A 53013-nucleotide genomic window follows, 5' to 3' on the forward strand; every position below is an offset into this window, starting at 1 on the left:
GCGCTGGTCGCCAGCCACTTCGAGGCCGCCGTGGCCAACGCCGAGACGCGGATGGCCTTCAGATCCAGTGGCGGGACGCTCGGACTCGTCCACAAGAACGGCTCCAGCGGGGAACGGCTCCGGTACGTCAACGCGACGACCGGGAAGACCGAGACCTATTGGCACTCCGGGTCGACCGTCGTTCGGCGGAACGAGTCGAAATCGCCACCGGTCACCTACTCCCACGGTGAGACGAACCTCTACACGGGCTATCAGTTCCTGGGCATCTTCCGGGTGATTCCGTTTGCCACGCTCAACTCGATGTCCCTGTCGGTCGACGGGACGGCGACCGTCGACGGCCAGCAGGTCCTTCGGCTGGCCGTGAACGGCTTCAACCGGTCGGCCTCGACCTGGAACGTCAGGTCGGGACTCCAGAACGCCAGCGGCTACGTTCTGGCCACGCCCGAGGGTGTCATCCGCGAACTGCACTGGGAGGCGACGAACGTCAACACCAGCCAGACCGAGAGCATGACCGTGACCGTCTCGGGCGTCGGCTCGACCAGCGTCACCCGGCCCGACTGGGCTGGCGAATACCCCGACGCGACGGTCTCGACGACCAGCGGGGGACAGGTCCTCGCGCTGACCCACGAGGGTGGCGACGCGATTCCGGCCGACACGCGGATCCAGGTCGGCTCGGGCTTCTCGGCCTACGGGAACGTGACGCTCGCCGAGTCACTCGAATCCGGTGAGACGCTCTACGTCGTCGCCACTGGCCGGTTCGGTGACTACAACGTCACCGCGCGTGTCGGGAGCCAGCCTAGCGTGCCCGAGAACGCCGCCTCGTTCTCCCGCCGGGTCCCGTCGGTGTCGGCGTTCCTCGACGGCGTCCAGCTCCAGTACGGCCCCGAAGTCGAGTCCGGGGGCGGCGCGGGTGCCGGCTTCGGTGCCGGCGCGTAACCACTCCGCCGGGACGTTTTAGTTCGGTCCGCCCCTCGCGGGGGTATGGACGAGATCGCACTCGCCGTTCCGGAACCCATTCTGGACTCGCTGCCCGACGACGACGGTGCGGCCGAACAGGACATGAAACGGGCCGTCGAGGGCTGGGAACGACGGATCAACCGCGCGATCGCGGACGAATCCGAGGAGGAAGCCGCCGGCTACGTCCTCGACGCCATCGAACTCTTCGAGGAGCGGATGGACACCTACGACGCGTTCGTGCCGGAGTTGCGGGCCTGGGGCCAGTCGCCGATCTACGCCATCTGCTGGCGCAACCTGATGGCCGACCTGATCGGCCAGCTGTACGAACACGAGGAGCTGGCCGACCGACTGGATCGGGAGCGCAACCAGCGCGTCGTCGAGGACGGCATCCGCCTGCGGGACCTCTGAAGCGGCGGGGATTTATGCCGGCTCCGAACTTGCGTGGCAGTATGCACCTCGAATGCCGGTTCTTCGCCACCTATCGGGCCATCGTCGGGCAGAAGTCCCTCGACCGGGAGTTCCCCGATGGGGCGACGGTCGCCGAAGTCCTCTCGACGCTGGAGGCCGAGTATCCCGACCTCGAAGCGCAGTTGCTCGACGAGGACGGGACCATCCGCCCACAGCTGTCGGTCCTCAAGAACGGCCGGGACGTGACCCACATGGACGGCGGGGCGACGGGACTCGAAGACGGCGACTCCCTGTCGGTGTTCCCGCCGGTCGCGGGCGGCGCTCGTGGGGTGAGCTGATGCGCCGCGAAGAGGCATTCAGGGGGATCTCGAAACGACTGGCGGTCCATTACCTGGAGAACCTGGGCGGCGAACTCGTCGCCGGCGAGCGCGAGGACAACGCGGAGGCCGACGTCGCCGGCGAGGACTGGACGGCCACGCTGTCGGCCGAGAAAGTCTCGGTCGCCGGCTCGATGACGCTGACGGAGGTGTCGGTCGTCTTCGAGGGTGGCGAGGACACCGTCGCGGAACTCGTCGAGAAGTTCACCCAGAAAGCGATGCGAGCGGGTGGCTGATGGCCGGCGACCCCATCGAGGGGGAAGTGCTGATCCTCGTGGCGGCGAAAGCGAGCGTCGGGCCCCAGCGGCTCCCGGACCTGGTCGACCGCGTGGCCGCGGACCTGGGCCCCCAGCGCGAGACCTACGCCCGCGAGTACGAGCGCGCCTACGAGACCGACGGCCGCACCGCCTTCTTCGTCGAGGACGGTCACTGGCAGGAAATTCGGGACCGCCTCGACCTCGGCGAACGCGAGGTCGACGCCGTGCGGCGGGCCCACCACGAACAGTTGACTCGTGACGGTCGGCGACTGGGCCGGATCGAGGAGTTCGAGATGGCCCTGGAGATCAGGGAGTGCGTGGTGCTGGGCGTCTAGAGGAAGTCGAGCAACTCCTCAGTGACCGCCTCGGGCACGTCACACTGCACCCAGTGGCTGGCCTCGGGGAAGCGCTCGACCCGGAGGTCCGGAATCCACTCGTCGAGGCCCTCCGAGATGCCGACGCCGAGCGCGGCGTCTCGCTCGCCCCACAGCACCAGCGTGGGGACCGTGATCTCGGTGTCGCCCGGCGGATCGAAGAATCGTCGGAGCCCGGGCAGGGTGGCCTTGGCCATCGGGACGCCGATGCCGTCGACGTAGGCCCGGTAGTAGTTGACGGCGGCGCGGGCGGCACCGGGCCGGGAGAACGCCTCGCGGTACCGCCGGACGTCCTCGTCGTCGAACGCATCGGGGTTGGCGGGCTGATCGCGGAACACCTCGCCGACGGCGCGGGCCCCGCCCGCCGAGAGCAGGCGTTCGGGGAGCCACGGCACCTGGAAGAAGAGGACGTACCAGGACCGTTGCAACTGCGCGAGGTCGAACTCCCGGGCGAACGCGGCCGGATGGGGCGCGTTCATGACGGTCAGGCTGTCCAGAACGTCGGGGCGTTGCATGCCGACGGCCCAGGCGATGGCTCCGCCCCAGTCGTGGCCGACGAGGTGGGCGGTCTCGCCGTGGCTACGGATCAGGCCGACAACGTCACCGACCAGGTTCTCGATGGCGTAGCTGTCGACGCCGTGGGGTTTCTCCGAGCGGTTGTATCCCCGGAGGTCGGGGGCGACGACGCGGTAGCCCGCCTCGGCGAGCGGGCCGATCTGGTAGCGCCAGGAGTACCAGAACTCCGGGAAGCCGTGTACCAGGACCACGACCTCTCCGTCCTCGGGTCCGGCCGCGACGTAGTGGAGGCGCACGTCGTCGACGACGGCGTTGTCGTGTTCGAGGTCGATATCGGCGAGTGGGTCGCTCATTACACGTCCGCTGGCGGCCGAGCCACTAAGCCGCACCGACACGGCTACGTCTTCGTCCCATTCGCCGATAATTAGCAGCTATTTACATAATGATAGTTGACACATATACACTCGGAGCGACACAGATCATGTCAACGCGCACTCTCGAAGCGGACCTGTTCGGTCGTGAAACGCGATTCGAGTACTCGGACCACTGGGTCGGCTACGCCCTGCTGGGGCTCCGGTTCGTGATGGCCTGGGTGTTCCTGCAGGCCGGGATCGCCAAGCTACTCGAACCCGACTGGACGGCGGCGGGCTTCCTCGCGAACGCCGTCCCGGCGGGCAACCCCTTCGGCGGGCTATGGGTCTCGCTGGCGGGGTCGCCCATGGTCGATATGCTCGTGGTATGGGGGCAGCTCCTGATCGGACTGACCCTGCTCGTCGGTGCGTTCGTCCGGCTGGCCGCGTTCTTCGGGGCGTTCCAGATGATCCTGTTCTGGGCGGCCCACCTCGAAGGCGGGCTGATGGCCGGGCTCCCGATCGGGCACGGCTTCTTCGTCAGTAGCCACATCGTCGACGCCATCCTGCTGTTCGGCCTCGGTGCCATCGGCGCGGGGCGAATCCTCGGCGTCGACGCGTGGCCCGAGGAGCAGTCGTTCGTGCGGTCGAACCGGTGGCTCCGCGTGTTCCTGGGCTGAGCGGGCCAGCGGGGGTTCGCGGTCGGCGTCGTCGGGGTGGCGGTACTGACGGTCGGTTTTTTGCGGTCGGTCATCGAAGTGTCGTACCGGTCGCGAGCGGTAGCGAGCGACCGGCTTTTTCGCCCACGTTTTTCAAGGAGCGGTGGCGCGCCATGGGCGCGACACCCGACGCAAAAAAGGTGGTTAGTCGTCACCGGGCGCGGCCGCGCCGGAGTCACCCATGGAGACGCCGGTGCCGGGGCCCACGTCGATGCCGAGTTCGTCGAGTTTCTCGTCGGGGACGACGCCGTCGACCCAGTCGCGGACCTCGTAGTACTCGGCTTTGAGCTGGTCGAGTTCCGCGAGTTCGCCCTCGCTCGCGCCCTGTGCGGGGATGGCGTTCTCGTTGCCTTCGACGAAGCGGTCTGGCAGGTCGTCGTCGTCGCCGTCGAAGCCGGCGAGGTTGTTGTAGTACCGTTCCAGGTTGTAGATGCGTTCACCGGCGGTCATCAGGTCCTCCTCGCTCACGTCGAGGCCGGTCATCCCGCCGTACTGCAGGACGTACTCCTCGATGCCCTCCGCGAAGGCGTTGAACTTGCAGATGTCGAAGGAGTCGGAGATGGCGTGCATGTCTTGGAAGGTGGCACAGAGTTCGCCCTTCCCCTCGGGGTCGTAGGGATCGACCTTCTGGGGGACGCCCAGGATCTCGGCGGCGGGGGTGTAGCCGCGCAGGTGGCACGCGCCGCGGTTCGAGGTGGCGTAGCCGATGGCCATGCCCTTCATACAGCGGGGGTCGTAGGCGGCCATCGACTGGCCCTTGACGGCCAGGGAGTTCTCGTGGGCGTCGAACTCCTCGGCCAGGTGGTCGGGGCCTTCGGCCATGTGGTCGGCGAGGTCGGTCTCCCGGTGGCCGATCCGCTCGATGAGGTCGATCATCTCCTCGCTGTCGCCCCAGTCGATGGAGTCCTCGAAGTCGAGTTTCCCCTCCTCGATCATCTCCATCGTCATCGCGATGGTGTTGCCCGTGTCGATTGTGTCCATCCCGAGGTCGTTACACAGGTCGAGCATGACGGCGATGCGGTCGCGGTCGTGGTGGCCCGAGTTCGGCCCGAGCGCCCAGGCGGACTCGTACTCGTAGGACTCCATCCGGACGTTCATCTCCTCGCCCTTGTGCATCGCCTGGACTTCGACTTCCTTCTTGCAGGCGACCGGGCAGGAGTGACAGGTCGGCTCGTCGACGAGGATGTTCTCCCGGACGTTCTCCCCGGAGACTTTTTCCGAGTCGATGATGCGCTCGCCGTCACCCTCGGCGTCGGACATCGACTTCGTCGAGGAGTACTTCCCGTTCTTGGTCGGGAGGCCGTCCATCTCCTCGGTGACGTTCATCAGGACGTTCGTGCCGTACAGCGAGAGCCCGCCCTCGTTGGGTGCGGTCACGTCGGACTCCTGGATGACCTGCATGGCCTGCTTGTGGCCTTTCTTGAACGTCTCCGGGTCCTCGGGCTGGGGCATCTTCGTCGAGGAGCGGACGACGACGGCTTTCAGGTTCTTCGAACCCATCACACAGCCGGTGCCGCCACGGCCCGAGGCGCGGTCGTCCTCGTTGATGATGCAGGCGTACTTGACCTCGTTCTCGCCGGCCTGCCCGATGGCCATCACCGAGAGGTTCTTGCCGTAGGCACCCTCGACCTCTTCCTCCAGCTGGTCGCGTGTCTCGTGGACGCCCCTGCCCCAGAGATGAGAGGCGTCCCGGAGTTCGACCTCGCCGTCCTCGACGACGGCGTAGACCGGCTCGTCCGCTTTCCCCTCGAACAGCAGGCCGTCGAAGCCCGCCCACTTGAGCCGTGCGCCCGACCAGCCGCCGTGGTGGGAGTCGGTGACCGTGCCCGTCAGCGGTGACTTCGTGCAGATGGCGATCCGACCGCTCATCGTGGTCTGGGTGCCCGTGAGCGGTCCGTTCATGAACGCCAGCAGGTTGTCCTCGCCCAGGGGGTCGACCTCGGGCCCCTGATCGAAGACGTACTTGACGCCGAGGCCGCGCGCACCGATGTACTTCTCGGCGTCTTCGTCGTCGATGCCCTCGTACTGTACGTCGCCCGCGCTCAAATCGACGCGAGCGACGGTGTCGTGGAATCCTCCGAGGTCTGTCATGATTTAACGTACCATAATAACGTAAGGGCTGAAGCCTGTTAGTCGTTCCCAGAGCTCAGTAACCGGTACCGGTTACGCCGGATCGGATAAATAGCCGTCCATATCCGGTGAAATTATTGGGTGGTGACCGCTCGTGGCGGTCCACGGGAGCAAATGGGAGACAGGAATACTCGATCGGGGAGCGAGCAGGTCCAGCGACGCGACGTGTTGCGGACGGGGGCGACGGTTGTCGGGAGCGTCGGCGTCGTCGGGGCGTCGGGCATCGGACAGGCCGTCGGCGGATCGACCGATGGCGCAGGCGAGACCTACCGGTTCCTGTGGCAGAACCTGTGGTTGCTCAACGGCATCGTGGGCAACGACACGGACATCGCCAAACCGGCCTTGCAAGCGCGGGCCGAGGCGTTCGGGAATCGACTCGCGGGCAGCGACATCGACGTGGCCGCACTCTGTGAGGTGTTTTCCGCCGAACAGCGCGAGACGATCCGCGAGCCAGTCGGGCGGGCGATAGACTACGAGATCGGGCCGCCGGCCGAATTCGAGAAATCGAGCGGCCTGTACACGCTCGCGCTCGGCGGTCCCGAAATCGTCGCGACGGAGCGCATGGAGTTCGACGCGGACGGCTACGAGCCACGCGACGCCGACGCGTGGGCCAAGAAGGGCGTCCTGTACACGCGACTGGACTTCGGCCTCGGGCAGGTCGACCTGTTCACGACGCACCTGCTGGCCGGCGGTGGCATCCCGTACGTCGATCTGAACCCGTTCTGGGACCCGCCGACGCCCGCCGAGTACCGGGCCGACCAGCTCGAGGAACTCCGGGCGTTCGTCCAGTCCGTCGAGGCCGAGCACGACCCGGACAACCGCGTGCCGACCGTCGTCGCGGGCGATTTCAACGTCGGTGCCGGCGGGGGCGAGTACGGCACCCTCACGGCGGTCCGGGACGACCTCGGGCTGGAGGACGCCTGGCTCCAGTACGCCGGGGGCCCGGGCGGGACGAACCGCACCGCCATCACCGGCGGCTGTGCGTTCGATTCCGACGAGAGCCCGCCCTCCTACTGCGACGGGGGCGCGGGCGGCGACCGCATCGACTACGTGTTCGTCGAGCCGACGCGGCCGAGTCACGACTGTCGGCTGTCGGTCGCGGATATCAGGCGGCGGGTGTTCTGGCGGCAACTGGCACCGCCGGGTCAGTTCTACGCCGACGACGCCGAGGAAGAGCCCAACTACCTGACCGACCACGTCGGGCTTGAACTCGACTGGACGCTCGCGCCGCGGTGATCGCGACCCGAGGAGGTTTGTCCGTCGGGCGACCAGCCGATGATATGCAGTGGTCGCCTCCGGTCCGTGTGCCCGGCCCGGTCCGCGCCCTGCCCGCTGTCTGCTACGCCGTGGTCGTGCTGGTCGCGTCGGTCGTAGACCCGCCGGCTGGCGGAGTGGCACCGACCGGTCCCCTCGGTCTCGTCGGCGTGGACAAGTGGCTGCACGCCGTGGGGTACGCGACGCTCACGCTGCTGGTCGCGTACGCGCTCCGGGCGACGACGGGGCGACGGATCGCACTGGCCGTCGCCCTCGCGGTCGCGTACGGTGGTGGCATCGAGGTCGTTCAGACGCTTGCGCCGTTCCGGGTGTTCAGCCTCGCCGATATGCTCGCCAACGCGGTCGGTGCCGGACTGGCCGGGCTGGTGCTGTGGGTCGAGACACGGCGTCGTGCATCCGAGAGGCTGCGTGACGCCTCGACGCCGGAGTGACCGGTCGAAGGCGATTTACGCCCGGAACGGCTCTCCTCCGATAATGAGCAAGCCGAGCCCCGAGGTCTACGAGCAGGGCAAGGGGATGGACGCCCACAACCAGGCGATGCGGGAGATCCGGTCCCGCAAGGACGAAACCTACGACCCGCGCGAGCCCACGCGGGTCTGGATCGACGAGGACAACACGCCCGACGGCGTCTACCAGTCGCTGACGATCATCCTCAACACCGGCGGCTGTCGGTGGGCCCGCGCCGGCGGCTGTACGATGTGTGGCTACGTCGCCGAATCCGTCGAGGGCGGCTCGGTCGCCCACGAGGACCTCATGGCACAGGTCGACGTGTGTCTGGACCACGAGGCTGAGAATGCCGAGGACGAGTCCGGCCTCATCAAGATCTACACCTCCGGGTCCTTCCTCGACGAGCGGGAGGTCCCGGCAGAGACTCGCCAGGCCATCGCCGAGACCTTCTCGGATCGGGACCGCATCGTCGTCGAGTCTCTGCCCGATTTCGTCGACCGCGAGAAGATCGAGGACTTCACGGAACAGGGCCTGGTGACCGACATCGCGGTCGGCCTGGAGACCGCGACCGACCGCGTCCGCCGGGACTGCGTGAACAAGTACTTCGAGTTTTCCGAGTTCGAGCGCGCCGCGGCCGACGCCCGCGACGCCGGCGCAGGCGTCAAGGCCTACCTGCTGATGAAACCACCCTTCCTCTCGGAACCGGACGCCCTCGAAGACATGAAGCGCTCGGTCCGGAAGTGTGCCGCCGTCGAGGGCTGTCACACCGTCTCGATGAACCCCACCAACGTCCAGCGCCACACGATGGTCGAAGACCTCTACCACGACGGGGGCTATCGGCCGCCGTGGCTCTGGTCGGTCGCCGAGGTGCTGGAATCGACCGCCGACGAGGACGTAATCGTCGTCTCCGACCCAGTGGGTCACGGCAGCGACCGCGGGGCCCACAACTGCGGGGAGTGTGACGACCGCGTCCAGAAAGCGATCAAGGACTTCGACCTCCGGCAGGACCCGTCGGTGTTCGAGCAGGTCTCCTGTGCGTGTGAACGGACCTGGGAACTCGTGCTGGAACGGGAGACTGGCTACAACCAGCCGCTCGTACGGTAAGCAGGGCTCACTCTTTCCTGTAATCTACCACGTCGATTACCTCCCGAACGGCCTCGGCAGTGAGATCGCTGTCGCCGACCACGAGGGTCGCGTTTCGTTCACGTGCGACGCCGGCGACGATGGCGTCGATGCCAGTCACTGCGTGTCCGCGCTCCGCGGTCGCTTCGACGACCTCGCCCGTCCGGATCGCGGTCCGTTCGCTGATCGGTTCGATCTCGGCCCACGAGAGCGCCTGGAGTCCGTCACTGACCGTGTGGTCGTCGCCGAGTGCGAAGCCGACGACGAACTCCGCCAGAACGATCGCCGGGACGACGAGGGGTTCCCGCTCGTGTCGTTCCAGAAAGTCCAGCGTCTCGTCGACACCGTGTTCGTAATCGATCAGAAACGAACTGTCGAATATCTTCATGCCCGGTCGGAATCGGTGACGGCGTCGAGCCGATCCGCCATCTGCTCGTCCATCGCCTCTCGGACCGCCTCGACGTGTCCACTCGTGTCCGATCCCGATAGAATACCGAATCCCGTCTCGAAGTCTTTCTCCGACTGTTTCTCGACGAGGCGTTCCAGCACGTCGTTGTAACTCTCGTCGTCCCCCCGGAGACTGTCGAGCCGTTCTTTCACGCTACTCGAAACCCGGATGTGCTCGTTCGCACTTCCCATGATTACGTTAACGTTTACGTAAACGTAAACTCTTCGCCGCCATCGTGTGAGATTTCGCTGGTCGCAAACGCCACCACCAGGCCCCCTGCGATGAGTGACAAAAGACATTTGCCCCGACCGTCGGGACGGTCGATATGCGCCGCCCCGCACTCGTCCTCGCTGCTCTCCTGCTGCTGAGTGGGTGTTCCGGAATCGGTCCCTCGGAGTCGTCGCCCACAGATTCGGTTTCACCGCCACCGACACAGTCTGACACGTCGACCGCCAAACGGTCGCCACCCGATGTGACTGGCTCGAATAGAACTGTCCTGCCGCGCGTGCCGTTTCCGTCCCGTGCACCTGACGGATCGAACGGGGTTTTCCGCTCGCTGACGGTCGGTGATCCGGCGACCAAGCGGTTCGACGGGGCGACCGCTGTGTTCGTCTTGAACGCCGGCCCGAACCGGACGCTGAACGTCACGGTGGCCTACGGTCCGGACAACACTTCGATCTACGAGCGCCGACTCGAGTTCCCGGCCGACGGGATGCTCGCGTTCGAGATGCAGCAGTCGGGACGTTACGCGGTTACCGTCGAACGGGCGAACGACTCGGGAACGATAGTGTTGACCGACGATGATTTCGACTGCAACGATCGGGCTTACGCGATCTGGATCGACGAAACGGGTGGTGTTCGGGACAGTTATATCACGACCCTGCTGGGGTGTGGGACACCGACCGGGTAGCACCCTCAGCTCTCCGGCGGCACCACTACGTCGGGCATGTCGACGACCACGACGGCGACGGCGGCGAGACGGCGGTCCGTCACGGCCACACCCCCGGGACCGGGGTAGTCGACTGGCGGTACTCGTAGCGGGCACGAGCCTGCTGGACGCGTCGTTCAGGGCGACGAGTCATTCAGGCGGCCGTTCGATATGAGTGAGAAAAACTGTTCCGAACGCTCGGACGGTGGCGACCCGTACCGCAGTCAGACACCGCCTTTGGGCTGGCTACTGCCACCGGAGCCACGACCGAGCAGCCCCTTGATCTTCGCTTTGAGTTCGTCGTCGTCGTAGTGACGGAGCAGTGCCCAGGTGGCGATCTGGATACCGACGCCGACGGCGATCATGACGTTGGCCCAGGTCGGGGGTGTCGGGACCGACAGTGCGGCGAGGTCGGCGACGATCCGATCGGTGGCCAGCGCAGCCCACGTGAGGTAGGCTCCCCAGGCCGCGCTGACGAACACGACGACGACCTTCTGGAGGATCACCGCGACGACCGCGCCGATGACCGGCCCGGCGAGGATCACGGGGTCGAGCAGATTCGTCAGCGGACGCATCGACGTGCCGGTGAACACCAGCGCCGCGCCGAAGCCCGTCGCCGCGCCCGGGACCACGAGCATGATCAGGTACACCTTGTTGGCGATGGCGAGGCCGACGAATCCGAGCAGGAGGATTACCGCGACGGTCGGGATGGCCCCGAGACCGGCGGTACTGGCCGCAAAAAAGCCTCCGCCGCCACCCAGCAGGAACCCGAACAGCTTCAGTCCCGTTCGGTAGATGAAGACGCCGCCGACCGTCAGCGCGATTCCGACGAGCAACAGGACGGCCGTGAGTGCGATGTTCGACACCTGAATCACCTACCCGACACGTCGGTCAGCCGACGGATAAGTGTGCTGGGCGGTGGCCGAGCGGGGACGAATGGAGCCGCGAGGCGGTGGCCGAGCGGGGAGGAATGGAGCCGCGAGGCGGGTGACGCGACCACTGGGAGCGTCATCGAACGAACGAGCGCACTACAGCGTGTCGTCCGGGTCGTGTTTTTCCCGTGCCCGCTCGATCTCCGTGCCGAGGCGGATTCAGTTCACCGTCGGTGCCCGGGCCGTGGGACCGCGTGGGCGGTCGCGAGCGACCGCAAGACACTCGCGTCCGCTCGACGAAGGGAACGCATGTCACGGACGGTCGCTGCCCTGCTCGTTCTGGTCGTCCTCGCCGGCTGTCAGGGGGTCGGTGTCGACTCCGAGCAGTCGGCGGTCCCGACCGTCGACGAGGACGTGTTCTCGGGGACCGACGGTGGGGGCGTCGCCGTCCCGACCGTCACGGGCGTCTCGAACGGGTCGGGATCGTGGGGCTCGCTCCCGACGCCGAACGGGTCGACGACGTTCGTCGCTCGAACTGTGACGGTCGCGACCGACCGGCCCGGTGCCGTCGAACCCGTCACCGTCTACGTCTGGAACGACGCGGCTCGGAACCGCTCGGTCGCCGTCCGACTCGGCGTGACCAGGAACCGGACCGCGGTGTACGACCGCACGGTGGCCGTCCCCGCCCGTGGGGCCGTCGAGTTCCAGTTGCGGAGCCCGGCGCGCTACGTCGTCGCGGTCGAAGCCGCCGGCGACCGACACGCGGTCACGCTGACGCGGGCTGACTTCGACTGCAACGTTCGGTCGGCCTGGATCCGGGTGGGGCCGGACGACCGTCTCTCGGACCGGACCATCGCGACGACGATGGCGTGTCGCGCTGCGCGGTGACCGCTATTCCGAGAACCCCTGGAGGACGCCCTGGCCGTCGGTCGGGCCGATATCCGAGAAGGCGGCCCGCTCGGGGTGGGGCATCAGCACGGCGACGGAGTCGCGCTCGCCCAGCACGCCCGCGACGTTGTGTTTCGATCCGTTGGGGTTGGCGTCCTCGGTGACTTCACCGTCTTCGTCGCAGTACCGGAAGAGGATCCGATCCGCGTCTTCGAGTTCCGCCAGCCGTTCGTCCGCGACTTCGAAGCGGCCCTCGCCGTGGGCGATGGGGAGTTCGATGACCTCACCCTCGTCGTAGGCGGCGGTCCAGGGGGTGTCGGCGTTCTCGACGCGGAGGTGGACGTGTTCACACTGGAAGCGGGCGCTCCGGTTGGTGGTGAACGCGCCCGGCGTCAGCCCGGACTCGGAGCCGATCTGTGCGCCGTTACAGACGCCCAACATGGGCGTCCCGTCGTCGGCGGCCTCGCGGACCGCCTCGACGATTGGTGAGCGGGCGGCCATCGCGCCGGCTCGGAGGTAGTCGCCGTAGGAGAAGCCGCCGGGGAAGACGACGCCGCTGGTGTCTTCGGGAAGGCCGTCCTCGTGCCAGACGAGTTCGGCGCCGACGCCGATTTCCTCGAGCGCCTGCACGGCGTCGCGGTCGCAGTTCGACCCGCCGAACTGGATTACCGATACTGTCACGCGAGCCACCTCCTGGTGGCGAGTGTGATCAGGGAACGGGAGGCGAGCGTCCGCCGGACGCGAGCGGGAGCGAGTGAGGTCATGCGTCCCGTTCGGTGACGTCGATCTCGTAGTCGTGGATGGTCGGATTCGCGAGCAGGCGCTCGGCCATCTCGTCGGCGCGCTCGGCGGCCGCGTCGGCGTCGCTCGCGTCCACGTCGATCTCGAACTGGTCGGCCGACCGGAGGTCCGCCAGGTCGAAGCCGAGCCGTTCGAGCTGTCGCTGTGTCGTCTCGGCCTCCGGATCGAGCACCCCGCGTTTCAGCCGGACCGTCACGGTCGCGGTGTACGCAGTCATTGTCGGGAGTGCCGTGACCACCGACGTTAACGCTTGTTATCTCCGCCGGCCGGTCGCGTTCCTTTCTCGGCAGAGAAATCCAAAAGAAACTCACCGATCGTCGGTCCGTTTAAAACACCCTCGACACTGGGGCATCAGGGTTAATCCCGAGTGTCGTGTGGGCAAGTATCATCCCATGACACAGATCAGGGACACCAGTCGCGATATGCGCATCGATCCGGAGTCGTTCGCCGGGGGGTACTTCCGTAACGCCGTCTATCGACACTGGGACCCTCACGAGGATATCCCGCAGGAACTGCTCGAACAGGACCGCGAGCGCCTGCTGGCGTTCGACGACGACGAGGAGGGCTTCGAGGCACTGCGGACGACGCTGGCGCTGTTCGGCGCGGGCGAGGAAGCCGTCACGGAGGACCTGATGCCGCTGGGGATGGTGCTCGAAGACATCGACGACCAGATGTTTCTCTCCACACAGATCTATGAGGAGGCCAAACACACGCAGTTTTTCGACCGCTACTGGCGCGAGGTGATCGATCCCGTCGCCGAGCAGGCGGACGACGCCGAGGTCACCCGGCCAACCGACCAGCGATATTTCCCCGAAGGCTACGTCGAGTTGTTCGACCGGACCGAGGAAGCCATGGAGCGACTGCTGGAGGACGACACGCCCGAGAACCGGGCGAAAGCCTACTGTCACTACCACCTCACCGTCGAGAGCGTGCTGGCCCAGACCGGCTACTACGGTATCTCGGCGCGGTTCAGCGAGACCGGCCCCGAGGTGTACGACGACGGCGTCGACACGCCGGAACTGGAGGGGCTGGTCGAGGGGATCAACTACATCCGCAGTGACGAGGGCCGCCACGTCGGCTTCGGGATGCACAAGGTCCGGCACCTCATCCACGAGGAGGGCGTCGACGAGGGCGTCGTGCAGGACACGCTCATGGACCTGTTGCCGTTCGTCTCCGAGGCCGTCGAGGCGACGCGGACAGAGGACGTGGATCCGACGCCGCTGGTCGAGTACGCGACCGACAAAGTGCGTCGCCGGATCGACGTGCTGACCGAGGAAGACGCCGAACTGCCGCCGGTCGAAGAACTCGTGACGCTCGAAGAGGACCGCGGCGGCACGAGCGCCGACTAGAACGTCTGCCAGCCCTCGGGCTGGTCGGGGAGCCCCTGGATCCGAAGCTGGTGGTCGCCGTCGTCGGTCTGGCGCACGTCGACGCGACCGTCGAACGTCTGTTCGACCGAACTGATCGTCTGTTCGTCCTGTGCGGTCGGGTCGATCACACAGGTCGCCAGCCCCTCCGCCGACCGGACGCGGCCGGTGACCGTGTGGAGGAACCGGTAGACTGGCTGGAGTTCGTCGGCGTACATCAACAGCGTCGAGATCGAGAACAGCCCGATCCGCACGCGTTCGACGCCCTCCGTGTACAGCCCCTCGTACAGCGAGGAGAACTCGATGCCGATGCCGGTCAGATCGCTCGGCGAGCGCACGGTCCGGACGTTCTCGTCGGCGTTGTCGTTGCCCGACGAGTTACATTCGATGACGGCCATCCGTCCCCTGTCGAACGTACCGCCGACTCCGGTGTAGTCCTTCAGGATCGACTCGGCCGTGTCATCGGCGGCGACCAGAACGAGCCCTTCGTCGGCCAGTTCGCCGGCCGCCAGCATCTGCAACGCGACCGCTTTCGTCCCGGCGAACGGCGGGCCTGCGACGAGCAGGTTCGTCCCCGGCCGAACCGATTCGATGGGGAGTCCCCCGAACCGGTACCGCTGTTCGGCGTCCTGACTCATCCGTCCTCGACCTCCGTCTGTGCCGCCTGGAGCTTTCGTCTGAGATCGAGCTGTTCGGCCGCCTCGTCGGCCAGCAACCTGATGCAGCCGATCTCGTCGTCCGTGAACGCCCGTGGCTCGTCGTCGGTGAGACAGAAACTCCCGAGCGCCGCACCGTCGGGGCCGTGCAGCGGTGCGCCGACGTACGACCGGATATTCAGTCGGTCCAGCGCGTCGTTGTGTTCGAAGCGTGGATCGTCGTGGGTGTCCTCGACGACCATCACGTCGGGTTCGAGAATGGCGTGGGTACACATCGTGTTCTCCCGCTCCAACGGATCGAGATCCGCACCCTGGCAGGAGAAGAACCGTTCCTCGTGCTCGCCGAGGACACCGACGAACACCTTGTCAACGTCGATGTAGTGGGCCGCCAGTTCCGTCAGGCGGTCGAGCGCCGCCTGGGTCGCAGCGTCTTCCACGTCGTACCGTTCGAGCGCCGCCAGCCGTGCGTCCTCGTCGTCGGGCAGCGGGTACCCGACCTGACTCCGGCGTGTGACGAGCTCGTCGATCAACTCCCGCAGCCGCTCGTGTGCATTCGGCGTCCCGCTGGGGAGATACTCGGCGACCAGTCCCTCGAAGGCCGTCGTGTCGATCTCGCTCGTCGCCACGCCGGTAAAGAGGATACAGGGTGTATCGGGCGCCGTCTCCCGGACCGTCGCGAACAGTTCCAGCCCGGTCCCGTCGGGGAGATCGTACGCCGTGACGACGCAGTCCACGGTGGTCGTCGCCAGCGTCTCCGTCGCCTCGTCGAGACTCGCGGCCTCGCGAACGTCGAGGCCGGCTTCTGACAGCGCCTCCGCTGTGGCTGTCCGAGCGTCGTCGGCGTACAGCACAGTGACCGCCATGTCCTACTGAATAGAGCTAACTGTGCCAGGGTACAAATGTCTGTGCCAGCCTCACGTCCCCGAGACGACGATTGTGTCCCCGGGTCGACAGTACCTCGAAAAACAACTTTTTTCGCCGGGCGTTGCCGAGAGAGACCATGACTGTCGTCGCCAGCGCTAGCAGGTGGTCACCGTGAAAAAACACAAACTGACTGAGATTACCGTCGTCGGCGAAGACGACACCGGCCTCATCGCGAACGTCACCTCGCTGCTGTTCGAGCGGGGCATCAACATCGAGGACCTCGACCAGGCCGTCCGGGAGGGGGTCTTCCGGATGACCATGCACGTCGACACCTCGGAGATGGTCTGTACCGAGGAGAAACTCCGGGAGGACGCCGACGAACTCGGCGAGGAACTGGGTGTCGACATCCAGGTCCGGTTCCCCGCCGAGCGCGAGACCCAGACCATGGCCGTCCTGGTCACCAAGGAGTCTCACTGCCTGGAGGCCATCTTCGAGTCCTGGGCCAACGGTGACCTGGGCGCGGACGTGAGCGTCGTCATCGGGAACCACCCCGACCTGCGGCCGCTGGCCGAGAAGTACGACGTACCCTTCCACGACATCGGCGACGAGAAGGGCAACCCCGACGAGGACCACCTGCTCGACCTCCTCCAGGAGTACGAGGTCGACCTCGTCGTACTGGCCCGGTACATGCGCATCCTCAGCCCGGACGTGGTCTTTCGCTACGAGAACAGGATCATCAACGTCCATCCCTCACTGCTCCCCGCGTTCCCCGGCGCGTCGGCGTACATGCAGGCCATCGAGGAGGGTGTCCGCATCGCGGGCGTCACCGCCCACTACGTCACGACCGACCTCGACCAGGGCCCGATCATCACCCAGCGAGCGTTCAACGTGCCCGACGACGCCAGCGAGGAGGACCTCCAGCGCATCGGCCAGCCGCTGGAAGCCGAAGCGCTCATCGAGGCGATCAAGCTCCACCTCAACGACGCCGTCTCGGTCCATCGCGGCCGGACGACGCTCCGTGACGACCTCGACACCGACGACGTGCAACTGGGGTCGCCGGAGGTGCTCGACGACGCCAATCCCGACCGGCCCATCGACGGCCTCGGGGAGATCGTGGCGAATCAGGGTGGAGAGGAGAGCGAGGCCGACGATTGAGCGGAGCGAAAGAGGAGGCCTCGAAATCGCGAACGGGGAACGAAGTGACCCGTGAGCAGCGAGGCCGACGACTGACGGGAGGACGAGCGTAGCGAGGCCGACGAATGTGCGAGCGGGGAACGGAGTGGCCCGCGAGCAGACGCAGTGAATGAGTCAGCCTCGAAGTGGAACGACGAACCGTCAGCCGCCGAACCGCATCCGGTTCCTAATTAAATACCGAATTTCATCGGGTGCATTTATTATGTCGGCTGTGAAAACTACAGTGACGATGGTGTCGAACAAATTGACCGAACTGGGGGGTGTCGTCCTCATCTTCGCCGGGATGCTGACCGTGGGCTATCTGACGCAGGACGACAGATTCGGGTTCATCGTGCCGCTCCTGTTCGTGATGAACATGGGCGTCGGAATCTCCGGGATGGGGCTGCTCGCGCTCTCGAAGCCGAAACTCGCGCCGGTCGGGGGCGTCGTCGCGATAGCGCTGTCGGTCACGACGTTCCACCTGATCTGGAGCGCACCGCTGTGGATCGTTCCGACGGCGGTCGGGGGCGTCCTCTGTATCGTCGGTCCGATCTCCGCACGCTTCGTCCGACCTCGGATCTCCGGGTCCGGATCGGGCTCCTAGAGGCGCTGGACGGTCTCGACGGCCTCGGAGAGTGACGGCGCGTCGAACAGATCCCGACCGATGTAGGCGTTCGTTCCGGCCGTGTAGAGGTCTCTGGCGGCGTCGACGACGTGATCCGGGAGTGGTTCGGGGTCGCGCTCACAGAGTGCCTTCCAGTCGGCCACGTCCTCGGCTTTGGCCTGGTCCTTGGCCGCGGCGACGGCCTCGACCCACTCGGGCTGGGTCCGCTTGTGGTACTGTCGGATCACTTCCTTCGAGACCTCCTGGCCGTCGTAGGAGAAGCGGTTCTCGTCGAAGGTGCCGACCACGTCGGCGACCCGGATCTCGCCGTCGTAGTGGAAACACTCGATCTTGCCGTCCTCGTGGACCAGGCCGACCTCGCCGGCGCGCTCGGTGACGACTTCGTTGACGGAACGCGCGAGGGCGTCCAGTTTATCGATGTCGACCGGGCCGGCGATCCGGTCGGCCGCCTGGCGGTCGAGATACCGGTCGGATTCCTCCAGTTTCGTCGAGAACTCCACGACCGGCTCGGGGAGGTCCACCACTTCGTCGGGCCACTCGTCGTAGTCGAGGTCGAAGTCGGCGGGGTCGGCGCGGGACCGCAGGCTCGACCCGACGGGGACGGTGTTGCGGAAGACGATTTCGAGGGGGATCAGGTGGTTCTCGCCGGCCTCGGCGTAGTAGGCGTCGTAGTCGTACTCGCGGCCGTCGTGGGGCAGGTCCGGGACCTGCGTGAGTTCGATGGCCATCTCACGGGGCGGCTCGGCGACCTCGGCGAGCGGGACGGCCTCGCCGCCGCTGACGACGCCCTCGTAGTGGGTCGGGACGCCCGCGTCTTCGAGTAACTCGAAGTTGTACGCGCCCATCGCACAGAGACTGGCCCCCTTGTTCGGGATGTCGTCGGGCATCTTCCCCCAGTCGAACACGGAGTAGTCGTCGGTGAACACGAACGCGCCCCGGCCCAGTTCGGTGGCCGTGGCCGCCCGGTCGACGCGGAAGTCCTTGACGCTCGTCATCGGTCCCACCCCGTCGGTCCGCGGCCAACCGCAGGCGTGGCTGGTATAGCAGTCATTATCTGGAGGTCCCCGCGGCGTCACTAAGGGATTACTATCGCCGCCTTCGCGGGTCGCATCGACGCCGGCTCGCCCACCACCCGTCGTGATTGCACGCGGTTTTCGTGTGGAATCAAAACTGAAAATTCGGGGCGAACCTACAAGATGATTTGTGGCCGATGGTCTATAGCACGGATGCTGGCGAACGCGCTGTGGGCGGGTTGGTACCTGTTCAGTACGGTGGTGATGGCGGCTTTCGCGTACGTGTACTGGACGAACCGGAACGTCCGGGGACTGGAGTACCTGCTCGCCGCCGCGGTGCTGGGGAGTCTGCAGTCACTGCTGTACCTGCTCTCGCTGGTCGCGCCGACGGTGACGACGAAGGTGATCTTCTGGAAGCTGTTCGGCGTCCTCGCGGCGGTCGTCGTCTTCCTCTGGTACCTGTTCGTGGTCGCCTGGACCGAGCGGGCGGTGCTGGCCCGGCGCTCGACGCTCGCGCTGGCTGGCGGCCCGCTGGCGGTCAGCGTCGGCCTGCTCGTGACCAACACCGCACCGGCGGTGCCGGGACTGCACTCGCTGTACTGGTCGTCGGCGTCGGTCGCCGCGCCCGGGGGATTCTTCTCGCCCATCGTCTTCACGACCGGGCCGGCCGCGCTCGCCCAGAGTCTCTACTCGCTGGGCCTGCTGGTCGGTAGCGTCGGCCTGCTCGTCGCCTTCACGCTGCGCTCGGATCAGCGGCTCTACCGCTGGCGCAACACGATGCTCGTCCTGGGCGGGGCGTCCGGCCTCCTCTTCGCCGTCGGGTTCGCCTTCCTCGACCTCCCCTACGAACCCCATCCCCTGGTGTACGTCCTGGCCAACAGTTTCGTCGTCCTCGGGGTGGTCCGCTTCGGCGACTACGACGTGGTGTCCCTGCCCGAGAACAGCCTCATCGAGGCCATCGACGGGGCCATCCTCGTCTACAGCGTCGACGGGACCGTCATCGAGTTGAACGAGGCGGCGAAACTCGTCCTCGGCCTGACCGACGAGGCCGTCGGTCGCGGCATCGTCGGCGTGGTCGAACTCGCCGAGCCGTTGCCCGGCGTCCGCGGTAGCGCGGCCGGCGCCGCCGCGTCGCCCGCCGGGGTCGCCGACCTGCTCGACGGCCACGAGTTCACGACCGCGATCAACGGCGGCTCCCGCACCTTCGTGGTCCGTGTCTCCCGCCTGGACGACGACGGCGACCACCTCGGGTGGACGGTGCTGTGTTACGACGTGACCGACCTCCGGCAGAAACAGCAGGAACTCGACCTGCTCAAGCAGGTCCTCTCCCGCGTCCTCCGGCACAACGTCCGCAACGACCTCTCGGTAGTCAAGGCCAACGCCCAGATGCTCGCCGAGGACACCTCCGGCCTGCAGGCCGAACGGCTCCAGACCATCATGGACAAGAGCGACAACTTGCTCGACGCCAGCGAGAAGGCCCGAACCGTCGAGAAACTCCTCTCGGGCGAGCGCACCCGCAGCGAGTTCGACGTGACCGAACTGGCCACCGAGGCCATCGAGACTACCCGCCGAGAGTTCCCAGGCGTCTCCTTCGAGACCGACCTGCCCGACACCTGCCCCGTCCACGCCCACTGGGCAGTCTCCCACGCCGTCGAGAACGTGATCGAGAACGCCGCCATGCACAACGATTCCGACGACCCACAGGTCGTCGTCACCGCCGATTGCGGCGACGACCACGCGACCCTCCGGGTGGCCGACAACGGCCCCGGCATCCCCTACAAGGAGATCGAGGTCCTCGAACGCCGCGAGGAGACCGCCCTCGAACACGGCTCTAGCGTGGGCCTCTGGCTGGTCGACTGGATCGTCGACCTCTCGCAGGGCACCATCGAGTTCGAGAACACCGACCGTGGCTGTACCGTCACGCTCGACCTGGAGGCCGCCATCCCCGACGCCGACGTGGACGACGAGGAGGCGACCGATCTGAACCTCGGGATCGGGGCCGACGACGACTAGAACCCACTTTTTACTGCGGGGGGTTCGCGACGCGAACCCCCCATCTGCTCACGGGCGGCGAAGCCGCCCGTTCGCATGGTATGAGGGACTTTCGGTCCCTCACTATCGCAAAAACTCGGGGAAAAACGACGGAACTCGCGCCAGCGGCGCGAGTTCCGCGAACCGCGCTCCCTTCGTCGCCAGCGCGTAGCGCCGGCTGCCAGCGGGACCTTCGGTCCCGCCCTGGTCGCGCGGATGCCAGTAATTTCCAGTGAAACGGCTGATCCAGTGAGCATGCGTATTCATCAGAGTTGTCGATCAGAATCCACAACTGTCTATAGAAAATACGGCACAAATATGCCCTCCCGCCGTACTGTCATTGGGTCAGTTGGAGTTGCCGCTTTGGGTGGACTCGGTGCTTGGTTGTGGTTAACTCCCGCAACAGGATATGTCCAAGAGAAATCGATCGAGGCAAGATACCGAGAAGGGAGCCAATTGCATAGTGAATCGGTTATAACCGTCACTCTCAGCAACCCACCCGGCTCCGACTCGCCTCAAATCAACTGGCTACACGATGATTGGCGGGACCGGTTTGAATCCCCTTCTACCCCCGTAGTTTCTGAATCGCTACATAATGATCTCCAACAAGTCTACGAAGAGGTACGCTATGTCGTCGGAGTTTGTAGCCCATCATGGGGTGAGGACGAGACGACGACAGGCTGTTACAATGCGAGTGCAGGTCGAGAAGATTTCAACCGCGTTCAAGTCCACGACCGCGTGAGCGCCTCCAAAACCACCAACGCTGGCCTCTCAATACACAGCGTTAAGGGAAAGTGGTCGTTCGATGAAACGTAACCGGTAGACTCTCTGTATCGGTCACGGCACGACTGACAGCGGCCAAGTAGTTCTCCGAGACGCTGCTGCATAGAGGGCGCTTATTTCAGACAAGGATTCCCTGCTGACTCTCAGATGAGTGCTGTCCAAACAATCACTAAACAGCACGCTTAGCTGAGCTGTGTGGTGTTTTGATACTGGTAGCCACCGAACCCGAGAACCGGGTAGAAAATGAACGAGAGAAACATGAGTCCGAGGCCGAACAGGACCCCCCTGTTGAACTTCTCAGCGACGTTGATGCTGATTTTCCCCAAGGCAAAGAAGTTGATTACGGGAACGAAAAACAGGAGAAACCACCACCATGCGTTTCCGCTTATTCTGTTCAAGACGTATAGGTTGTATATCGGGATGATTCCAGCCCATCCCGGTTCACCGGCCTTCTCAAACGTTTTCCAGAACCCGGCGAAAATCACGATAGTGACGGCCAACACAGCGAGCGGTTCGATGATTCCGTTAGCATTAGTCTGCAACGGAACAATCGCGTTCAGTACTGATATCATCAATTGGATTATTCAGCCCCGTTATTGAAGAAGTCAGGTCGCTGTTTCTGAGAGAGAAACCGTACGAGTGTGTCTATGACAGTGGAGAAATAGAAACCGACTGGTGTCCAAATGAGCCTCCAACGGCATAGATTAGTAGTTTTGATACTCCCAATGATCGTTCTTGCAGGTTGTTCCGGTGCTCCAACTCAGTACCCAGAAGATGCTTCGGGGCCGACGCATATTGAATTAAAAAACTGTTTCGGAGATCGGGATGTAACTGTCCAGTTGACTGTGACATATGTCGATACTGACGAGATTGTTCACGATGTTGACCACCGGGTTGCCGAGGGGTTCTGTAGCGATATGGGTCAAGAACTCAACGTGCATGAAGTGTGGACCGATGCGGGGCAGTACCGTGTCCAGGCAACCATAGTAAATGGCACTGGTTCATTTAATCGCACGTTCCAGGTTACCCCCTCACAGAGCGACGAAGCGGGCGACGACCTCCAACTTGTAGCCACCTCCGATGGGTTCGACTCCGCCGTTGACCCGGAAGGAGCGATTAGTGATGCGACACCTACCCGTGCCCCTGAGGATCATTCCACCGCAGCGAAGACTTCCACACCCGCAAACGCGAGTACGACAGCGACAGTGGAGTGAGTCCGCGTATATGTACATACTTGATCTATACTGACCGATATACTCGCTGTGAGCGGGACCAGCCCAACGAGCAGCGAGACGACACCGTAGCCTGCCCAGCTGAGCCGTCTGGTACGTGTCTGCTCGACGGAGACGAGTCCCAGATCGGCACCCCAGTTCATCGGCGGGCGAAGCGCCTCGTGTGAGCCGGTGCGTGCCAGCCAGAGCAAAAACAGCCCGATGGCCGATGCAGCGGTGCCGAGTGCCGCCGTAACGAGCGAGTCGGTCGAGACCATGCGGAGACGATACAGCTGACTTACCGGACCCGCCACGTATATGACGGTCCCACCCATGCCATGTAGCAATGTCTGATGCGGTCACGCCGTCGGTCCCGCGGGGCGAGTTCGACTTCGAGCACCGCCCGGAGACCGACCAGTCGTTCGAGAACGCCCTCGCGAAGGCCCGGGCCGGCGACCGACTCGCCGTCGCCGACGCCATCGAACTCCTCACCACCGGCACCGACCGGCCGGGGATCGACCGGGCACGCAAAGAGCGCGTCCTCGAAGCCGCCGACCGCCGCCGCGCCGAGGTCGTCGGCGAGGAAGTCACCTTCGTCGCCAACCTGAACAACAACGTCACCACCGCCTGCAACACCGGCTGTCTGTTCTGTAACTTCAAGGACCGCTCCGAGCAGTTCCGGACGAGCTATCAGGAAGATCACGGCGGGTTCACCAAGACGCCCGCCGAGTCACGCGAGATCGTCGCCGACGCCGTCGAACGGGGCATCTACGAGGTCACCTCCGTCTCGGGACTCCACCCCGCCTTCGCGCTCGACGACGAACACCGCGAAATCCTCGAATCGAGCGACCGGGGCGACCTGAACTACCGGCCGCCTGCCGAGTACGAAAAAGACCCCGGGAACTACGTCGAACAGATCGAGGCGATGAGCGTCGACGGCGTCCACGTTCACTCGATAACGCCCGAGGAGGCCTACCACGCCCGTCGCGGGACCGACTGGTCCTACGAAGAAGTGTTCCGGCGGCTGAAAGCGGCGGGCCTCGACTCGGTGCCGGGGACCGCCGCGGAGATCCTGGTGGACGAGGTGCGGGAGGTCATCTGTCCGGGGAAGATCGGGACCGACGAGTGGCTGGAAGCGATGGAGGCGGCCGCCACCGTCGGCCTCGACACGACGGCGACGATCATGTACGGCCACGTCGAGAACGAGGCCCACCGCGCCCTGCACCTGGATCGGGTCCGGGACCTCCAGGACCGGACCGGGGCGATCACGGAGTTCGTCCCTCTCTCTTTCGTCCACGAGGAGACGCCCCTGGCCGAGCGCGGGATGGTGACCGACGGCGCGACGAGACACGAGGACGAGTTGATGATCGCCGTCTCGCGGCTCTACCTGGACAATATCGAACACCTCCAGTCCTCGTGGGTGAAGTACGGCGACGCCCAGGGACTGAAGATGCTCACCTGCGGGGCCGACGACTTCATGGGGACGATTCTCTCCGAGGAGATCACCAAGCGCGCCGGCGGCGGCTTCGGCGAGTGTCGCTCCGTCCGGGAGTACGCCGACATGATCGCCGCCGTCGGCCGCATCCCGGTCGAACGCTCGACGGACTACGAACAGCGCCGCCGCGTCGACCCCGGCGCGGACACCCTCGGCCCGCGACTCGGCCCGCAGGCAGACGGCACGCCACTCGTCCCGGACCACTGATCGATCGTCGGCGATCCGACCGCGAACGGGGCCTGTTCGACTGCCGCCGACCATTTATAACTGCATTCCTTCAGGAACGAATGCGTATAAATCCACTTTGAATAGGCGGGTCAAAAGCCAATACGGTCCCCCTCTATCCGGGAGATGCGGACGGGCCGATTGGAGTGTACGGCCCAGGAATCCCTGATTCGGTGGCTGTCGCCGCCGATCGATTCCCTATCCCCCCTTCTCCACTTCCGACCGGCAAAAGAAATATCTCACAGTTGGTAGTACGATGCCACGATGCGACACGTAACGGTTCGGCTCTCGCTGGAAGCGCCGCAGTTCCACCCGTTCGTAGGGGAGTTGCTGGCCGACCCCGTGGTGTCCGTCCAGCGTGTCCACCGGGCGGACCTCCTCGACGACGGGACCCTCGTCGTCCTCGCGGAGGGACACGGTGATCGGGAGCGGTTCGAGTCCATCGTCGGAGCCGCGGACCCGGTTCGGGAGTGCAGTCTCTCCGGGGAGCGCACGTGGTACGCCTACCTCTCCATCGATCCGACGGAGTTCGCGCGGACGCTGATGCAGACCCGCCGCTCCTCCGACGTGTTCGTCAAGTGGCCCATCAGTATCGTCGATCAGAAGACCGTCGAGGTGACCTACGTCGGGCACGACAGCGGGTTCCGCGAGAAACTCGCGGAGTTGCCCGAGGCCATCGACGTAGAGATCGTCCGGACCGGCACCTCCTACCCCGACGCCGCGCAACTGCTGGAGAAGTTGACCGAGCGCCAGCGCGAGATCTTCACGGTCGCCGTCGAGCAGGGCTATTACGCGGACCCGCGACGAGCCACTCACCAGGAACTGGCCGACGAACTGTACTGCTCGGCCGCCAACGTCGGCGAACACCTCCGGAAGATCGAGGCGACCGTGTTCCGCGAACTCCGCGCGCTGGACGGCACCCCGGACCTCGACGGGAACGACGCGGCCAGCTCCGTGAGCGATCGCTGAACGCGGGTCGAACTGCGGCACGTCGGTCGCCGCGTCCTCCCGCGGTCGGAACTCGAACCGGGCACCGCCGCGGTCACCGTGTCCCTCGGTGTCCCCGTTCGTCGCCGACCTGCAGTCGGGTACCGCAGTCGCGCTCTCGACTGCGCTGTCGGCCACTGATACGTCCCGCCCGCCGACCACGAAACGGCCGGTGGCGCCACCGCGAACGGGATCGTATACGGCGTGAATTCCCAGGCTATCTTCGGTAACAGCGACCGACCGCTGATTGCCTTCTCTGTCGCTGCGCAAGCATCAACCGCGTGTTCAGTTTCCGATTCTGCTCATCAGAACTATCGGAGACGAGAATCGGAAAAACTCGGATGAGGATCAATCTGACGGGACGCTCGCCGGATTCGTACCGTGGTCGCGGACGGTCCGGAATCGCTCACCGGCCGTATCGGGGGCGTCGATGGCGTCGGCGATCCGGTCCGAGAGCCACTCGTCGGTCGCGTAGCGGTCGTACACGGGCAGGCGCTCCCGCAGGGGCACGCCCGCGTGGTCGGCGACGGCCTGGAGTTCGTCCAGCCCGGGCCACTCGTAGTCGGGGTTGACGTGATCGACGGTGACCGGCGACACGCCACCGAGGTCGTCGATGCCACAATCCACCACCTCGCGGGCGGGCGCGAGGTTCGGCGGCACCTGCACGCTCACGGACTCGGGCAGACAGTGGCGGGCCATCGCGACCGTCCGCCGGAGCGTGTCGACCGTCGGTGAGCCGCCGTGCCAGCGCTCGTTGTCGACGACCGGCTGGACGATCACTTCCTGCACGTGCCCGTAGCGCTCGTCGAGCTCGCGGATCGCCAGCAGCGACTCGGCCCTGTCCGCCCAGTCCTCGCCGATACCGACGAGGATCCCCGTGGTGAAGGGCACGTCGAGTTCGCCCGCCGTCCGGATGGTGCGGAGCCGCTGCCCCGGGTTCTTGGCACGAGGGCCGCCGTGGGCCTGTACCTCGGCGGTGGTCTCTAGCATGACCCCCATCGAGGCGTTCAGGTCCGCGACCTCGCCCATCTGTTCGCGGGTCTGGTCGCCGGGATTTGCGTGGGGGAGCAGCCCCTCCTCCAGCGCGATTTCACAGGCCTCCCGGAGGTACGTGTGGATCGACTCGTGCCCCCACTCCTCGAGCTGGCCGTGGATCTCGTCGTACCGGTCGTCGGGGTCGTCGCCGAAGGTGAAGAGCGCCTCCGTACAGCCCGCGTCGGCCCCGCGACGGACCGTCTCCCGGATCTCTTCGGGACTCATGAGCGTGGCCTGCCCCGGCGGGTCGTAGTAGGTGCAGTACGTGCAGGTGTACCGACAGGCCGTCGTCAGCGGAACGAACACGTTCCGACAGAACGAGAGTTCGGGCGCCGGGTCCACGTCCGCGGGCGTCACGTCGAGCAGTCGATCGATATCCTCGTCGCTGACGGTCACGTCGACGCCGTACTCGTCGGTCCCCGGGATCACAGGTCCCGGTCGGAGTGGGCCGACCTTTACTCTTGTGCGCGCCGCAGTGTCGCGCGCCTGTCCGCGCCCGCCATCTCGAACCCCGCTTCGACCAGCCACTCCCGGGCCCGTCCCTCGCCGTGTAACAGCACCTCCACGAGGTCGTCGGACTCGTCCACGTCGGTCGCGAGGCGGAAGCTGTCGACCTCCCTCACGTCGGCACCGACGGCACGGGCCGCCTCGCGGTGGTCGCGGATCGACACACCGTGGTAGTCCGTCCGGAACCCGGGGTGGCGGGTCACGATGGCGTTGGTCCCGCCGCCACGGCCCGGAGCCAGCACCACGTCACCCTCGGCCGCGAACAGTCGGTCGAGTGCGGCCGGCGTCGCCAGCGCCAGATCGGCCATGACGATCCCCACGCGTTCGGCACCGTCGTCGAAGGCATCGTCGAGCGCGGCGTTCACGGCCTTGGTCAGGGGTCGGTCGTCGATCCTGACGGGGGCGTCCACGTCGACGGCCGCCGTCGCGAGGACCTCGGGGTCGTGGCCACTCTCCTGAATCGCGTCGAGTACGTCCGCACACATTGCCCGAGCGAACGCCGTCCGTTCGGCGGCAGCGAGTGTCCCCGCGAGCCGGGTTTTCGGCTCGTCGACGGCCAGGGGGACGAGAACGTCCATCAGCGTAGTTTGTCGTAGTCGTCCTGCTGGTTGCGCCAGTACCAGACACCGCCGCCGATCAGTGCCAGCATGAGGATGCCCACGCCGCCGTAGATCAGCAACTGGGTCGTCTGCTGGGACTGCTCGGCCTGCTGGGCTGCCTCCTGGGCGCTGTTTGCCTCCCGGATTGCGCTCGCGAACTGCCCACTGTTGTAGAACTCGATGGCGCTCTGGTAGTCGGTCCGGGCCGAATCCGAGACGCTCCCGGCCTCGTCGATGGCCGTCTTCGCCTGATTGATCTGCTTGCGGGCCTGCTTGCTGTTTTCGGTGTAGTACGGGACGTTGATCGTGTCGATCTTCGTCTCACCGCTGTCGGTCACGCGGTAGAGCGTGATCGCCGAGAGGTTCTGCTGGGGATCGTAACTGTACTCGGTCCGGTTGGGCATGGTACCCGAGATGGTGAGCGTGACCGACTCGTCGTCGTCGCCCTGACTCACCGCGGTCTCGATGCTCGAGCCGGACCCACTCTCGTTGGCGATGCCCGCCCCGCCGAACTTCCGCTTGCTGATTTGCCAGGTCCGGTCACCGGTCAGGTTCGTCTCCGCACGCAGCGTCCACTCGCTGGGCGCGTCCGTGTAGAGGTCGTCCAGCGTGACCGTCACGCTCGTCCCGGTCTCGACCGTGACCTCCTCGGGCACGCTGTCTTCGGACACCGTGACGGCCGCTGCTGTCCCAACCGCGCCAACGACCGCAACCGCGAGCAGTACGAATACGATACTCCGTTTAGAACAGGGGATCGAGTTCATCATCATCGTCCTCGACTAACTCCTCTAAATTCGCTTTGCTTTCCTGCCGGATTTCGTCGATGTTGTCCTGGGCCTCGATGGCCACCTGCTGGAGTTCCTTGATCCGGGGCACGTTGTGGACGCCCGATAGCAGGATCACACTGGCGACGTATCCCGATTCAGGGACCGGATAGTCGCCACCACGGACCTCCATGCTGCCGGTCTGCTCTTCGAGCCACTTCCGACCGCGCTCGATGCCTTTCCGGTTGAGGTGTTTCGGCGGGCCACTCAACACGAGCAGCGCCCGTTCGGCCCCGTCGATCTCACAGGGCAGCGTCAACCGTCCCAGCGCCGCTTTCCGGACGAGGCTGGTGATGCGGTTCGTGGTGTTCGCGGTGTCCATCCCGTCGTCGGTGTCGTCGCCTTTGAACCGCGAGAGCAACCCGCCGCCGCCCTCCTCGGGCTCGACCTCCTCGGCGGCGTAGCCGACCGTCGAGACGCCGCCGCCCGCGAGCGTGTTGATGATCTCGCTGGAGTCCACGACGCTCTCTGCGACCGCGCCACCCTGTTCGACCTCCCCAGCGCCGAAGAGGATGCCGAAGCGCTTGACGATCTCGTCGTTGATCTCGTCGTAGCCACCCTGGACGGACTCGCCGGATTTCCGCCAGGCGTCGTTGTCGAACACCAGCAGGTTGTCGACCTCCCGGACGAACGTCTGGAAGGATCGAGCGGCGTTGAGCGTGTAGATACCACCCTCGTCGCCGCCGGGCAGCACGCCCATGCCGTACACGGGCTCGGTGTAGATACGTTTGAGATGCTTCGCCAGGACGGGGGAGCCCCCCGACCCGGTCCCGCCGCCGAGGCCGGCGACGATGAGGAAGGCGTCGACTTCGTGAACCGGGATGTTGTCGATCGCACCCTGGACCTCGTCGATGTCTTCCTCGGCGATCTCGGCACCGAGTTCGTTGTCGGCACCGACACCGTGTCCTTTCACCCGGGCCTGTCCGATCAACACCCGGTTGTCTTCCGGTACGCGTTCCAGTCCAAGTAGGTCGGCTTTAGCGGTATTGACGGCGACCGCGGAGCGGACGATCCCGCTCCCGGTTCGCTCGTCGTACTCCAGGAACTTGTCGACGATTTTCCCGCCCGCCTGGCCGAAACCGATCATCGCGAGTTTCATGACTCGTCTCCGTGTGGGAGGAAACAGTCACATTACGGCTATAAGTTTTACCCCCAAATATCAGCAAATAGAATGCCGAGTTCAACACACAACCACCTGAAAGCAGCCCGGTTAATCGGGGCTTAGCGCCCGGAAAAATGGGTGCTTACGCCCGCGCGTCCAGGTATTCTCCCAGTGTGGTCAGGTCCTGGCGGTCGACACCGAAGGCCGCGATGTCGTTGTCGCTGGTCGTGTTGTCGAACTTCAGCGACCGGTACTGATCGCCCCCCATCGGGAACCCGGGGAGCGACCCCGCGATCTTGAGGCCGACGCCCGCCAGCCCCATCGGCACGGGGAGGATCACACTACCCCGGACCATCTTGGCGATCTCCCGGAGCGACAGGACCTCGGGCCCGCCGATCTCGTAGGTCTCGCCGACGTGATCGTCCTCGACAGCCACCGCGAGCATCGGCACCAGATCGCCGACCCAGACCGGCTGGAAGTTCGTCTTCTTGCCGCCGCCGGGCAGCGGCGCGAGACCGGGCGGCGTGAGCTTCTTCGTGAACGAGACGAACTCGCCGCCCTCACCGAACACGACCGAGGGACGGAAGATCACCCAGTCCAACTCCGAGGCAGTCACGATGTCCTCGGCCTGGCCTTTCGCCTGGATGTAGGCCGTCGGCCCGTCCGGGTCGGCACCCAGCGCGCTCACGTGGACGAGTCGGTCCACGCCGTGTTCCTCGGCCGCCTGGACGACGTGGCGGGCCCCCTCCGTGTGAACCTCGAAGTGTTTCTCGTTGCCGCCCTTGGGCTTGAACAGCGGCGAGAGCGCGACCAGATACACCACTGCGTCCATGCCCTCGAAGGCCCCTTCGATGGAGTCGTAGGCCGTCACGTCGCCCGATACCGTGTCGACACCGGTCGGGAGGCCGTCCCCGGACGGGTCCCGGGAGAGAACCGTCACGTCGTGGCCACGGTCGTGTAACTCCCTGCTCAAGTTCGTCCCGATGAAACCACTGCCGCCGACGACGAGAACATTCATACGAGCCACTGTTCGTTTTATATATGTTTAAAAGTATCGTGCGACCAGTCAGGTACCCCACGGTGGGCGGACGAGGCGGTGTTTTCAGGGGCTGGGAACCGTCCGCAGGCATATCCGGTCTGCCGGGGGATTTCGGGTATGACACTCGTCGTTCCGTTCGACGGGTCGCCGCTGGCCGAGGCGGCGCTGGTCCGTGCGACGGAGTTCGGCATCGTCTTCGAGGAAGACGTACTGGCCATCAGCGTGATTCCGAAGGAAAACGCCGAGTACGCGCGCGACCACGACTGGATCGAAGCCGACGAGGACCCGGAGCTAAAGACCGTCGTCTCGCGGCTCCACCGACAGGTGACCGACCTGTGCCCGACCGCGAACTTCCGGCACCGCGTCGTCGACAAACGCGCCCCGTCGGGCGAGATCGCCAACCGCCTGCGGTCGGTGGCCGAACACGAGGACGCCTCGATGGTGTTCATCGGCAGCGAGAACGCGGGTCATCTGGTCACCTCGCTGTCCAGCGTCGGCAGTAGCCTCGCCGCCGAGGAGTCCTACGACGTGGTCATCGTCCGGGACCGTAGCCCCGCCAAGATCGCGAAGCTGAAAGACGCCTCGCCCCACCGGAAGGGCAAATCCGACTTCTACCTCCCGGACTGAGCGGGAACGGCCGATTTACAAGTACCGACCGCCCAGCACTCGTATGCTCATCACGCTGGAGGGGATCGACGGCAGCGGCAAGACCACCGTCTGGGAGGGCCTGCGCGGGGAACTCGACGGCGGGGTCACCTTCACGCGCGAGCCCACCGACTCCTGGTACGGCGAGGCCGTCGCCCGCTCCATCGGCGACGACGACGCCGACCCGCTCGCGGAACTGTTCCTCTACACCGCCGACCACGCCGACCACCTCTCGCGGGTCGTCAAGCCCGCGCTAGAGGCCGGCGATCTGGTGATCTCCGACCGCTACTCGGATTCGCGGTACGCCTACCAGGGCGCGACCCTCGAGGGGACCATCGACGACCCGATGGCCTACGTCCAGCGCGTCCACGACCCGTTCACGCGCGCGCCCGATCTGACGCTTTACTTCGACGTGGACCCCGAGACGGGTGCCGACCGGAGCGGTGCGACCAACAAGTTCGAGGCCGCGGACTATCTCGCCCGCGTGCAGGACAACTACGAACGATTGATCGAGACCGACCCGGACCGGTTCGTCCGGATCGATGCCACCCAGTCACCCGAGGCGGTCCTCGCGACCGCGCGCGACGAGATCGAGCGCCGGCGCTAGGTTCGCTGCCGCCGGTTGTCCGGAACGCTCACGTCGTCGGGTGCGGGCATCCAGAAGAAGTCGAACGCGATGCCGACCGCGAGGGGCACCAGCACCGTCAACGCCAGCACGGTGCTGGCGCTCCCGAGGTTCGGGCCCAGCACCGACCCGAGCAGGATCGTCGTCCCGACCAGCGGGACGGGCGTGAGGACGACGGCGTAGAGCGCACTCCCCCACTGCGTGTTCAGCCGGACGCGGAAAAACCGGGTCGCCAGCGCCGCGATGGCAGTGTTGAGTCCCACGATGACCAGCAACCCGGCGATGTCGACGGCCGAGACCATACCCCGTGTACGGCCCGGGACGCCTTGGGGGTGTCGAATTCCCAACCCCATCGCGTTTAAGCGCCGTCGCGTCCTGTGTAAGGCCATGCACCGGGTCGTCGACGAGGGATTCCGCGAGCGCGCTCGGGAGGGTGCCGAGCGAGCGGTCGACCGGGCGGTCGCGGCCGCCGAAGCAGTACCGGATCCCGACCCGAGCGACGTGTTCGATTTCGCGTACGAGACACTGCCGCCGCGGCTGGCGACCCAGCGTGAGGCGATCCGCGACCGTCACGGCGACGAGTAACGGGCCACGCTCCGGCGGCTCGCCATTAGCCGACTACTCCAGACAAATGTAAGTTCGCGTGTCCGCGACCCCGTCGAGGTCGCGCACGTCCGTCGCGACTGAGTGCATCACGTCGTAGACCTCCTCGCCCTGGGCCTCGATGATGATATCGTACTTCCCGGCGACGATGTGTGCCTCGGTGACCCCCGGGAGCGACCGCGTCGCTTCCAGGAGCGCCTCCGATTTGCCCGCCGCCGTCTTCACCATGATGTAGGCCCGGACCATGGCCCATGCTACTCCACCACACATCAAAAGCTTTTATGCGGACGCGACGCCGCCACGTCCCCGAATCGACGGGTCGCCGGGATAGCTTTAAGCCGTCCCGTGGCAGATTGTGCCATATGAGATTCGTTATCGTGGGTGCCGGTCGCGTCGGGCTCCGGACCGCCCGCGTCTTACAGGAGAGCGGCCACGAGGTCGTCGTCGTCGAGAGCGATCCGACCTCGGTCGACCGCGCCCGCAAGGAAGGGTTCGACGTGATCGAGGGCGACGGCTCGACCGAGGAAGTCCTCGCGAAGGCCGACCTCACGACCGCGGACGCGCTGGGCGCGCTCTCTGGCGACCTGAACGACAACTTCATCGCCTGCATGATCGCCAAACACCACGGCTGTCGCACGGTCTTGCGCATCAACGAGGACTACCGCGAGGACATCTACCGGAAGTACGCCTCCGAGGTCGACGAGGTGATCTACCCCGAACGGCTGGGTGCCATCGCCGCCAAGAACGCGCTGTTGGGCGGGTCGATCCGCGCTGTCGCCGACATCGCCCGCAACCTCCAGATGGTCGAGTTGACCGTCACCGGCGACTCGCCGATGCAGGGGTACACTCTCAGCGAACTCGAACTGCCCGCCAAATCCCGCGTCCTGGCCTTCGGCAAGCAGGACGACGCCTACGGCCTCCCCGACGCCGACGCCTCGCTGGAGGCCGGTGACCGACTGGTGGTCCTCGCCGACTTCGGCGTGCTGGACGACGTGCGCCGCATCGTCGTCGGTGACAGTCAGGGCCGCGCCACGGCCGCCGGAGGTGTCTGACCGTGGTGGTCGCCTACGTCATGGTCAAGGCCCACGCGGGCGACGCCGACCGCATCAAGGCCGACATCGACGCCGTCGACGGCGTCGTCGAGTCCTCCATCGTCGCCGGCGACGTGGACTTCATCGCCAAAGTCGAGGTCGACTCCCCGGCCGCCGTCAAGGACGTGGCCGCCGCCGGCATCCAGGAGATCGACGGCATCGAGTCCACGCAGACCTACATCGCGATGGACTAAATTTCTACTTCGGGGGGATTCGCCGAAGGCGAACCCCCCTCGCAAAAATTTAGTATAAAAACTTCCCGGACGCTCGCTCCGCTCGCGTCCGGTGAACCGGCGCGCTCCGCGCGCCGACTGCTGGCAGCAACAGCAGAGCTACCACTCCCGCACAGCCACCGCGCCGCACCCCTCCGGTACGCACTTGTTCCTGCCAGCCGACACCGTCCGACATGGCCCGGTCCCTGACCCGTCTCGATGCGATCAGCGGCGGACTGGCTCTGCTCACCGCGCTGGCCGGTCTCGCCGTCTACCCCCGCCTCCCCGCCGAGGTGGCGATCCACTTCTCGGCGTCGGGACAGCCCGACAACTACGCTCCGAGGGCCGTCGCGGTGGCGGCCATACCGGTCGTGATGGTCCTCACCCACCTCGTAATAAAGTGGGCGGCCCGGGTCGATCCGCCGGACGACCCCCGAACGATGCGGGGGATCACGGTCGCGACGATGCTCCTGCTCGCGGTCGTCCATGGACTCGTCCTCGCGTGGAACCTCGGCTACGCCGTCCCGTTCGACCTCGTACTGGTCGGTGTTCTGGTGTGGGGTGCGCTGGTCGCCGGCTACGCCGTCGTCCGCGAGTACGGGCTCGGGATCTGAGTCCCCGTCAGAGTGGCGTGCCGCCGCGACTGCCGTCATCGCCCTGACTCGCCGCCTTCCCCATGAGGTCCGCAACGACGCCCTCGTAGTCGTACCCCGGGACGACGCCTTCGACGTAGGTCCCCTCGACGTATTCGGCGAAGGCCTTCGCCACGTCCGGCGCGCGGTCGGCGTTGCCGAACTCGAACTCGAACGCGGCGACGGCCTCGTCCGCGTCCTCGGTGAGCGTCACTGCGTCGAGGTCCACGTCGGCCCGCGTCACCGACGGTGCGTCTCCCAGGCGGCGCTCGAGGGTGTCGAACCAACCCCCCTCCACTGCGTCGCCAACGTCGCCGTCGACAGCCGCCGAGAGCATCGGCATCCGGACCACGAGCCGGTAGGCCAGTGCCCAGTCGTCGGTCTCGTCGGCCGTCACGTGGCCGTCGAATCGCGTCGTCGTCACACGGTAGCCGTCGCCGTCGCGCTCGAAGGCGTCGTGGCCCTCGAACGCCCGCTCGGCCCGCTCCGGAATCTCGTCGGTCATTGCAGGCCCGTACGCGAGCGGACGACAAAAACGCATTGTGTGCGTCGCGCCACGAACTGCGCCGCGACTCCACGTGAGGGAGGGGATTCGAACCACGGTCGGTCCCGTTCGCTCGCTTCGCTCGCTCACCTCTCACTCCCTGACTCAAATCCAACCGACGATTCCGTCGCGGCGCGAACTGCGCCGCGACTCCATGCGAGGGAGGGGATTTGAACCCCTGGACCCCTACGGGAGCGGATCTTAAGTCCGCCGCCGTTTCCAGGCTTGGCTACCCTCGCACATCCGTCCCTCCATCCGTGAGGGGTTTGTCGGTTTCGGTCCGCCACAGCCCTGCTTGCACTCGCCAGCCAGTGGCTTGTCCAGCGTCTCGACCGAGCCCCAGCCACGACCGAGGGCTCCGACTCCGTCGTCGCCGAGACCAGACACGACGGCGAGGCGATGACCACGACCGACCTCGTCGCGCTGATCGAACGCCAGCGCGAGACCGGCCGCCTCGTCGAGGACGCCGACCAGCACCGCAACGCCGGGGTCTACCGCGCCGAAGACGCAGCAGGACTCCGCGACGAGACCACCCGGCAGTGACTACCAGTCGACGCTGAGCGTTCCGTCGCCTTCGGGATCGGGCGCGATCTCCTCGTTCGTCCGGCGGTCGACGACGTGGATGATCCCTTTGTCCTTTTTGGCCGGACAGGCCTCCGCGGCCGCGATGTTGTGATCGAGGTCCTCCTCGCCGAAGAAGTAGGTCTCTGGCTTGGCGATCCCCGTCGAGATGTCCAGGTTCCAGTTGTCCGAGTACTCGGCGCACTTGCCCGCGCCGAAGCACTTGTTCGCCTCGAAGATGATCTTGTACGGCTTCTCCGCGACCGGCGGCGCGTCCTGCTCGCCGATCTCGCTGGGGTCCACGGGTTCGTCCGCCTCGCTCATACCACCGGCTTGGTCCCGGGCGGTCTTTCCGTTGTCGCTTTCGGCCCGGCAGAAATACACCTCAGAAGTGAACGGACGGCGATCTATTGGTGGATCGTGACGCCCTCGATCTCGACGGGGTCGTGGGGCTTGTCCTGCCCGTCGGTCGGCACGTTGCCGATCTCCTCGACGACGTCCATCCCGTCGGTGACTTCGCCGAAGACGGCGTGTTTGCCGTCCAGGTGGGGCTGGGCGTCCAGTGTGATGAAGAACTGCGACCCGTTCGTGTCGGGGCCGCTGTTGGCCATCGAGAGCTTGCCGGGACCGTCGTGTGTCAGTTCCTCGTGGAACTCGTCGTCGAACTGGTAGCCGGGGCCGCCGCGGCCGGTGCCGGTCGGATCTCCCCCTTGAATCATGAAGTCCTCGATGATCCGGTGGAACGTGACGCCCTCGTACAGCGAGTCGCCGCGGATCTCGCCGGACTCGGGGTCCTCCCACGTCGTCGTCGCGGGCGCGGGTTCGTCGTCGGCCGCCGGGTCGTGTTCCGCCAGGTTGACGAAGTTCTCGACCGTCTTGGGCGCGCGCTCGTCGAACAGGTCGATCTCGATGTCGCCGTGGTTCGTGGACAGCGTCACTGCAAGGTCACTCATGGCGTCCACTCCGCGCGGTCGGGAGAAAAGTCTGGTGCTAGTCCCGACCGACGGTCGCGGTCACGCCCGCCTCGTCGAACGTGAGTTCGACCAGCCCGAACGGCGTCCCGCCCCGGACCTTCGTGACCGCCAGACAGGTCTTGACCGACCGATCCACCACGTCCATCCGCACGTCCCACACCTGATCGGCCCGGGCCAGCGTCATGTCCCGCCGCAGGACCGACGGCGTGTTCTCGTGGCAGTGAAAGAGTCCGACGCTGTCGGTCATCCGCAACGCTCGCTTGCAGGTGTCGAGGAACTCGCTGTACCGATGCCGGTCACCCTGCTCCAGTTCCGTCGTCGGATCGACGACCAGCAGGGACCCCGCGTCAAGCCCACCCAGGAACTCCTCGGGTGACCCCAGCACGTCGTCGCCATCGACGGTACGCACGTCCACGTCCAGCGCCGCCTTCCCCATCGGGACCGCCGTCGTCAGCGCGTCGGCCACCTCCTCCGCCGGCCGGAGCGCCGAGAGGTACCGCGTCGAGTTCGCAGCCGCCATCGCGTACAGGAGCGGCTCGCTCTGTGCGCGCGGCAGTGCCGACACCGCGACGAGACTCCCCGCCGGTACCCCCCCGCCGAGCCCGCTGTCGAGCAGGTCTACGCCCGTCGAGAGCCGCCCGCTCGGTGCCGTGTCGTCGCTCATGGCCCGACTCTAGCCGTTGGGACCGATAAGCCTGCCGCCCCACCTTTTTACTGCGAGGGGTCGCCAGCGGCGACCCCCTTCGCAAAAACGTGGTTCCCGCGAGCGGAGCGAGCGGGAGCTCGACAGAGCTTTGCTCTGTCAGTGGCGCAAAACGTACTCCGCGCTCACTTCGTTCGCGCTGAGTGAACCGGCGCGCTCCGCGCGCCGGATGCTCGTGCCCTCCGCAACCGTAACCGCACCGCCCCCGCACCGACTCCGCGACCGCCCCGCCGACCCAGACAGTGCCTGTTTTACGTGCCTGCCCCGACGTGCCCGACATGAGCAACCGAGAGGCCGACGCGTCCGGGTCGACGGGGTGGCTGAATCCGGAGAAGGCCATCATCATCGTCTGTGCCGCCATCGCACTCCCGGTCGTCTATTTCCTGACCGAACGGCTGGGGACGATCACGTACCCCGCGATCTTCCCGACGCTGGCCATCGTGTTCATGCCCCCCTTCGTCTACCGGAGCTACTGGTCGAACCGATACGATGTCGTCCGCGCGACGGGTTGGGGCCTCGTCGCCGGCATCGCCGTCGCCGCAGAGTTTCTCGCCATCATCTTCCTCGCCGCACCCGCTCTCGGCGGCGACGGGGCCGTCCTGCTGGCGTTCGGGATCGTCGTCCCGGTCGACTATGCCGTCGCCCGGTTCGTGATCGGCCGCTGACGACACGAGTCAGAACGCCCGGAGGTCGTCGAGCACGTCGGCCGCGTCACCGCTCTCGATGGTCTCACGGGCCGCGTCGAGTCCATCTTCCAGACTGTCCACGTCCTCGCGTGCGTACATCCGCAGGGCGGCGTTGACCGCCACGGCGTCGGCGAACTGGTCGTCGCGGTCGCCCGCAAGGACTTCCTCGGTGATCGTCGCCGAGTCCTCGGCGATGTCCTCGACCTCCAGGTCCTCGCCGCTGAAGTCCATCCCGTAGTTCGCGGTCTCGATCTCGAAGTCCGCCAGGTCCTCGCCGGCTCGCGGGTCGCTCCCCTCCCCGCTCGCCGATTCGTCGGTGCTTCGCACCGACCCCCATTCCGCCACGACTGTCGACCCGGGCCGGATGTCGTCATAACCCTCCTGGCCCTGGAACATCAGCACGCGGGACACGTCCTGTGCCTGGACCGCGCGGAAGGTGTCGACGGTCTTCTCGGCGAACGCGAGGTGGTAGAAACTGCCCAGATGCACGTCGGCGTCGGCGGGGTTGGCCAGCGTCTCGACGGTGTTGACGAAGCTCCGCACGCCCATCATGTCCCGGCGCTCCCAGAGGTCGTCGACCCCAGGGTTGAATGCGGGCTGGTAGTAGTACCCGAAGCCGATCTGGTCGACCATGTCGGCGCTCTCCTCGGGTTCCAGTTCCGTCCGGACACCCAACTCGTCCAGCACGTGCTTGTACGCGTCGAGCTTCTGGGTGGGGACTCGATCCCCGGAGTGGACGACGACGGGCGTGCCGGCGGCGGCGGCGACGGCACCCGCCGCGACGCCCAAGATGGCCGTGGAGTGTTTGCCGTCGTAGTTGGCTCCGCAGTCCACGGGGTCGGCGTCGGGGGCGGCCACGTCGACGGACTCCTCGCGCATCACGTCGGTGTAGGCCGCCAGTTCCTCGGGGCTGTTGCGCTTCCAGCGGTTGGCCAGCCAGAACGCCCCGAGCGTCGTGGGATCGGGCTCGCCGGCGAGAATCCGCTGGAACGCCTCCCGGGCCTGGTCGCGGTCCATGTCCTCGGCTGACTTGTGGCCGGACCCGACGACTTCGGTCATCAACCGTTTGAGCGGCCATTCGCCGAACTGCTGGCTCGCTTGTGCCATGTTCGACTGTCGGCACGCCAGCGCGAAATACTTCACGAAGCCGTCGCTTGTGATCCGTTCGAAAATCCCGTTCCGAACTGTGCGATCCGGGCAGTGATCGCCTACTCGCCGGCCGCTCGCTTCTCGATCATCCCGAGTCCGATCCAGGTGATGACGGGCTCGTCGTCCTGATTGTAGCCGGTCAGCCGACTGTCGACCTCGCCGACGCCGGGGCGGTCGCCCTCGCGTTTCTCGACGACCTCGTACTCGATGGACAGTTCGTCGCCCGGACGGACCGGCTTGATCCACCGGAGTTCGTCCACGCCGCGGGCCCCTTGCGAGGCCCACCCGGCTTTCTCCATGGTCTCGACCAGCAGGCGCATACAGACGGCGGCGGTGTGCCAGCCGCTCGCGGCGAGCCCGCCGAACATCGTGTCCTCGGCGGCCTCGGGGTCCGTGTGGAACTCCTGGGGATCGTACTGCTCCGCGAACTCGACGATCTCGTCCTCGGTGACCTCGTAGCTGCCGTGTGCCTCCGTATCGCCGACTTCGATATCCTCGTAGTACGTGGGCATTGGCGAGGCCAGTAGTGCCGGCGACTTAGCGGTTTCGTGCCCGAGAAGCGACACCGTTACACTGGAACGGTCCAAAGAGTAGTCAATGAGTCTCCAGTCGGGTGACTGGCGGGCGGCGCTGGACGACGTGGACGCGGCACTCGTCGACGGCTACCAGAGCGGCTTCCCGGTGGCGGAACGCCCCTTCGAGGTCGTCGGCGACGACCTCGGAGTCGAGGCCGCCGACGCGCTGGCTCGTGTCCGTGATCTCCGTGAAGCCGGTATCTTCCGCCGGTTCGGGGCCGTTCTCAACCCGCCGGTGATCGGCTCGTCGACGCTGGCGGCCGTCTCAGCTCCGGCCGACCGCTTCGAGGCGGTCGCCGATGTAATCAACGACCACCGGCAGGTCAACCACAACTACCGGCGCGAACACGAGTGGAACATGTGGTTCGTCGTCACCGCCGGCTCCCGGGAGCGACGCGACGCCATCATCGAGGACATCGAGGCCCGGACCGGGCTGGACGTACTCGTCCTCCCGATGCTGACCGACTACTACATCGATCTTGAGTTTCCCGTCGTCAACGGGGATCGGTTTGCGCGGGAGAGCATCTCCGAGACCGACGCTTCGGCGACGCGGATCAGCGAGGACGCCGCGGCGAATCTCTCGGCGCTGGACCGACGACTCCTGCTCGAAATTCAGGATGGCTTCCCCCTCTCGGAGACACCCTACCGGGACGTGGCGGCCGCGGTCGACGCGTCGGTCGGGGAGGTACTCGACAGCGTGGCGACACTGCGAGAAGACGGCTGTATCAAACGCATCGGCTGTGTCGTCAACCACGTCACGACGGGCTTCGACAACAACTGCATGGTCGTCTGGGACGTACCCGACGAGAAACTCGATACCTGGGGGGAGACCGTCGGCTCGCTGCCGTACGTTACGCTCTGCTATCACCGCCCGCGCCGTCCGGACCAGGACTGGCAGTACAACCTGTTCACGATGATCCACGGCCGCGAGGCCGGGGCCGTCGACGCCAAGATCGACGACCTCGCCGACGAGTACCTGCCCGTCGACCACGAACGGCTCTACTCGACCGAGACGCTGAAACAGACGGGCGCGCGGTACGACGACATCGTCGGGGAGTAGGGGGCCGAGGGGTCAGTGACCGTTACTGCAGGCGAATTATCAACTGTATGGGTGCTTCTCCGGGCCGAAACGCCCGGAAGTCTTATCCTTCTGTTAGCGTGTATTGAGGAGTGGATGAGTACAGGTGACCTCCCCACCGTGCTGGTGGTAGACGACGAACCGGACGTGGCCGATGCCTACGCCGCCCAGCTGAAACAGGAGTACCACGTCAGGACGGCCTACAGCGGTGAGGAGGCACTGACAGCGCTCGGACCGGACGTGGATATCGTCCTGCTCGACCGGCGGATGCCGGACGTGTCGGGCGACGACGTTCTCGAAGAGATCCGCGAGGAAGGGCACGACTGCCGCGTCGCGATGGTGACGGCGGTCGACCCCGACTTCGACATCATCGAGATGCCGTTCGACGACTACGTCATCAAACCGGTCTCCCGGGAGGACCTGTTCGACACCATCGAGCGACTCCTCGTCTGTGCCGAGTACGAGGAGAAACTCCAGCGGTACTACTCGCTGACCTCGAAGTACGCGACGCTGCTGGCCAACAAGAGCAACACGGAACTGGAAAACAGCGACGAGTTCCACGACCTCCGTGCGGAGCGCGACCGCGTCCGGGACGGCCTCGAAGACACCGTCGCGCGCTTCGACGACGAGGCGTTCGCAACCGTGTTCCGCGAACTCCACGACGGATCCCGTCCCGTCGAAGAGTAACACAGTCAGCTCTAGCTCGGTTTTTCGCCCATTTCACCCGTTACTGCAGCCGATAATTTGACATGGGTCAGCTCTTCCGTTTCGGTTGCGGGTTAGATCCCAGATTCGTGTCTGGTTTTCACTTCTGAACACCGGGCGGAAACTTTTTTGTTACTGTTCACCACTTCCTACAGTGAGTGGATAGGTTTGGGCGAAACAACAGTCCTCATCGTCGACGACGAGTCCGCCGTCACGGACGTGTACGCGGCTCACCTACAGGATGAGTACGACGTCCGGACGGCGTACAGTGGATCGGAGGCGCTCGAGGAGCTCGACGACGATGTCGACGCCGTGTTGCTCGACCGCAGAATGCCGGGGATGTCCGGAGACGAAGTCCTCGAACACATCCGCGAGGAAGGGTACGACTGCCGTGTCGCGATGGTGACGGCGGTCGACCCCGACTTCGACATCCTCGATATGGGCTTCGACGAGTACGTCGTCAAACCGGTCTCGCGGGACGACCTCTACGAGACGGTCGAACAGCTCCTGACGTACTCGACGTACGACGACACGTTCCAGGAGTACTTCTCGCTGGTCTCGAAGCGCGCGGCGCTCGAAACCTCGAAGAGCCGATCCGCACTCGAAACCAACGAGGAGTATCAGGAGCTGACCGACGAGATCGAAGAACTCGAAGCCAACCTCGACGACGCTGTCGGCGATCTCGAAGAAGACGAGTTCGGCGCGCTGTTCAGGATGCCGGAACCCGACCTCGACTCGATGGACTCGCCGTCACAGCCGTAGCGCGGCCCCACACATGGCCTGGCAATACACACCCTTTGCACTCCTCTATACAGGTGTCGCCGTAGTCGTTGCCGGGCTCGCCGCGTGGGTGTTCCGGGATCGGATGACGGCAGGGTCGAGACCGCTGGTCGGCCTGCTGGCCGCCACCGCTTTCTGGACGTTCTGTGCCGGCCTCGAACTCGCCCGGACGGACGTGGTCGGCCAGCGCGTGTTCGCGAACGCGACCTACCTGGCCATCGCGACGCTCCCGGTCCTGTTTCTGTACTTTGCCGAATCGTACTCCGGCCAGGAGACGCCGCTGACGCGGTACGGACCGGGGCCGTTGCTGGTCGTCCCCGCGATCACGCAACTGCTCGTCTGGACCAACCCGTTCCACCACCTCATGTGGGCGCGGTCACAGCTGTTTCAAGCCGGTGCCGTCGCGACGCCGCCGGTGCTCTCCGGGTCGTGGTTTCTCGTCCACACGGCCCACTCCTACGCCCTGCTGGTAGTGGGCTCGTACCTCCTCGTGCGGATGCTCGTCGTCTCGGAGAACGTCTATCGGAGCCAGGCGATCGCGATCCTCGTGGGGACGTTCACGCCCTGGATCGCCAACGCCCTCTATCTCGGGAACGTCGTCTCCTTTCCCTTCGATCCGACGCCGGCCGCTTTCTCCGTCACTGCGGCGGCGTTCGTGCTCGCCATCTACCGCCACCGGCTGCTGGAGATGGTGCCGGTCGCCCGCGAGGTCGCCCGGGACGAACTGATGGACAACCTCGTCGAGGCCGTGTTCGTCCTCGACGACGACCGACGGATCATCGATTACAACCAGCGTGCGGCCCGCATCGTCGACGACGGCGACGAATCGCTGGTCGGTCGGCCGGTCGCGGAGGCGTGTCCGGAGCTAGAGGCGGTGATCGAGGAGGCAGCCGACGCCGATTCGGGGACCCAGGCCGTCAGCACGGAGCTGGCGCTTCGACGGGACGGGAAGCTCCGGTACTACGACGTGCAGGTGACGGCGTTGCGACGGGCGGGCGGCCTGCTGACAGGTCACCTCGTTTCCCTCCGGGACGTGACCGAACAGCGCCAGCGCGAACAGCGATTGAACGTCCTCAACCGTGCGCTCCGGCACGACCTGCGCAACGAGGCCAACGTCGTGCTGGGCTACGCGGAACTGGGCAAGCAGAACAACCCCGACGCCGAGTGGGTCGACGCCATCGAGAGCCACATCTCGGGCCTGATCGACCTGAGCGAGAAGGCTCGCCAGCTCGAACAGGCGCTGGACAGCGAACACGTCGAGTCCCGCCGACTCGATGCGGTCGACGTGATCGAGACCGTCGTCGACGAGTACGAGGCCGACCGGCCGGACGTCGAGATCGAGACCGACCTCCCCGAAACGGCGCACGTCTCGGCCATCGAGTTCTTCGCCGACGCCGTGGGCAACGCCGTCGAGAACGCCATCGAACACAACGACAACCCGGAACCGCTCATCGAGGTCGCCGTCTCCGCGTGGGTCGAGGACGACGAGGTGGCAATCGAGATCCTCGACAACGGGCCGGGCATCCACGAGGAGGAGCGTGCCGTCCTGTTGCGCGGTCGGGAGACCCAGCTCCAGCACATCAGCGGGCTCGGGCTGTGGATCATCAACTGGATCGTCACCGAGTCCGGCGGCACCGTCCAGTTCCAGGAGAACGACCCGCGGGGCTCCATCGTGACGATCCGGTTGCCGGTGTCCGAGGACGAACCGGACGAACAGGAAGCCGACGACGCAGTCGCAGAAACGGCGGAAGGGAAGGTGGATGCCGAGCCCGCGGTCGAGTCGTGGGCCCAGGACGCACACAGCTGACGGCGGGGGCCGCCGTCAGTCGTCGCCCAGCACGCGGTCGGCGATGGGCTGGCCCTCTTCACTGGGCGTCTCGGCCCCCGTCTGGTCGCGGAGTTTCGCCACCACGTCGTAGCCGAAGATGGCGGTTCCGAGGATGATCATCGTGTCACCCGGCAGACGCGCCCAGAACAGCGTCTGGACGATGGGTTGCTCGTAGAAGGCCAGGCTCCGGCCGGCGTCGTAGCCCGCCGTGAAGACGGCTTCCAGCTGGAGGAAGCCCACCGGGAGGACGGAGACGAACACCATCAGCGCTAGGCCGAGGTTCCACAGCCAGAACGACCAGCGGAGCCGGCGCGTGGACCACGCGCCCGAGCGGGTGGTGAGCCGGAGCATGTAGACGGCCATCCCGATGGCGAGGAAGCCGAAGGCACCGAACATCGCGGCGTGCGCGTGGCCGACGGTGAGGTAGGTGCCGTGTTCGTAGTAGTTGATCAGCGGGAGGTTGATGAAGAAGCCCAGCACGCCCGCGCCGACGAAGTTCCACACGCCGCTGGCGACGATGAACATGAACGGGAGCGTGTAGGGGAAGCCCTCGCCGGAGGTCGCCATCACGCGGTACTGGCCCAGTGCTTCGTAGAGGATGAACACCAGCGGGATGAGTTCGAGCGTAGAGAAGGCGCTCCCGACCGGCACCCAGATGTCGGGCTGGCCGACCCACCAGTAGTGGTGGGAGACGCCGATGACGCCCGTGCCCATCACGAACAGGGCCTGGAACATGACCGCCTTCTCTGCACTCTTTGTTCGGAGCAGGTTCATCGACACCAGCACGAGGCCGACGATGGCGACGATGAAGAACTCGAAGGCCCCTTCGACCCACATGTGGACGACCCACCAGCGCCAGAACTCCGTGACGACGATGTTGGTCTGGGGCGTGTAGAGGAACCCCGCACAGAACAGCAGCGCGATGGAACCGCCGGCGTAGAGGATCATGTGGGCCAGTCCGAAGGGCTGTTCGCGGCGCAAGAGCGGCCGGAAGCCGCGCCAGACCAGCACCGCCCAGACCCCGAAACCGGCGAGCAGGCCGACCTGCCAGAGCCGGCCGACTTCGAGGTATTCGAGGCCCTCGTTGCCGACGATCCACCAGAGCGCGCCGTCGATGTAACCCTGCGCGCCGAGCCAGATGCCCGCGAGGCCGCCGACGGTGACCACCACCAGCGCCACGAGCAGGCCGTTGACGTAGCGGGCCTGGTTCGACGGCTCGTCGCCGGTCAGCAGGGCCGGCAGGAAGATGCCGGCACCGAGCCACAGCGTCGCGATCCAGAGGATCCCCAGGTCGATGTGCCAGGTCTTGGCCAGTGCGAAGGGGAGCCACTGGAGGATCTCGAAGCCGAAGATCTCGCCGAGGCCGAAGAAGGCGTCGCGTTCGATGTAGAAGTGCGCGAGCAGGCCGCCCAGCAACACCTGCATCATGAACAGGAGCGCGCCGATGGCGACGAACCGGGTCGCGGCGATCTGGCTGGGCAGGATAGTCACGTCGTCGGGGTCGGGGATCGAGACGCCCTCGGATTCGGGTTCGGTGAGGTCGACGGCCCGGTAGAGCCAGATGCCCGCGCCGGCACCGGCGACGAGCAACACCATCGCGATGACGCTCCAGGTCATCGCGCTGGCGGGAGGCTGGTTGCCAGCGCCGGGGGCGTAGGGCCACTCGTTGGTGAAGGAGTTCTCACCGCCCGGGCGGTCGGTGTGGGCGACCCAGGCGGTCCACATGGCGAAGTCGGCGAACTGCCGGGCGCGCTTCTCGGAGTCGATCATGTCCGCGGGGACGCCGCGGTGGGGTTCCCCCTCGTGGTAGCGCTCGACGTACTCCTGACGGACCTGCTGGTGAGCGTAGGCCTCCGCCGCGGAGTAGCGAACTACGCTCCCGGCTTCGCTGCCCGCCAGTTCGGACTGCACCGTGGCGTTGACCGCCGCCCGGTCGCCGGCCGAGAGGTTCGCGTAGGACCGGTTGTACTCCTCCCGGGCGTAGTACCCGCGCATGTGCCGGAGCTTCAGGTCGAGCGCGTCGGCGGTGTAGTCGGGGCCGAAGTACGCGCCGTTGCCCAGGATCGACCCGTGGTTCATCAGTCCGTCCGACTGGAAGACGATCTTGCCCGCTTGGACCTGGTCTTTGGTCGTGATTCGCTCGCCGTCGGGACCGACGACCTCCTGGGGAATGGGCGGCGCGTTGGTGGTGGAGTACCACGCGCCCGCACCCATGACGACGAGGTTGAACACGAAGGCGACGACCAGTGCCGTCGCGAGATGTTTCCGTGTGACTCGCATACAGACGGCGCTCCTTCCGGCGAAGGCATGAAGGGTCGATGGCGCTCCAAGAAACTGCGAACCCGTCCGAACGCGTTCGGGACAAGCCGGAGGATGCTGGCCGTACGCACCCCTCGCAGGCACCGCTGGCCGGGTTCGAGGTTTGTCTCGCACCAATGGCCGTTTTCGAAAGCCCTAACGAAGGTTCGATCCTAAGAAAGTCCCGATGAGTCAGCAACTGCCGGACGTCCAGGCCGACAGTCCGGACGTGTCCGTCGGACTGAACCGCGTCGGGGTCACCGGCGTCGAGAAACTCGTGAAACTCGGCCAGACCGACGACCGCCCGATCGTCCTGATGGCCGAGTTCGAGGTGTTCGTCGACCTGCCGTCCTGGCGGAAAGGGGCCGACATGTCCCGCAACATGGAGGTCGTCGACGAGACGCTGGAAGCCGCGGTCGCCCAGGAGGTCCACCGCGTCGAGGACGTCTGTGGCGACGCCGCAGAACGCCTGATCGACAAACACGAGTACACCACCAAGGCGGAGGTCCAGATGGAGGCCGAGTACGTCACCCGCGAGCGGACGCCCGAGTCCGACCGCCCCACCCAGTCGACGGCGGACATCATCGCCTCCGCCACAGCGACCGAGGACGGCACCCACGAGGAGATCGGAGCCCGCGTCACCGGCATGACCGTCTGTCCCTGCTCGCAGGGGATGAGTACGTCCCGGGCCCGCGAGACCCTGCGCGGACTGGACGTAGAAGACGAAGTGATCGACGAGTTCCTCGAAGAAGTGCCCCAGCCGGGCCACTCACAGCGGGGCCACGCGACCCTGACCGTCGAGAGCGAGGGCGCGCCCGAGGCCGATCTCAACGACATCATCCGCGTCGCGCGCGACTCGATGAGCGCCCGCATCTACAACCTCGCGAAGCGACCCGACGAGGATCACATGACCTACGAGTCCCACAAGGACGCCAAGTTCGTCGAGGACTGCGTGCGCGCGATGGCCGAAGGAGTCGTCGAGGAGTTCCCCGACCTGCCCGACGACGCTATCGTGACGATGAAACAGTCCAACGACGAGTCCATCCACCAGCACAACGCCCACGCCGAGCGGGTGGCGGAGTACGAGACACTGAAGGCGGAAGTGAACGGGGACGACTGAGGCACGCGTCCGGCGGCCGGAGGCCGCCGGTTCTTCGCGAGCGCAGCATCGCCGCGCTCGCGCCTTTTTCGCCACTGACAGAGCAAAGCTCTGTCGAGCTCCCGCTCGCGGGAACCACGTTTTTGTCGGGAGCGGTTCGCGCGAGGCGCGAACCCGACCGGGAAAAAGGTGGGTGGGCAAACTTCTTGTCCGTCAGTCTGAATTGAGTGGTATATGGGGGCTGTCTGTCCGTCGTGTGAGGCCGAGGTGTCGAACACCTACGACTGCCGGGACTGTGGGGATGCGTACTGTGTCGACTGTCGACTGCCCGACGACCACGAGTGTGACGCCGAGGTCGAGACCGAAGCCGACGGTGGGACGAGAGCGGCCGGTGGATCACCGGACTTCTCGCTGTCGATGCCGTCGGGGCCGGAGATTACGGTACTCGTGCCGGTCTGGCGCGTGCTTCCGTGGTGGGTGTACGTCGCGCTCGCGGTGGTGCTGTTCCCGCTCACGACGGTGATCCTGGCGTTCCAGGTCTACCACGAGCGAGTGGCCGCCAGTGAGTACGCGTGGCGGCCGAGTCGCGTGTACTACGTGCCACTGCTGGTGTTCGTCGTCACGATGTTGATGTCTCGGTCATGGTTCCCGGGCATCGACACGCACTGGGTCGTCGTGTCTGCCTTCGGCTACTTCTGGGGCCTCCCGGCGACGGTGATCTACGCGGTCCGGCGACGCGGGCGCTGACTCGAAGGGCGAGCGGACCCGCGTCCGCCCAGCGGGGGTCGACCCGGAGCGGATGCGTGACGGCCCGCGAAAGGAGCGAACGCGGCCGCCGCCACGGCCGTTTATCAACCGGGTTACCCAACCGTCGCCCATGCCTGTCACAGTGTCTCGTGACGACGAGAACGACCGGATCGCACACCTGCGTATCGACACCGGCGACCTGAACCTCCTGTCGCCGGACGCGATCGAGACCCTTCGGGACGCCGCGACGGCGGTCCCCGAAGCTGTCTCGGTGCTCACCGTCGGGCCGGCCGCCACCGACGGCATCGGGGGACTGACAGCCGGGCTGGACCTCGATGCCGTGCTGGACTGTTCGGTGTCCGAGGCGCGAGCGTTCCTCGGGGCCCTCCACGACGCGAACGCGGCGATCCGTGATCTGGGTGCCGTCACGGTCTGTCGCTGTGGTGAGTACGCTCTCGGCGCGGGTCTGGAACTGGCGATGTCCTGTGATTTCCGGGTCGCGACCGAAGACGCTGCGCTGGGACTGCCCGAGATCGACGCGGGGCTGGTGTCCGGCATTCAGGGCGGACTGCTCGTCCGGTTGGTGGGACTCCAGGCCGCGAAGGAACTGATCTACACCGGCGACCCGATCTCTGGGTCCGAAGCGGCCGAGATCGGACTGGTCAATCGAGCGGTGCCACCCGGGGAGTACGACGCGACCGTCGATGCCCTCCTCGAAACGCTCGCCTCGAAGAGCCCGGAAATCGTCCGCCGGCAGTCGGAGGTGTTCCGGATGCTCCGCTCGAACGGCGTCGAGGCCGGGATCAGGGACAGCACCGAGAGTATCGCCTCCTGTTTCGACACGTACGATCGGCGTGAGGCGATGGCAGCGTTTCTCGAAGACAGGAAGCCGGCCTTCGAGGGGCGCTGACGCAGCAGTTTCGGGGCGGAGCCCCCGGCTTCGAGAAGAGAAGGCCTCCGACTGGGCGGAAGTTGAGTGCCGGGAGTCCACATCAAGGCCCCCTCGACGACCGAACCATCGTGGGTGAGCGACGTATGGGGGTAGTTTACAGGGTCAGCGGATCGGCGTCCTCCCACCGCGGGTCGAACTCCGAGCGGACGTTGGCGGCGAACTCCCGGTCTTTCAGGTCGATCACGGCGAACGTCTCGTCGGCGTTGAGCGGGTGTGGCACCTCGATACAGACCTCCGCGTTGTCGATGAGTTCGAAGGTACCCGAGACGTTGGGCGAGGTGCGGACGGAGAACTGTTCGTGGCGGGCCAGGTGGGAGCGGTAGCGTTCGCCGACGCTCTCGGGCAGTTCCTCGACCAGTTCCGGGCGCATCAACAGCGACACGTCGACGCCGCGGTCCAGTGCGTTCCCGAGTTCCTCGACGATCAGGTCGCCGACGGTGTCCATGTCGAACTGCTGGGACGAGGACGAGGCGACCATGATGATGCGTTCGTCGGCGGCCGCGAGCCGCTCCACGAGGAGGTCGACGGTCTCGTCGGGGCCGACCGCCGCGGTCCAGAACGTCTCCTCGACCGGCTCGGCGCTCTCGAGTTCGCCGACGAGTTCGTCGACGATCCCCTCGTACTGCTGGGCCTTCTCCTCGAGTTCGCGCTTCTTGTCCTCGAGGAGGCGGTCCAGCGCGGTCTGGGGCTCGACGGCGACGTACTTCTTGGGCCGGCTCGCGCTCTGACTCCGCACGAGATTGTAGGTCTCGATGCTGTTGAGCACGTCGTAGATCCGGCCCATCGGCACGTCGCTGACACGGGACAACTCTTTGGCCGTTGTGGGCCCCGTCTTCAGCAACGCACGGTAGGCGCGAGCCTCGTACTCCGACAACCCGAGGTCTCTCAGACTTGCCATTGTATGGCGGTCGACTGCCGGGGATATAAACGCATCGCAGGTTTACCGCCGTGGTTTTTACGAACCCGTCGCCAGTTCGGCGAGGCCGTCCGGCGTTTCCGCGGTGCCGGTCACCTCGCCGTCGTCGACGACTTCCGCTTCGCCGTCGAGGCCCTCGGCGGCCGGGACGACGACGGCCTCGTGGTCCGCGACGCGGAGCGCGGCCCGGTGGAGCTCGCTCCCGGCTGGCGCGCCGATCCGGAAGACCCGGAGCGACTGGAGCCGGGAGGCGACAGTGGCGTAACTCGCCACCTCGACACCCATGCGCTCGGCCGCGCCGGCGAAGGCCGCGATGGCCTCGCGGGCCCGCTCGCGGTAGCGGTCATCGCCCGTGAGCGCCGCCAGGTCGACCAGCGCGTCCGCGAATTCGACGTTGGTGTCCAGCGGATACAGCGGTTCGTCCAGCAGTCCCGGGCCCTCGGGGGTTCCGTCGCGGAACGCGCCCTCCTCGTCACCGAGTTCGGCCAGGGCGTAGTCCGCGACCGCCGTGGCGGCGTCGCCGTACTCCCCGGTGACTTGCCAGGCCGTGGTCAACCCCTGCAACACGCCGGTCTGGTCGGCCAGGAGGCCGGACTCGCCGACTTCCTCGTCGGTTCGGTAGTGGGTCACCTCGCCGTCTTCGACCAGTTCCTCGAGGACGTGATCCAGTGCCCGCTCGGCGTAGCGGCGCGTCGGTTCGTCGTCCGTGTACGCGTGTAGCGCGAGCAGCGCGCCCGCGGCCATCCCGTTGCGGTCGGCCAGCACCGTCTCGTCGATGCTCGGTGGGTCGGCGTCCTCGCGGTCGGTCGGACTCAGCCGATAGTACTCGTCGTCACCGGCCTGACTCGCGGCGAAGGCCTCGCCCGTCCAGAGGTCGGTAGTGAGGTACTCCACGGTCGTCTCGGCCGTGTCCCGATAGGAGTCCTCGCCGGTGTAGCGGTACGCGCGGGCGAACGCCCGGACCAGCGCGGCGTTCTCGTCGAGCAGTTTCTCCCGGTGCGGGTCGCTCCAGTCCCTGCCCGTGGCGAACCGGTAGAACCCGCCATCGTAGGTGTCCAGCAGGTGGGTCTGGATCGCTTCGAGGGTGCGCGTGGCCTGATCGCGGGCCCGGACCAGCGCGAACTCGACGGTCCGAGGTAACGGGAACTTCGTGTCCGACCCCCAGCCGCCGAACTCGTCGTCGAAGGCCCCCAACAACTGCTCGACCATGTGTTCCTCGATGCGGGCACGGACCTCGCCGCTCGGGGGTGTGCCATCCCGGAGCGCGCGGGGGACCCGACCGGCCTCCTCGCCCTTGCCGTCCCAGGTGCGCCGCACCGAGTCCAGAATCTCCCGGAACCCGTCGACGCCGAGGTAGCCCGCGCCGGTCAGGATGTCGCCCTCGGGTGTACAGAAGACCGTCGAGGGGAATCCGCCCATGTTGTAGCGTTCGCGGACCCGCGGGTGTCGGTCCACGTCGACGCGAACCGGCACGAAGCCGTCGTTGATGTTGGCCGCGATGCGTGGCTCGGTGTAGGTGGTCGCGTCCATCTGGTGACAGTGGGCACACCAGGGGGCCGACAGCGAGAGGAGGACGGGCTTTTTCGCCCGTGCGGCCTCGTCGAAGGCGTCCTGGCCCCACTCGCGCCACTCGACGTTGGTACGCGCCGCGGAGTCGTCCATACCGACCGGTAGCCGTCGCCGAACAAGTATCCTGCGTCCCGCGTCTGCGTGTCCCGGTCGCGTTCACCCACGTCATCCCTTGCGAACATCTATACGTCTGTGCTGGAAAACACGGCCACTGGATATGACTACTAATGACCCGCTGGTGGGCAGGGGGTCAGACGGGGTGGATATTCTCCCGGGAGCGGTACGGACACAGCTGAAATCGGCGGACCTCGGCCGACATCTGGCGTCGTTCTACCGGACACAGGCCGAACAGCTCGCCGTCGCGACGGCGTTTATCAGGCTCGGACTGGAACAGGGCGAACTCTGTCTGTACTTCGCCGACGACAATGCGCCCGACGCCGTGCGGGAGTACTTCGAGGCGGCCGGTATCGACGTGCAGGCCCGCGAGCAGGCCGGCCAGCTCCGGATCGAGAGTGCCACCGAGACGTACCTGGAGGACGGATTCGACGCCGACGAGACGCTGCAGGCGTTCGAACGTGCCGTCGACGACAGCATGGAAGCTGGCTACGACGGCGTCCGGGTGCTGGGGGAGAACACGTGGAGCTTCGAGGTCGATGGTGCGTTCGACCGGGTACTGGACTTCGAGGTTTCCTTCGACGAACGGTGTCGGGACGTGCCGGTCACGGCGCTCTGTCAGTACTCGCTGGCGCGGTTCGACGACGCGACCATCGGCAAGGCGATCCAGACCCACGAACAGATCCTCTACCGAGGGACGCTCTGTGAGAATCCGTACTACGTCCCCCCGGAGGAGTACTTCGAGCGTGACGGGCCACGCCAGAACTCGTGGCTGATGCTCGAACAACTCCAGGAACTCGCGCAGTCCCGGCAGGACATCGAGGCCCGCGAGCAGCGACTGTCGGTCATCAACCGCGTCCTCCGGCACAATATCCGCAACGACATGTCCGTGCTGCTCGGCCACCTCGAACTGCTCGTCGAGAACGATCACGTGGACGACGTGGGGGCCGACTCCGTCGAGGCCGCCACGGACGTGGCCGAAGAGTTTCTCGACCTCGCGGAGAAGGCCCGGTACGTCGAGCGGACGCTCGACGAGTTCGACCCCCAGCGGCTCGACGTGACCGAACTGATCGACCGTGTTGCCGAGCGGACCGAGGCGAACGCGCCGAACGTGACGGTGCAGATCGATGCTCCGACGACGGCGACCGTGAGCGCCGAACCGGATGTGCAGATCGCCCTCGAGGAACTGCTCACCACCGCCGTCGCGGAGGCCGACGGTGAGCGGACCCTCTCCGTGTCGGCCCGGCACGACACGCCCGACCGGATGGTGCATATAGACGTGACCGGCAGTCAGCGGCTGCTCCCCGAGGGGACGCGTCACGCCATCGAGGGTGACCGGGAGACGAAACTCCAGCACTGCGAGGGCCTGTCGGTCTGGATCGCCCGGTGGATCGTCGAGATGTCACGCGGGTCGCTTCTGTACGACGAGACGCAGGACGGACATCGGATCCGCGTCTCCCTGCCCTCGCCGCTCGCCGACCCCTGATCCGCTCGGCGCGACACTGTTCTCGAAGCGGTCCTA

61 protein-coding genes and 1 tRNA gene (1 of these 62 only partly in view) are annotated in these 53013 nt (G+C 66.1%); 34 read left to right on the forward strand and 28 right to left on the reverse strand.

The window, feature by feature from the left end; genetic code table 11:
* The 5 genes in view from MU521_RS06015 to MU521_RS06035 are tightly spaced (at most 45 nt apart) and all read left to right on the forward strand, a layout consistent with a single transcriptional unit that may run on beyond the window.
* Positions 1–936 carry the 3' portion of a hypothetical protein gene (locus MU521_RS06015; protein WP_092688564.1) on the forward strand. 267 nt of this gene lie to the left of the window's left edge, so 936 of the gene's 1203 nt are visible here — the last part of the coding sequence; its start codon lies beyond the left edge, outside the window; the stop codon is at positions 934–936.
* 45 nt (positions 937–981) lie between these two features.
* On the forward strand, positions 982–1365 hold the full coding sequence (locus tag MU521_RS06020) for a DUF7971 family protein (RefSeq protein ID WP_092688567.1): 384 nt from the start codon (positions 982–984) through the stop codon (positions 1363–1365).
* A gap of 41 nt (positions 1366–1406) precedes the next feature.
* Positions 1407–1703 (forward strand): ubiquitin-like small modifier protein 1, encoded by a 297-nt coding sequence (locus tag MU521_RS06025; RefSeq protein ID WP_092688570.1) that lies wholly within the window; start codon positions 1407–1409, stop codon positions 1701–1703.
* On the forward strand, positions 1703–1978 hold the full coding sequence (locus MU521_RS06030; RefSeq protein WP_092688573.1) for a MoaD-like domain-containing protein: 276 nt from the start codon (positions 1703–1705) through the stop codon (positions 1976–1978). Before MU521_RS06025 ends, MU521_RS06030 begins: the two co-directional genes overlap by 1 nt.
* Positions 1978–2334 (forward strand): DUF8048 family protein, encoded by a 357-nt coding sequence (locus tag MU521_RS06035; protein ID WP_092688576.1) that lies wholly within the window; start codon positions 1978–1980, stop codon positions 2332–2334. The genes MU521_RS06030 and MU521_RS06035 overlap by 1 nt, the downstream gene beginning before the upstream one ends.
* Here MU521_RS06035 and MU521_RS06040 read toward each other — a convergent pair.
* Positions 2331–3242, reverse strand: a complete 912-nt coding sequence (locus MU521_RS06040) for an alpha/beta fold hydrolase (RefSeq protein ID WP_092688579.1) — start codon at positions 3240–3242, stop codon at positions 2331–2333. The two genes, MU521_RS06035 and MU521_RS06040, sit on opposite strands and share 4 nt — an antisense overlap.
* Positions 3243–3370: 128 nt before the next feature.
* On the opposite strand from MU521_RS06040, the gene MU521_RS06045 reads away from it, so the two are divergent.
* On the forward strand, positions 3371–3919 hold the full coding sequence (locus MU521_RS06045; protein WP_092688582.1) for a DoxX family protein: 549 nt from the start codon (positions 3371–3373) through the stop codon (positions 3917–3919).
* A 183-nt stretch (positions 3920–4102) separates the two neighbouring features.
* Here the strand turns inward: MU521_RS06045 and MU521_RS06050 are convergent, their stop codons facing one another.
* The gene (locus MU521_RS06050; RefSeq protein ID WP_092688585.1) at positions 4103–6049 is read right to left on the reverse strand and encodes an aldehyde ferredoxin oxidoreductase family protein; all 1947 of its coding nucleotides are present in this window, start codon (positions 6047–6049) and stop codon (positions 4103–4105) included.
* A 153-nt stretch (positions 6050–6202) separates the two neighbouring features.
* On the opposite strand from MU521_RS06050, the gene MU521_RS06055 reads away from it, so the two are divergent.
* Genes MU521_RS06055 through MU521_RS06065 form a run of 3 tightly spaced genes read left to right on the forward strand, consistent with a single transcriptional unit; the run spans position 6203 to position 8914 of the window.
* Positions 6203–7324: an endonuclease/exonuclease/phosphatase family protein gene (locus MU521_RS06055; RefSeq protein WP_092688588.1), complete on the forward strand. Its 1122-nt coding sequence runs from the start codon at positions 6203–6205 to the stop codon at positions 7322–7324.
* A 44-nt stretch (positions 7325–7368) separates the two neighbouring features.
* Positions 7369–7794 (forward strand): VanZ family protein, encoded by a 426-nt coding sequence (locus MU521_RS06060; RefSeq protein WP_092688591.1) that lies wholly within the window; start codon positions 7369–7371, stop codon positions 7792–7794.
* A 43-nt stretch (positions 7795–7837) separates the two neighbouring features.
* A complete protein-coding gene (locus MU521_RS06065; protein WP_092688594.1) occupies positions 7838–8914 on the forward strand; it encodes an archaeosine biosynthesis radical SAM protein RaSEA in 1077 nt (358 codons plus the stop codon).
* Between the two features lie 7 nt (positions 8915–8921).
* On the opposite strand, the gene MU521_RS06070 is transcribed toward MU521_RS06065, so the two are convergent.
* Together MU521_RS06070 and MU521_RS06075 are read right to left on the reverse strand one after the other, a co-directional pair.
* Positions 8922–9320, reverse strand: a complete 399-nt coding sequence (locus MU521_RS06070) for a PIN domain-containing protein (protein ID WP_092688597.1) — start codon at positions 9318–9320, stop codon at positions 8922–8924.
* Positions 9317–9571, reverse strand: coding sequence for an antitoxin VapB family protein (locus tag MU521_RS06075; RefSeq protein WP_175452779.1), 255 nt, complete (start codon positions 9569–9571; stop codon positions 9317–9319). The genes MU521_RS06070 and MU521_RS06075 overlap by 4 nt, the downstream gene beginning before the upstream one ends.
* Positions 9572–9852: 281 nt before the next feature.
* On the opposite strand from MU521_RS06075, the gene MU521_RS06080 reads away from it, so the two are divergent.
* Positions 9853–10290 carry an Ig-like domain-containing protein gene (locus MU521_RS06080; RefSeq protein WP_139171057.1) on the forward strand — a complete coding sequence of 146 codons (438 nt, stop codon included), beginning with the start codon at positions 9853–9855 and terminating at the stop codon, positions 10288–10290.
* Positions 10291–10532: 242 nt separating this feature from the next.
* Here the strand turns inward: MU521_RS06080 and MU521_RS06085 are convergent, their stop codons facing one another.
* Positions 10533–11183, reverse strand: coding sequence for a hypothetical protein (locus MU521_RS06085; RefSeq protein ID WP_092688606.1), 651 nt, complete (start codon positions 11181–11183; stop codon positions 10533–10535).
* Positions 11184–11489: 306 nt separating this feature from the next.
* On the opposite strand from MU521_RS06085, the gene MU521_RS06090 reads away from it, so the two are divergent.
* Complete coding sequence (locus MU521_RS06090; RefSeq protein ID WP_092688609.1) at positions 11490–12068, forward strand: hypothetical protein; 579 nt, start codon at positions 11490–11492, stop codon at positions 12066–12068.
* A 3-nt stretch (positions 12069–12071) separates the two neighbouring features.
* On the opposite strand, the gene purQ is transcribed toward MU521_RS06090, so the two are convergent.
* Positions 12072–12749, reverse strand: a complete 678-nt coding sequence (purQ, locus tag MU521_RS06095; RefSeq protein WP_092688612.1) for a phosphoribosylformylglycinamidine synthase I — start codon at positions 12747–12749, stop codon at positions 12072–12074.
* Positions 12750–12828: 79 nt separating this feature from the next.
* Complete coding sequence (purS, locus tag MU521_RS06100; RefSeq protein WP_092688615.1) at positions 12829–13086, reverse strand: phosphoribosylformylglycinamidine synthase subunit PurS; 258 nt, start codon at positions 13084–13086, stop codon at positions 12829–12831.
* A 175-nt stretch (positions 13087–13261) separates the two neighbouring features.
* Here purS and MU521_RS06105 point away from each other — a divergent pair, with 175 nt between their 5' ends.
* Complete coding sequence (locus tag MU521_RS06105; RefSeq protein WP_217630107.1) at positions 13262–14218, forward strand: ferritin family protein; 957 nt, start codon at positions 13262–13264, stop codon at positions 14216–14218.
* On the opposite strand, the gene MU521_RS06110 is transcribed toward MU521_RS06105, so the two are convergent.
* Both MU521_RS06110 and MU521_RS06115 read right to left on the reverse strand, forming a co-directional pair.
* Entirely contained in the window at positions 14215–14874 is a 660-nt protein-coding gene (locus MU521_RS06110; RefSeq protein WP_092688618.1) for an RAD55 family ATPase, read from the reverse strand. The genes MU521_RS06105 and MU521_RS06110 overlap by 4 nt on opposite strands.
* Positions 14871–15755, reverse strand: a complete 885-nt coding sequence (locus MU521_RS06115) for a GAF domain-containing protein (RefSeq protein WP_092688621.1) — start codon at positions 15753–15755, stop codon at positions 14871–14873. Before MU521_RS06115 ends, MU521_RS06110 begins: the two co-directional genes overlap by 4 nt.
* A 172-nt stretch (positions 15756–15927) precedes the next feature.
* Here MU521_RS06115 and MU521_RS06120 point away from each other — a divergent pair, with 172 nt between their 5' ends.
* Together MU521_RS06120 and MU521_RS06125 are read left to right on the forward strand one after the other, a co-directional pair.
* Positions 15928–16911, forward strand: coding sequence for a formyltetrahydrofolate deformylase (locus tag MU521_RS06120; RefSeq protein WP_092689316.1), 984 nt, complete (start codon positions 15928–15930; stop codon positions 16909–16911).
* A 268-nt stretch (positions 16912–17179) separates the two neighbouring features.
* Positions 17180–17533: a hypothetical protein gene (locus MU521_RS06125; RefSeq protein WP_092688624.1), complete on the forward strand. Its 354-nt coding sequence runs from the start codon at positions 17180–17182 to the stop codon at positions 17531–17533.
* Here MU521_RS06125 and MU521_RS06130 read toward each other — a convergent pair.
* Positions 17530–18549, reverse strand: coding sequence for a phosphoribosylaminoimidazolesuccinocarboxamide synthase (locus MU521_RS06130; protein WP_092688627.1), 1020 nt, complete (start codon positions 18547–18549; stop codon positions 17530–17532). The genes MU521_RS06125 and MU521_RS06130 overlap by 4 nt on opposite strands.
* A 231-nt stretch (positions 18550–18780) precedes the next feature.
* Between MU521_RS06130 and MU521_RS06135 the strand changes: the two genes are divergently transcribed.
* On the forward strand, positions 18781–20580 hold the full coding sequence (locus MU521_RS06135) for a sensor histidine kinase (protein WP_175452780.1): 1800 nt from the start codon (positions 18781–18783) through the stop codon (positions 20578–20580).
* Between the two features lie 983 nt (positions 20581–21563).
* On the opposite strand, the gene MU521_RS06140 is transcribed toward MU521_RS06135, so the two are convergent.
* Positions 21564–21953, reverse strand: a complete 390-nt coding sequence (locus tag MU521_RS06140; protein ID WP_092688635.1) for a DUF5684 domain-containing protein — start codon at positions 21951–21953, stop codon at positions 21564–21566.
* Positions 21954–22064: 111 nt separating this feature from the next.
* On the opposite strand from MU521_RS06140, the gene MU521_RS06145 reads away from it, so the two are divergent.
* The 3 genes from MU521_RS06145 to MU521_RS06155 all read left to right on the forward strand — a co-directional run bounded on the left by MU521_RS06145 (position 22065) and on the right by MU521_RS06155 (position 25281).
* Positions 22065–22595 carry a hypothetical protein gene (locus MU521_RS06145; protein WP_139171058.1) on the forward strand — a complete coding sequence of 177 codons (531 nt, stop codon included), beginning with the start codon at positions 22065–22067 and terminating at the stop codon, positions 22593–22595.
* Between the two features lie 343 nt (positions 22596–22938).
* On the forward strand, positions 22939–24294 hold the full coding sequence (cofH, locus tag MU521_RS06150) for a 7,8-didemethyl-8-hydroxy-5-deazariboflavin synthase subunit CofH (protein WP_092688640.1): 1356 nt from the start codon (positions 22939–22941) through the stop codon (positions 24292–24294).
* Positions 24295–24576: 282 nt separating this feature from the next.
* Positions 24577–25281 carry a helix-turn-helix domain-containing protein gene (locus tag MU521_RS06155; protein WP_092688643.1) on the forward strand — a complete coding sequence of 235 codons (705 nt, stop codon included), beginning with the start codon at positions 24577–24579 and terminating at the stop codon, positions 25279–25281.
* 366 nt (positions 25282–25647) lie between these two features.
* Here the strand turns inward: MU521_RS06155 and cofG are convergent, their stop codons facing one another.
* The 5 genes from cofG to MU521_RS06180 all read right to left on the reverse strand — a co-directional run bounded on the left by cofG (position 25648) and on the right by MU521_RS06180 (position 30384).
* Complete coding sequence (cofG, locus tag MU521_RS06160; RefSeq protein ID WP_092688646.1) at positions 25648–26763, reverse strand: 7,8-didemethyl-8-hydroxy-5-deazariboflavin synthase subunit CofG; 1116 nt, start codon at positions 26761–26763, stop codon at positions 25648–25650.
* 26 nt (positions 26764–26789) lie between these two features.
* Entirely contained in the window at positions 26790–27419 is a 630-nt protein-coding gene (gene cofC, locus MU521_RS06165) for a 2-phospho-L-lactate guanylyltransferase (RefSeq protein ID WP_092688649.1), read from the reverse strand.
* On the reverse strand, positions 27419–28204 hold the full coding sequence (locus tag MU521_RS06170; protein ID WP_092688652.1) for a hypothetical protein: 786 nt from the start codon (positions 28202–28204) through the stop codon (positions 27419–27421). The genes cofC and MU521_RS06170 overlap by 1 nt, the downstream gene beginning before the upstream one ends.
* A complete protein-coding gene (locus MU521_RS06175; protein ID WP_092688655.1) occupies positions 28182–29363 on the reverse strand; it encodes a tubulin/FtsZ family protein in 1182 nt (393 codons plus the stop codon). Before MU521_RS06175 ends, MU521_RS06170 begins: the two co-directional genes overlap by 23 nt.
* A 145-nt stretch (positions 29364–29508) precedes the next feature.
* The gene (locus MU521_RS06180) at positions 29509–30384 is read right to left on the reverse strand and encodes a complex I NDUFA9 subunit family protein (protein ID WP_092688658.1); all 876 of its coding nucleotides are present in this window, start codon (positions 30382–30384) and stop codon (positions 29509–29511) included.
* Positions 30385–30522: 138 nt separating this feature from the next.
* On the opposite strand from MU521_RS06180, the gene MU521_RS06185 reads away from it, so the two are divergent.
* Both MU521_RS06185 and tmk read left to right on the forward strand, forming a co-directional pair.
* Positions 30523–31032 carry a universal stress protein gene (locus MU521_RS06185; protein WP_092688661.1) on the forward strand — a complete coding sequence of 170 codons (510 nt, stop codon included), beginning with the start codon at positions 30523–30525 and terminating at the stop codon, positions 31030–31032.
* A gap of 43 nt (positions 31033–31075) precedes the next feature.
* The gene (gene tmk, locus MU521_RS06190; protein WP_092688664.1) at positions 31076–31657 is read left to right on the forward strand and encodes a dTMP kinase; all 582 of its coding nucleotides are present in this window, start codon (positions 31076–31078) and stop codon (positions 31655–31657) included.
* Here the strand turns inward: tmk and MU521_RS06195 are convergent.
* On the reverse strand, positions 31654–31977 hold the full coding sequence (locus MU521_RS06195) for a DUF7991 family protein (RefSeq protein WP_092688667.1): 324 nt from the start codon (positions 31975–31977) through the stop codon (positions 31654–31656). The genes tmk and MU521_RS06195 overlap by 4 nt on opposite strands.
* Before the next feature lie 85 nt (positions 31978–32062).
* Between MU521_RS06195 and MU521_RS06200 the strand changes: the two genes are divergently transcribed.
* Positions 32063–32260, forward strand: coding sequence for a hypothetical protein (locus MU521_RS06200; protein WP_092688670.1), 198 nt, complete (start codon positions 32063–32065; stop codon positions 32258–32260).
* Between the two features lie 33 nt (positions 32261–32293).
* Here the strand turns inward: MU521_RS06200 and MU521_RS06205 are convergent, their stop codons facing one another.
* Positions 32294–32524, reverse strand: coding sequence for an Lrp/AsnC family transcriptional regulator (locus tag MU521_RS06205; RefSeq protein WP_092688673.1), 231 nt, complete (start codon positions 32522–32524; stop codon positions 32294–32296).
* A gap of 116 nt (positions 32525–32640) precedes the next feature.
* Here MU521_RS06205 and MU521_RS06210 point away from each other — a divergent pair, with 116 nt between their 5' ends.
* From MU521_RS06210 to MU521_RS06220, 3 genes are all read left to right on the forward strand, one after another.
* Positions 32641–33330 (forward strand): potassium channel family protein, encoded by a 690-nt coding sequence (locus MU521_RS06210; protein ID WP_092688676.1) that lies wholly within the window; start codon positions 32641–32643, stop codon positions 33328–33330.
* A 2-nt stretch (positions 33331–33332) separates the two neighbouring features.
* Positions 33333–33563, forward strand: a complete 231-nt coding sequence (locus MU521_RS06215; protein WP_092688679.1) for an Lrp/AsnC family transcriptional regulator — start codon at positions 33333–33335, stop codon at positions 33561–33563.
* 212 nt (positions 33564–33775) lie between these two features.
* Entirely contained in the window at positions 33776–34195 is a 420-nt protein-coding gene (locus tag MU521_RS06220; protein ID WP_092688682.1) for a DUF1648 domain-containing protein, read from the forward strand.
* A 7-nt stretch (positions 34196–34202) separates the two neighbouring features.
* Here MU521_RS06220 and MU521_RS06225 read toward each other — a convergent pair whose 3' ends face one another.
* On the reverse strand, positions 34203–34718 hold the full coding sequence (locus MU521_RS06225) for a DUF5813 family protein (protein ID WP_092688686.1): 516 nt from the start codon (positions 34716–34718) through the stop codon (positions 34203–34205).
* Positions 34719–34912: 194 nt separating this feature from the next.
* A tRNA-Leu gene (locus tag MU521_RS06230) sits at positions 34913–34996 on the reverse strand.
* A 160-nt stretch (positions 34997–35156) separates the two neighbouring features.
* Here MU521_RS06230 and MU521_RS06235 point away from each other — a divergent pair.
* On the forward strand, positions 35157–35300 hold the full coding sequence (locus tag MU521_RS06235) for a hypothetical protein (RefSeq protein ID WP_175452781.1): 144 nt from the start codon (positions 35157–35159) through the stop codon (positions 35298–35300).
* On the opposite strand, the gene MU521_RS06240 is transcribed toward MU521_RS06235, so the two are convergent.
* The 3 genes from MU521_RS06240 to MU521_RS06250 all read right to left on the reverse strand — a co-directional run bounded on the left by MU521_RS06240 (position 35301) and on the right by MU521_RS06250 (position 36956).
* Positions 35301–35642 (reverse strand): ferredoxin, encoded by a 342-nt coding sequence (locus MU521_RS06240; RefSeq protein ID WP_092688689.1) that lies wholly within the window; start codon positions 35640–35642, stop codon positions 35301–35303.
* Positions 35643–35725: 83 nt separating this feature from the next.
* Positions 35726–36271 (reverse strand): peptidylprolyl isomerase, encoded by a 546-nt coding sequence (locus tag MU521_RS06245; RefSeq protein WP_092688692.1) that lies wholly within the window; start codon positions 36269–36271, stop codon positions 35726–35728.
* 37 nt (positions 36272–36308) lie between these two features.
* A complete protein-coding gene (locus tag MU521_RS06250; RefSeq protein ID WP_092688695.1) occupies positions 36309–36956 on the reverse strand; it encodes an RAD55 family ATPase in 648 nt (215 codons plus the stop codon).
* Between the two features lie 317 nt (positions 36957–37273).
* Between MU521_RS06250 and MU521_RS06255 the strand changes: the two genes are divergently transcribed.
* Positions 37274–37660, forward strand: a complete 387-nt coding sequence (locus MU521_RS06255; RefSeq protein WP_092688698.1) for a hypothetical protein — start codon at positions 37274–37276, stop codon at positions 37658–37660.
* A 9-nt stretch (positions 37661–37669) separates the two neighbouring features.
* On the opposite strand, the gene MU521_RS06260 is transcribed toward MU521_RS06255, so the two are convergent.
* Positions 37670–38788 (reverse strand): anthranilate phosphoribosyltransferase, encoded by a 1119-nt coding sequence (locus tag MU521_RS06260; RefSeq protein WP_092688701.1) that lies wholly within the window; start codon positions 38786–38788, stop codon positions 37670–37672.
* Between the two features lie 101 nt (positions 38789–38889).
* Positions 38890–39342, reverse strand: a complete 453-nt coding sequence (locus tag MU521_RS06265; RefSeq protein ID WP_092688704.1) for a MaoC family dehydratase — start codon at positions 39340–39342, stop codon at positions 38890–38892.
* A gap of 85 nt (positions 39343–39427) precedes the next feature.
* On the opposite strand from MU521_RS06265, the gene ahbB reads away from it, so the two are divergent.
* The 4 genes from ahbB (at position 39428) to MU521_RS06285 (ending at position 43775) form a co-directional block, all read left to right on the forward strand.
* A complete protein-coding gene (ahbB, locus tag MU521_RS06270; RefSeq protein WP_092688707.1) occupies positions 39428–40465 on the forward strand; it encodes a siroheme decarboxylase subunit beta in 1038 nt (345 codons plus the stop codon).
* Between the two features lie 114 nt (positions 40466–40579).
* On the forward strand, positions 40580–41170 hold the full coding sequence (locus MU521_RS06275; RefSeq protein WP_092688710.1) for a response regulator: 591 nt from the start codon (positions 40580–40582) through the stop codon (positions 41168–41170).
* Between the two features lie 186 nt (positions 41171–41356).
* The gene (locus MU521_RS06280) at positions 41357–41950 is read left to right on the forward strand and encodes a HalX domain-containing protein (protein ID WP_092688713.1); all 594 of its coding nucleotides are present in this window, start codon (positions 41357–41359) and stop codon (positions 41948–41950) included.
* Between the two features lie 13 nt (positions 41951–41963).
* Positions 41964–43775: a histidine kinase N-terminal 7TM domain-containing protein gene (locus MU521_RS06285; protein WP_092688717.1), complete on the forward strand. Its 1812-nt coding sequence runs from the start codon at positions 41964–41966 to the stop codon at positions 43773–43775.
* Between the two features lie 15 nt (positions 43776–43790).
* On the opposite strand, the gene MU521_RS06290 is transcribed toward MU521_RS06285, so the two are convergent.
* Positions 43791–46076, reverse strand: coding sequence for a nitric-oxide reductase large subunit (locus MU521_RS06290; RefSeq protein WP_092688720.1), 2286 nt, complete (start codon positions 46074–46076; stop codon positions 43791–43793).
* Between the two features lie 205 nt (positions 46077–46281).
* Between MU521_RS06290 and mptA the strand changes: the two genes are divergently transcribed.
* The 3 genes from mptA (at position 46282) to MU521_RS06305 (ending at position 48850) form a co-directional block, all read left to right on the forward strand.
* Positions 46282–47214, forward strand: a complete 933-nt coding sequence (gene mptA, locus MU521_RS06295) for a GTP cyclohydrolase MptA (RefSeq protein WP_092688723.1) — start codon at positions 46282–46284, stop codon at positions 47212–47214.
* 213 nt (positions 47215–47427) lie between these two features.
* A complete protein-coding gene (locus MU521_RS06300; protein WP_092688726.1) occupies positions 47428–47940 on the forward strand; it encodes a B-box zinc finger protein in 513 nt (170 codons plus the stop codon).
* Between the two features lie 130 nt (positions 47941–48070).
* On the forward strand, positions 48071–48850 hold the full coding sequence (locus tag MU521_RS06305) for an enoyl-CoA hydratase/isomerase family protein (RefSeq protein WP_175452782.1): 780 nt from the start codon (positions 48071–48073) through the stop codon (positions 48848–48850).
* 136 nt (positions 48851–48986) lie between these two features.
* On the opposite strand, the gene MU521_RS06310 is transcribed toward MU521_RS06305, so the two are convergent.
* Positions 48987–49790, reverse strand: a complete 804-nt coding sequence (locus tag MU521_RS06310; RefSeq protein WP_092688729.1) for a TrmB family transcriptional regulator — start codon at positions 49788–49790, stop codon at positions 48987–48989.
* A 57-nt stretch (positions 49791–49847) separates the two neighbouring features.
* On the reverse strand, positions 49848–51470 hold the full coding sequence (locus MU521_RS06315; RefSeq protein ID WP_092688732.1) for a DUF255 domain-containing protein: 1623 nt from the start codon (positions 51468–51470) through the stop codon (positions 49848–49850).
* 124 nt (positions 51471–51594) lie between these two features.
* On the opposite strand from MU521_RS06315, the gene MU521_RS06320 reads away from it, so the two are divergent.
* Positions 51595–52977 carry an MEDS domain-containing protein gene (locus MU521_RS06320; protein WP_092688735.1) on the forward strand — a complete coding sequence of 461 codons (1383 nt, stop codon included), beginning with the start codon at positions 51595–51597 and terminating at the stop codon, positions 52975–52977.
* Positions 52978–53013 lie beyond the last annotated feature (36 nt).

The organism is Halorientalis regularis (assembly GCF_023698535.1).
In the GTDB taxonomy this organism is placed as follows: Archaea; Halobacteriota; Halobacteria; order Halobacteriales; family Haloarculaceae; genus Halorientalis; species Halorientalis regularis.

What these genes read in the sequence shown, in the direction of transcription:
- cofC (WP_092688649.1), bottom strand. Translation starts at nt 27,419, where the DNA reads ATGGACGTTCTCGTCCCCCTGGCCGTCGACGAGCCGAAAACCCGGCTC.
- MU521_RS06235 (WP_175452781.1), top strand. Translation starts at nt 35,157, where the DNA reads ATGACCACGACCGACCTCGTCGCGCTGATCGAACGCCAGCGCGAGACC.
- MU521_RS06310 (WP_092688729.1), bottom strand. Translation starts at nt 49,790, where the DNA reads ATGGCAAGTCTGAGAGACCTCGGGTTGTCGGAGTACGAGGCTCGCGCC.
- MU521_RS06195 (WP_092688667.1), bottom strand. Translation starts at nt 31,977, where the DNA reads ATGGTCTCGGCCGTCGACATCGCCGGGTTGCTGGTCATCGTGGGACTC.
- MU521_RS06105 (WP_217630107.1), top strand. Translation starts at nt 13,262, where the DNA reads ATGACACAGATCAGGGACACCAGTCGCGATATGCGCATCGATCCGGAG.
- MU521_RS06180 (WP_092688658.1), bottom strand. Translation starts at nt 30,384, where the DNA reads ATGAATGTTCTCGTCGTCGGCGGCAGTGGTTTCATCGGGACGAACTTG.
- MU521_RS06040 (WP_092688579.1), bottom strand. Translation starts at nt 3,242, where the DNA reads ATGAGCGACCCACTCGCCGATATCGACCTCGAACACGACAACGCCGTC.
- MU521_RS06125 (WP_092688624.1), top strand. Translation starts at nt 17,180, where the DNA reads ATGGTGTCGAACAAATTGACCGAACTGGGGGGTGTCGTCCTCATCTTC.
- MU521_RS06090 (WP_092688609.1), top strand. Translation starts at nt 11,490, where the DNA reads ATGTCACGGACGGTCGCTGCCCTGCTCGTTCTGGTCGTCCTCGCCGGC.
- MU521_RS06185 (WP_092688661.1), top strand. Translation starts at nt 30,523, where the DNA reads ATGACACTCGTCGTTCCGTTCGACGGGTCGCCGCTGGCCGAGGCGGCG.
- MU521_RS06045 (WP_092688582.1), top strand. Translation starts at nt 3,371, where the DNA reads ATGTCAACGCGCACTCTCGAAGCGGACCTGTTCGGTCGTGAAACGCGA.
- MU521_RS06265 (WP_092688704.1), bottom strand. Translation starts at nt 39,342, where the DNA reads ATGCCCACGTACTACGAGGATATCGAAGTCGGCGATACGGAGGCACAC.
- MU521_RS06170 (WP_092688652.1), bottom strand. Translation starts at nt 28,204, where the DNA reads ATGAACTCGATCCCCTGTTCTAAACGGAGTATCGTATTCGTACTGCTC.
- MU521_RS06305 (WP_175452782.1), top strand. Translation starts at nt 48,071, where the DNA reads ATGCCTGTCACAGTGTCTCGTGACGACGAGAACGACCGGATCGCACAC.
- cofH (WP_092688640.1), top strand. Translation starts at nt 22,939, where the DNA reads ATGTCTGATGCGGTCACGCCGTCGGTCCCGCGGGGCGAGTTCGACTTC.
- MU521_RS06320 (WP_092688735.1), top strand. Translation starts at nt 51,595, where the DNA reads ATGACTACTAATGACCCGCTGGTGGGCAGGGGGTCAGACGGGGTGGAT.
- MU521_RS06240 (WP_092688689.1), bottom strand. Translation starts at nt 35,642, where the DNA reads ATGAGCGAGGCGGACGAACCCGTGGACCCCAGCGAGATCGGCGAGCAG.
- MU521_RS06285 (WP_092688717.1), top strand. Translation starts at nt 41,964, where the DNA reads ATGGCCTGGCAATACACACCCTTTGCACTCCTCTATACAGGTGTCGCC.
- MU521_RS06220 (WP_092688682.1), top strand. Translation starts at nt 33,776, where the DNA reads ATGGCCCGGTCCCTGACCCGTCTCGATGCGATCAGCGGCGGACTGGCT.
- MU521_RS06175 (WP_092688655.1), bottom strand. Translation starts at nt 29,363, where the DNA reads ATGAAACTCGCGATGATCGGTTTCGGCCAGGCGGGCGGGAAAATCGTC.
- MU521_RS06145 (WP_139171058.1), top strand. Translation starts at nt 22,065, where the DNA reads ATGAGCCTCCAACGGCATAGATTAGTAGTTTTGATACTCCCAATGATC.
- MU521_RS06030 (WP_092688573.1), top strand. Translation starts at nt 1,703, where the DNA reads ATGCGCCGCGAAGAGGCATTCAGGGGGATCTCGAAACGACTGGCGGTC.
- MU521_RS06075 (WP_175452779.1), bottom strand. Translation starts at nt 9,571, where the DNA reads ATGGGAAGTGCGAACGAGCACATCCGGGTTTCGAGTAGCGTGAAAGAA.
- MU521_RS06035 (WP_092688576.1), top strand. Translation starts at nt 1,978, where the DNA reads ATGGCCGGCGACCCCATCGAGGGGGAAGTGCTGATCCTCGTGGCGGCG.
- MU521_RS06060 (WP_092688591.1), top strand. Translation starts at nt 7,369, where the DNA reads ATGCAGTGGTCGCCTCCGGTCCGTGTGCCCGGCCCGGTCCGCGCCCTG.
- MU521_RS06300 (WP_092688726.1), top strand. Translation starts at nt 47,428, where the DNA reads ATGGGGGCTGTCTGTCCGTCGTGTGAGGCCGAGGTGTCGAACACCTAC.
- MU521_RS06315 (WP_092688732.1), bottom strand. Translation starts at nt 51,470, where the DNA reads ATGGACGACTCCGCGGCGCGTACCAACGTCGAGTGGCGCGAGTGGGGC.
- MU521_RS06140 (WP_092688635.1), bottom strand. Translation starts at nt 21,953, where the DNA reads ATGATATCAGTACTGAACGCGATTGTTCCGTTGCAGACTAATGCTAAC.
- MU521_RS06130 (WP_092688627.1), bottom strand. Translation starts at nt 18,549, where the DNA reads ATGACGAGCGTCAAGGACTTCCGCGTCGACCGGGCGGCCACGGCCACC.
- MU521_RS06200 (WP_092688670.1), top strand. Translation starts at nt 32,063, where the DNA reads ATGCACCGGGTCGTCGACGAGGGATTCCGCGAGCGCGCTCGGGAGGGT.
- MU521_RS06155 (WP_092688643.1), top strand. Translation starts at nt 24,577, where the DNA reads ATGCGACACGTAACGGTTCGGCTCTCGCTGGAAGCGCCGCAGTTCCAC.
- MU521_RS06065 (WP_092688594.1), top strand. Translation starts at nt 7,838, where the DNA reads ATGAGCAAGCCGAGCCCCGAGGTCTACGAGCAGGGCAAGGGGATGGAC.
- MU521_RS06115 (WP_092688621.1), bottom strand. Translation starts at nt 15,755, where the DNA reads ATGGCGGTCACTGTGCTGTACGCCGACGACGCTCGGACAGCCACAGCG.
- MU521_RS06260 (WP_092688701.1), bottom strand. Translation starts at nt 38,788, where the DNA reads ATGGCACAAGCGAGCCAGCAGTTCGGCGAATGGCCGCTCAAACGGTTG.
- purS (WP_092688615.1), bottom strand. Translation starts at nt 13,086, where the DNA reads ATGACTGCGTACACCGCGACCGTGACGGTCCGGCTGAAACGCGGGGTG.
- MU521_RS06250 (WP_092688695.1), bottom strand. Translation starts at nt 36,956, where the DNA reads ATGAGCGACGACACGGCACCGAGCGGGCGGCTCTCGACGGGCGTAGAC.
- mptA (WP_092688723.1), top strand. Translation starts at nt 46,282, where the DNA reads ATGAGTCAGCAACTGCCGGACGTCCAGGCCGACAGTCCGGACGTGTCC.
- MU521_RS06110 (WP_092688618.1), bottom strand. Translation starts at nt 14,874, where the DNA reads ATGAGTCAGGACGCCGAACAGCGGTACCGGTTCGGGGGACTCCCCATC.
- MU521_RS06210 (WP_092688676.1), top strand. Translation starts at nt 32,641, where the DNA reads ATGAGATTCGTTATCGTGGGTGCCGGTCGCGTCGGGCTCCGGACCGCC.
- MU521_RS06050 (WP_092688585.1), bottom strand. Translation starts at nt 6,049, where the DNA reads ATGACAGACCTCGGAGGATTCCACGACACCGTCGCTCGCGTCGATTTG.
- MU521_RS06205 (WP_092688673.1), bottom strand. Translation starts at nt 32,524, where the DNA reads ATGGTCCGGGCCTACATCATGGTGAAGACGGCGGCGGGCAAATCGGAG.
- MU521_RS06070 (WP_092688597.1), bottom strand. Translation starts at nt 9,320, where the DNA reads ATGAAGATATTCGACAGTTCGTTTCTGATCGATTACGAACACGGTGTC.
- ahbB (WP_092688707.1), top strand. Translation starts at nt 39,428, where the DNA reads ATGAGTCTCCAGTCGGGTGACTGGCGGGCGGCGCTGGACGACGTGGAC.
- MU521_RS06225 (WP_092688686.1), bottom strand. Translation starts at nt 34,718, where the DNA reads ATGACCGACGAGATTCCGGAGCGGGCCGAGCGGGCGTTCGAGGGCCAC.
- MU521_RS06055 (WP_092688588.1), top strand. Translation starts at nt 6,203, where the DNA reads ATGGGAGACAGGAATACTCGATCGGGGAGCGAGCAGGTCCAGCGACGC.
- MU521_RS06275 (WP_092688710.1), top strand. Translation starts at nt 40,580, where the DNA reads ATGAGTACAGGTGACCTCCCCACCGTGCTGGTGGTAGACGACGAACCG.
- MU521_RS06255 (WP_092688698.1), top strand. Translation starts at nt 37,274, where the DNA reads ATGAGCAACCGAGAGGCCGACGCGTCCGGGTCGACGGGGTGGCTGAAT.
- MU521_RS06135 (WP_175452780.1), top strand. Translation starts at nt 18,781, where the DNA reads ATGCTGGCGAACGCGCTGTGGGCGGGTTGGTACCTGTTCAGTACGGTG.
- MU521_RS06025 (WP_092688570.1), top strand. Translation starts at nt 1,407, where the DNA reads ATGCACCTCGAATGCCGGTTCTTCGCCACCTATCGGGCCATCGTCGGG.
- MU521_RS06020 (WP_092688567.1), top strand. Translation starts at nt 982, where the DNA reads ATGGACGAGATCGCACTCGCCGTTCCGGAACCCATTCTGGACTCGCTG.
- MU521_RS06245 (WP_092688692.1), bottom strand. Translation starts at nt 36,271, where the DNA reads ATGAGTGACCTTGCAGTGACGCTGTCCACGAACCACGGCGACATCGAG.
- MU521_RS06290 (WP_092688720.1), bottom strand. Translation starts at nt 46,076, where the DNA reads ATGCGAGTCACACGGAAACATCTCGCGACGGCACTGGTCGTCGCCTTC.
- tmk (WP_092688664.1), top strand. Translation starts at nt 31,076, where the DNA reads ATGCTCATCACGCTGGAGGGGATCGACGGCAGCGGCAAGACCACCGTC.